This is a genomic window from Martinezella sp. CNPSo 3964 (assembly GCF_057784375.1).
The window spans coordinates 1-57,671 of sequence record NZ_JBXSOW010000013.1 but is presented as its reverse complement, the minus strand read 5'-3'; the positions used below and the strand labels follow the sequence as shown (position 1 = coordinate 57,671).

Here is a 57,671-nt window from a genome sequence, read left to right as displayed (position 1 = left end):
CGCAAATCCGCAAGACGGATCGCTCGGATCGGCGCTTAATAGCGTCCGAAATTTGCATGCTGCGAGCGGCCGGAGGAGCATAGGTCGACGCATTGCCTGGGAGGGCTTGTCTTGCGCGATCTGGCGCCGCAATCGGTCTTCGACCACTATCTCAACATATCAAGGCTTCTTGCCGGCCAGCTCGACTTTCACTCGGTCATCCGGGCGGTCGCCGCCGAAATCAGCCATGTCATCCCGCATGATCATCTCGATGTCTGCATCATCCTGATGGACGAGCAATTTCATACCGCCTACGAGAGCGGATTGGAGACTGATTGGGGTCGCCGTTTTCCGGCGCCTGTGAGCAATAGTCCCATCCGCACGCTTCTCTGGGGTGAGACTGACTACCTGTTGACCGACGATGCCTGGAGCGATCCGCAATTCCATTTTCAAGGCGCTTTCTCGCATCCGATCTTTCACCAATCGCTGCATAGCCGTCTGCATGTGCCCCTTAAAGTTCAGGGCCATGTCATCGGCGCTTTGTCCTGCTCAAGCCACCAGACAGGCCTCTACACCATGCAGGATATCGAAAGTGCTCGTGTGATAGCCGACCTTCTGGCACCCCATTTCTTTGCCATCCGCGCCGCCGACCAGGCCAAGCGATCGGCGATCGTGGAAGCCGAGGCCCGTGCTCGTGAAGAGGGTTTGCGCCTCGGCGCCCTGAAACTGACCGAGGCACTGGAGGCCGAACGGCAGCGCATCGGGATGGACCTGCACGACCAGATTCTCGCCGATCTGACCCGCCTCTCCCGGCGTCTGGAACGACTTGCCCGTCAGCCTGATGTCACCGGCGAAGCGCTTGAGCCGCTGTTTCGCGGTTTGCAGCACAGCATGCACGATCTTCGCCAGATCATCGAGGAAGCCAAACCTTCGGTCCTTCAGCTTTTCGGTTTTGCGCAGGCGGTGGAGAACCACCTCGAACGGTCGATCCAGGAGAGCGAAGCCACTTTGGCCTGGGTCCTGAACGACGAGACTGGCGGCGCCATCGACTGCCTTGAGCAATCGGTGTCCATTGCGCTTTTCCGCATCGCGCAGGAGGCCATCAATAACGCTATTCGTCACGCCCAGGCTGGCAGCATTTCGGTTCATCTGAAAGCGGCCGGGGGGGCGATCACCATCGATGTCATGGATGACGGCATTGGACTTGGAAATACCCGCAGATCATCGGGCGGAGGTATCGAAAACATGCGGACGCGTGCGCGCTTGATTTCCGCGCGCTTCGCGATCAAGGCGGCGGCTGCGTCCGGTGGAACAACCGTCAGCGTCAGCCTGCCGGCCAAGGCGCAATCGGTGGGAGGTGCGGCGGCATGAAGGTTCTGATCATCGAGGACGATCCGCTTCATCGCTCCTATCTCAATGAAGCGATCCGCGCGGCACTTCCCGAATGCGATGGCGTGCTGGAGGCGGAAAACGGCAATGCGGGCGAACGGCTGGCGCGGGATTTGAAGTCCGCTCACATCGTCATGGATCTGCAGATGAACCAGCGCAACGGCATCGAGGCGGCCCGCACCATATGGAAGGAGCGACCGGAGACGCGCATTCTCTTCTGGTCGAACTATTCGGACGAGGCCTATGTTCGCGGCGTCTCCCGCATCGTCCCCGTCGGTGCCGTCTATGGCTATGTCCTCAAATCGGCCTCCGACGACCGCCTGAAGCTGGCGCTTCGCAGCATCTTTATCGAAAGCCAATGCGTGATCGACCGCGAAGTGCGCGGCATGCAGCAAAAAAGCCTCGGCAATGTCAATGGTTTCACCGAGGCCGAATATGAGATTCTGATCGATATCGCGCTTGGATTGACCGATCGCGCAATCGCCCAAAGGCGCAACCTCTCGGTTCGCAGCGTCCAGAACCGATTGCAGCAGTTATACGTGAAACTCGGCGTCTATCAGCCGCTCGGCGGCCAGGATGATGAAGGGCGGTTCAATCTCAGAGCGCGCGCGGTTGCCGTGGCGTTTCTGAGAAAACTGCTCAATCACAGCGCGCTCGAACGTGCGGAAGCCGATCTTTCCGCCTGGCTCGCGCGCCAACCACATGATTGAAAGAGAAGCCAGCCACCAATGTCGATCGTGCTTGACGTCTTCCCTCGAATAATTGTCTATTGCTAGCAATAGACATTAATCCAATCATACGGAATTTCCCATGTCCGCCGTTTCCCCCGTTATCCTGCTCAATCCCATCGATGATGTCGCCGTCGCTCGTGCGATGATCCGCGCTGGTAGCCCGACCGGCATTAACGGCTTGATTGCTGCAGATCAGATCCCGCGCGGCCACAAGGTTGCGGTCCGCGACATCCAGGCAGGTCAAGAAATCCGCAAGTTCGGCCAGCCGATCGGCATTGCGACGCAGTTCATTCCAGCGGGCGGCCATGTTCACCTGCAGAACCTGGCGGTGATCGAATCCGATCATCCCTACCAGTTCAGCGTCGATATCGAAGAAGCGGGCATGCTGCCACGCGAGGACTGTCGGACCTTCATGGGCTTCGACCGCGGCGCCGGCGGGGTCGGTACCCGCAACTTCATCGGTATCATCACGACGGTCAATTGCTCGGCGACCGTCTCCAAATATATCGCCGAGCATTTCAATCGCACGGGTGGGCTTGACGGCTTCGACAATGTCGACGGCGTCGTGGCGCTGACCCATGGCGGCGGCTGCGCCATCAACACCCAGTCAGAGGGTTATCGCTATCTGGCCCGCACTCTTCAGGGCTATGCGCGGCATCCGAACTTCGGCGGCATCCTGATGGTCGGTCTTGGCTGCGAAACCAATCAGATCGCGCCCATCCTGGAGCACGACAAGCTCGAGGAAGGAAACCGGCTGCGCACCATGACGATCCAGGATCTCGGCGGCACGCGCAAGACGATCGCAGCCGCTTCCGAAATGATCAAGGACATGCTGCCGGAGGTGAATTCCGCCAAGCGCACGGTTCAGCCGCTCTCGGGGATCAAGCTCGCTTTGGAGTGCGGCGGCTCGGACGGCTATTCGGGCATTTCGGCCAACCCGGCGCTCGGCTACGCTTCGGATCTACTCGTACGCAATGGCGGCACCTCGGTTCTGGCCGAAACGCCTGAGATCTACGGGGCCGAACACCTCCTGACACGCAGGGCGGTCACGCCCGCCGTCGCCGAAAAGCTGCTCTCCAGGATTGATTGGTGGCGCGACTATACCCGCCGCAACGGCGCCGAACTCAACAACAACCCCTCTTATGGCAACAAGCTCGGCGGATTGACGACGATCCTTGAAAAGTCTCTCGGTGCGGTCGCCAAGGGCGGTTCCATGCCGTTGAAGGCCGTCTACGAATATTCGGAGATCGTCGATGAGCCCGGATTCGTCTTCATGGACACGCCGGGCTACGATCCGGTTGCCGTCACCGGCCAGGTCGCCGGCGGCTGCAATGTGATCTGCTTTACCACGGGCAGAGGCTCCGTCTCCGGCTTCAAGCCGGCGCCTTGCGTCAAGATCGCAACCAATACCGAGATGTACAACCATATGCGCGAGGATATGGACATCAACTGCGGCGACATCGTCAGCGGCGACGATACGATCGAGGCGGCCGGCGAACGGATTTTCGAGGAGATCATCGCTGTCGCCTCCGGCAAGAAGACGCTGAGCGAGACGTTCGACTATGGCGACAATGAATTCGTTCCCTGGCAGGTCGGCGCCATCACCTGACGCCGTCCCGAACTAAAGCATGCCGCGCAAAAGTGTGCAGCGGTTTTGCAACAACGACATGCGCAAAATCAAAGGCCTAAGGCGCGAGAAGCGAATCTGAAAGATCGCGACGCGCTTTAGGTAATGAAGCTGTACTCGTCCGGCCGATAGTGCTCACGGATATAGGCGGCACGCGCCTGCACATTGGGCTGCGAATTGCTTATGTGATCGCGCATTGCTTTCTGCAACCCCTCCTCGTCGCGCTTTTGCACCATCTTGAAGACCCCGATATGCTCGGCGAGGAAGGGCTCGTATTCCGGCATCTTGATGCGGCTGCCGACGACATGCTTGCTGAGCGTGAGGATGCATTGTGTCCGCTTCAGGATGCTCAGGAACTCCTTGTTCGGGCAGGCTTGCAGGCTGCGCAGATGAAGGTCCAGCTCCAGCTCGTACATAGTTGAGGCAGAAACATCGGGGTAATCCGCGAGCGCCAGCGACAACCGCGAAAGCATCGCTTCGACGTGCTCTTCGGAAAGTCCGCCCAAGGCGCTTGCGAGCGCCACCGGCTCGATCTGTTCGCGCACCTCGTAGAGGTCGCGAATGCGCTGACCGTCGAGCGGCACGATAGACCAACGGAAATTGTCGTCCTTCTCCGTGATGCCGAGCGTCTCCAACTTCAGCAGCACATCGCGCGCCACGCCACGCCCGACGCCGAAATGGCGTGCAAGCTCGTTTTCATTGATGCGATAGCGGCCGAAGAAAGAGCGATAAACGACGATGCGTTCGACATCCTCGTAGAGCGCCTGCCAGGCGAACATCGGCCTGTCGCCATCTTCGTCGAAGAGCTTGCCGAGATAGTCACCGAGCTTGACCCGCTTCGGCGGTGTGCCCGATGCGCCGACGATAAAGCCGCGACCATCGAACCGGGCAATGAGGCCATCTTCGAACAGGAGCTGCAGCGCCTGGCGTACCGGCGCGCGGCTGCTGTCTATCAGATCTGCAAGGGCTGCCTCGGTCAGCACAGCGCCCTCGGGCACCGTTCCGTCAAGAATCTCGGCCTTCAGTCGCCCAAAGAGCTCCTCATAGAGACTGGTTTTGCGCGGACCGCCATTCCCCAACCGTGATATGCCCATATCGTCCCATGTTTCGCGTCCGAGACGGCCCCATGAAGAGCATCTCGCCAACAATAGAAGTGCAGCAATTCCAAAGCGTCTTCGATACTTGGCGGAAAAATTCGATTACTTTCTCACCCATGCTCAAAACCACTGACGTAAACATCCATAACACGCTTCCAGTACTTCCATGAAAAATCCGATGTGGATGGTCGGAGCCGAAATTCGCCTGATCGCGAATGGCGTCCGACACATCCCGGATTCCGGCGTTAGACGTTCATTGCCATCGAACCTCCTTGGCTCCAACCACCAAACCCCACTCATCAAGAGGCGTCAGCAGGAATATTTTTTACTGAATAAGGGAAGCCAAGCCGATACCAATCATGCAAATCAGCAGCCCCGCAGAGATGAAAAACAGGACCAGAGGCGTGTAACTCGACATCGGGTCCCCCTTTCGAAGTTACTCTGCGTGTCGTCGTGGAATGAAAACAAATTACCCTTCCTGGATATTGAAGTGGCTCAAGGCATTCCGCTCCTCGTCAGAACCGAACAAAGCTCGTCATCTAAGTCTACGCGGGCGTGCGCTTTTGGTTCCGTCAATCATCAGGATGTGCAGGCAAATGGATGATGCCGATGGACTGACTGCTCAAGTCCCGAGATCATCGAACGCTCTGACACCCCTCTGGTCTGGGCGAGTATCGAGCTAGGCACCGATGACGTAGCTGCAAGCGCCGACCTCGCCGATTGAACGGCGGGCGCGATATCCGCATATGTGGGAGGCGCTGGCCAATCCGTTTTGTAGTGCCCAAAATGAAGCGGAAAACGGATAAATGACCGCCTTCGAAGAAGCGCAAGTAGGCCTGCGCAAGATCAACAAGACGACGCTTGCACTTGGCCTGGCCGAACGCCGCCCAGCGATCTATCTCGACTTGGCACCTGATGCAGGCCGTGCATCGGCACTGGGGGCTTCCCCTTCGGCAAAACCTCGGCGCCAGAAGGAAACAACGAGATGCCGTTCGCGCGGCAGCTTCCAGCTCCGGCGCGCAAGTCTGCGCAACTCGATGAAGTCGCCGAACTCGCAGCCGGCCCAGAAATAGAGATCATCCGCTAGATTATCGACCTCCAGGCGGCTCAGCGTCTCGGATAGCAGGCGGGTCGTACCTGCTTGCCTGCCGTCGCGATAAAGATAGGTCAGTTCGATATTTGGACCGCTGCGCAGCTCGTAGTGGCACTCCGGATTATCGATCTCGATGAACAGCCGGACATGCGCCGACGACGGAAGCTCTCCCAATATGCGCGCGATCGCCGGCAAGGCGGTGTCGTCACCGCAAAGGATGAGCGACTGTGCCCTCGGGATCTCGCCGCCGGCCGGCGCGAACAATCCGACAAGATCACCCGGCTGGGCATGTTCGGCAAACGAAGCCCCAGGGCTCTGTGTGTGCGTGGGATGATCGTGCAGAACAAAATCTATCTCGATCTCTCCGCGCTCGATATTGCGCGAGCGGATCGTATAGACCCTGGAGGTGAGCCTGTCCGCTCCGCCCGGCCACACGATCCTTCCATCCACTCCCAGCGTCGGCCACACCGGCGGAGAGCCTTTTGGCGGAAACAGCAGGCGGACATGCAGACCATCGGCCGCAAAATGGTGCAGATCCCGGCCGCTCAGCCGCAACCGACGCATTTGCGGCGTTACATCCGCAACCGAGACAACCCGCATCTCGCGAAAGAACGGCGGCAAAGGGCTGGTAATTTCGCCGTCCCCGGACCAATGCACAACGCCTGGACCGACGGCTGAGGAGAAATACTCGGCGACCGCCATCTTGATATAGCAGAGGTCGATGTCGTCCTTGGCCGAGACCGCAATCGAGATCTGATTGGCCTTAGCGGCAAGATCGGCGCGACCGTAGCGGGAAATGAGAGTTGCCTTTCCGGCCTCTGCCGCAACCTGCGCAAAATCGCGGAAGCGATCGGCAAAGTTTGCAACAAGCGCCTCTGCCTGATCGCTGCGGATGATGGCGTTGGATCGCAATTCTTTCTCCCGTTCCATGCTTTACCGGCCGTCGGAAAGCTGTGCCAGAACAACGGCGTTGTCATTCATTTCCCGCATCAGCAGGCCTATCGCCGGGATCGCGAGGACGGAGACGATTGCAGCGGCGGTGAAGAAGAAGGGATAGCCGAAGTGTTCGCTAATCCAGCCCGCGCCCAGGCCACCGGCCATGCTGACCATTCCATCCGCGCACTGGAAAAGCGTGAAATCGACTCCGGCCTGTTTCGGGTCGGACCAGCCCATGAACTGCGAATAGAGCGCGACGAAGCCGACGGACATCACTCCGGACGAGCTGGCAATTGCGATCGGTATGATGAAGGCCCGCGGCAGGCTGCCATCGAAGCTAAAGAGCGCGAAGGCGGCAAGAAGCATTGTCTGCAACAAAATGGCCAGGATCAGCACGGTCGTCCCGCCCCACAACCGCACCAGCATCCCGCCCAGCAGTGCGCCGCTGAAGCCGACGATCATGCTTCCGACACCGTTGAGGATGCCGATCGAGGCAAGATCGAAACCGCGGTCGATCAGAAATGGCCCAAGCATCGACAGCCCCCATTTCTGGGCCGCCACATAGATCGCGGCGATCATCAGGCCTCTTTGCACCTGAGGGCGTTTGAGGGCCAGAAGCAGCGACGGCGCATGCGATCGCGTTTCGACCGCACTGCGACTTGCCGGCCCGAAGACGAACGGCAGCCCGAGCAGGATGACCAGCGATGCCATGGTAAAGGTCGCATAGCTCCAGCCTATCCTCTCGACCAGTATGAGAAACAAGCCGGCACCGAGTGCCGAACCGAGATAGGAACCGCCGACCTGCGCGGTATTTCCCCAGCCATGATGCTCCTTGGCGAGCGTTTCGACCGCATAGCCGTCACAGGCGATGTCCACCGTCGATGTGATCAGCGCGACCAGCAGCAGCACGCTCAACACCGGCGCCAGCGGACAAGGACCGGTAAGGCCGATCGAAACGAGGCCGGCCGCGCAAAGCAGCCCGCCGGCAAAGACGATCGACCGGGACCGGTTGCGTCCGACCGCCGGCAGGCGGAACCGTTCGACATAGGGCGACCATAGGAATTTAAAGGCCCACGGAATGACGGTAAGATAGAGCAAGCCGATTTGATCGAGCGGCAAGCCTTGCGAGCGCAGAACCGCCGGCAGGCCAAGCATGGTCAAGCCACCGATGACGCTCTGGGCGATATAAAGTCCCCCGACCGCGACGAAAACCGCGGCCGGGGACGGCGCATGGGAACCGGATGGAACCGTGGTCATCAGAAGCGGTACTGCATGCTGGCGACAACCTTCCGGCCTTCATCGAAGTAGCAATAGCCAGTGGTGCAGACCTGTTTGACTTCGTTCAGCAGGTTCGTTGCGTTGACCTGCAGGCGCACGCCCTCGAACGAGGGATTGAGCTTGCCGAGATCATAGCGAAGCGAAGCATCGACGAAGGTACGGGCCTTGTTGTCGAGGACCGGCGTATGGAGATTGTCGCCGAAGCTCGAGCCGACATAGCGAAGGCCGGCACCGATACCGAGACCCTCCAGAGCGCCATCCTGCACCTCGTAATCGGCCCAAAGCGAGAAGGTGTGATAGGGCGAGGAGTTGAGCGTGTTGCCCTTGGTTTCCGCCGTCAGCTTGGTGATTTCCACGTCATTGTAGGAATAGGCGGCGATGAGGTTCAAGCCATTGTCGAGCGAGGCCGTCGCCTCGAGCTCGAAACCACGGGATTTCAGGTCGAGCTGCCGCAACAGGTTGAGGCCTGAAGAGGTCTCGTAAACAGTGGCATTCTTCTGATCTATGTTGAACAGCGCGGCAGTGATGGAGACGTTCCGGTCCGGGATCTGATATTTGACGCCGACTTCGATCTGCTTGCCGAGTGTGGGTTCGGCCTGCTGAGCAACGCTGTTGACAGTCCGGATCACGCCCGGATTGGCGACATAGGATGTGCCGTAGCTGATATAGGGCATGATATCCCATGGCGTGACGTAGCCCAGGCCGGTGCGGAATGTCGTCCGGCTGTCGTCGCGCGAATAGCTTGCGTTGCCGGGCGCATAGTCGCTCTTGTGCCAGTCGTGCCGAAGGCCGGCGGTGAAGCGCCAAGCATCGTATTCGATCTGATCCTGCGCATAGATGCCCAGCGAATTCTGCTTCTGGGTTTCGCTGTAGTTGATATCAGGCACATAGGAAAAGCTGTCGGTAAACAGATCCGGACCGCTGCCCTGGCGCGAGGTGAATTTCATGTAGCTGTAGTCGATGCCGGTAATGAGCTGATGCTTGAGCGGCCCAGTGTCGAAATCACTCTTGAGATAGGTATCCGTGGCAAGCCCGCTATTATCCTCGAGGACGATGCCGGGATAGTCGGCAAAGACCCACTCCTGGTGCGCCGAAATGTCGGAATAACGCAGCTTGTGATAAAGGGTGACGGAATCGCTCAGCGCCTGCTCGAGTTCATAGCCGATCCGCCATTGTTTCTGCTTGAAATCGTTGAATCGGGCATCGCCACCGTAGACGGGTGTCGCCCCAACCGAGGTTCCAGCTGCGCCATATTCGTTGATGTAGCCCCAGGTCCCGCCGGTCGTGGAGTTCATATATTCGCCAAGCAGCGTCAGTTTGGTGTCTTCATCCGGCTGCCATGTGAGGGCCGGTGCGATATATTGCCGATCGTCCTTGATCGCCTCGATCTGGTTGCGTCCGTCACGCACCAGGCCCGTCAGACGATAGAGCAGCGTATTGTCGTCGGTGACAGGGCCGGAGAAATCGAACGCCGATTGAAGACGACCAAAAGAACCGTACTGGACCTCGATCTCGTGCAACGGTTCTTCCGTCGGCCGCTTGGAGATGATGTCAACGATACCGCCGGAGCTGCTGGCGCCATAGATGGAGGCCGATGGGCCTCGCAATGTGGCAATGGCTTCAACCCCATAAGGCTCCAGGCGGAACAGGCCGTTTGGACTGGCGATCTGCCGCAGCCCGTCGCGGAAGATGCCGGTATAGGTGAGATCGATGCCGCGAACCTTGAAGGCATCGTATCTCGGTTCGGCACCATACTGCCCCAAACGCACACCGGGCGCGTAGTTCAACGCCTCGGAAAGGTTCTGCGGCCGCAGGTCCTGCAACTGCTTTTGCGACACTGTGGAAATGGACTGAGGTGTTTCGGCGATCGGCGTATCGGTCTTCGTCGCCGTCCGTCCGGATTTTCCGACATAACCCTCCGTCTCGATGACGCCCTTGATGCCCTGGTCCTGACCCTTGATGACAAGCGGTTCGAGTACGGTCGAGCCGTCCGCCGCCACGCTGCCGGCTTCGGCCGATTGATTGGCCCGGTCGTAAATGCGCACGGTGTTCGGACCGGTGAAACTATAAGCAAGCCCCGAACCAGCGAGCAGCCGCTCCACCGCGGCCCTTGCAGGCAAATTTCCGCTTACGCCGCGCGTGCTCTTTCCGGCGGTAATTGCCGTCGGAAAGAGCAGCCGGATATTCGCCTGTCGTCCGAAGGCCAGAATTGCACTTTCCAGCGGTCCCGCCGGTATGGAAACATTGACCGTCGCCTGCCCTACCGCAGCCGGCTTATCCGTTGTTTGCGCCAAACCGACATTTGCAAATACCCAGGTGCTTGCGCACACAGTCGCTGCGAGCGCATTGCGCCTCGCCTTCCAATTCATCGATGCCACACGGCCCCCTTCATTCATCCCTGCATCTGAGAGCGGCGCATCCCCGGACCCGCCATTCCCTTACGAAGAGTGAAAACGGCGGTGACCTCCTGACGTCACGCGCAAAAAATTTTGATTATTTCGAGCGGATGACCACCAGCATGTCCGTGACGCGTGTCACGGAAACCGGCAAATTGCTCTCGATGATGGCAAGAGCCTCGTCGGTATTGGTCAGATCGAAGACCCCGGACACCTTCCGGTCTGCCGCCTGCGCATCGAGAACGACAACGCGTCCATGGCGATAACGCGAAAGCGTCTGCGCCACCTTTGCAAGCGGCGACGCGGAAAACACCAGTTTCCCATGCCGCCAGGCGCTATCGTTCGCGATATCCGCCTTTGCAAGCGTCGCCCTTCCGGAGCGATCGACAGCAATGGTATCGCCGGCTCCAAGGACCGTGTCGCTGCCACCCGTCTTGACCTCGACGAAACCTTCCTCGACCTGGACCATTTGCGAAAGCGAGCCCGTCGATGTCTGGACCGAATAATGCGTGCCAAGCGCGGTTGCGCTCAAACCGCCGTCGTCAACAATGAATGGGCGCAGCGGGTTCTTGGCCACATCGAAGAAGGCTTGACCGCGCAGCAATTGGATGCGCCGCTCGCCTGCGGAATAACGCACGGCAATCGCCGTGTCGGTATCGAGATCCACCTGCGTACCGTCCTCCAGCGTGATCGACCGCACCTCTCCGACATCGGTATAATAATCGGCGCGCCAGCGATCGATCAGGCCAAACTGCCCGAGCATACAGGATGTGACGGCGATCAGGCCGAACACCGCTGCCAATCCCGCTACCCTTGTCCGGGAGAGGCGGCGCGCCTTCAAGCCATCAAGCGAAACCGGCGCGTCCTTGAGGCTGCCCCACAGCGCACTCATCTCGTCATAGGCAGCTGCGTGAGAGGGATGAGCGCGCAGCCAACACTGGAAATCGGCCCTGTCCTGATCCGTCGCATCGGCGGATTGCAGCCGTGCAACCCAACCGGCGGCAGCTTCAGCCAGTCGATCCTCGATTTTCTCTTTGCGATTGCGGCTCATGACTCCATTCGCCTGTCTATAGTTCGACAAAGCCATGCATCCATCCCGGCTCGCATTCCAAGAGCCGAAATGAAGTCCATCTCCTGACGTTGTCTCAGAAAAATATTTCGGCGCGAACCTTGCGGCAGTGCAGTAGCGCCCTGATGATGTGCTTTTCGACCATATTACGGGATATGCCCAGCTCCCCGGCGATCTCGCCATTGGACCGCCCGCGCAGCCGGCTGAGAATGAAAACCTGCTGGCAACGCTTCGGCAGCGCCTCGATCGCCTTCGCCATGATCAGCAAGCATTGCCGTGCATTGACGATCCTGTCCGGCAAGGGAAGCTCGTCGGGCTCTTCCATACCGGCGACGTCGGGAGCAAAGAGCGCGCTCTCCCTGGTCTGCCGGGTCAGAATGACCCGCGCGACGGATCGAGCCACCTGGAACAGATAGGCTTGTGGATTTTCGATGAGCGTCGCGTGCGAGGCCTCCAGCATTCGCAGGAATGTCTCCTGTGTCGCATCTGCCACATCATCCTTGCTCTTCAGCCTGCGACGGAAGAAGCGATGAAGCCGCTTTTCTTCGCCGGCGTGAAGGGAATACAGCATATCGGTCATCGCACTCACGTCCTGATCCCGGCGATCCGACAGTTGATGCCGGATTCTGCGTCTGCCGCATCCGTTCGAAGTCTGCGGTCTAGCGTCATGCCCTCAATAATTCTTGAGTTTTATTATCATGTTTCGCTATACCATGTCGGCCGGGCTTGCAAGTTCCACAAAGATTTCGTCCAGCGCCCAAGGGGGGCAACTTCCGCTCGGTCCGTTCAGCTGCGAGGACGGCCGGGACGCGTATTTGTTTCAGCCCGCGCCTTCGTCGCGCCGCCAGCCAGATTTCAATAGCGAATAGATGCCAAGATTCGTGCCTGGAGAAACGGTTTCAGACCGCAGATATTGGCCTGCCAAGCGAAACCAAGAACCGGCTCACCCAGTCGGAGATGATGCGTCGTGGACGCGCATCCGCGTTTCGAAGATCGTCCGCTCGTCATTCGGGTAATGTATTGGTCCTGCTTGCTCCGAGGCAAAGCACGTTGCTCCGACTGGCGACCTTACTGCTATTGCCTAACGGAAACCGAAGGCGGAGCGGTAGTGCCTACCTCATCGGAAAGCCTTTGCCTTGATGAAATCGGCATGACGTCGGTGCTTTCCAATGCGTGAATAGCGCTAAGCTCGCTTGCAACGAGCTTTTGAAGCCTCCACAGGTTGATGTCCCGAATTCCCCAGGCCTCGAGATGCTTCACCGTCAGATAAAGATATTCGGCACAAGATCCTCTGGGGCCGCACGCCCTTGCCAGGATGCCAGCGACGGCTTCCAATGGCAGTTTGGAGGTGACGTGCCTTCCCTTTGGACCAGCCCAGAAAACCAGTGCGCGCACAGGACCCAATTCGGTCTGCACCCATATCCATCTTATTGTCGACGCATCTTCAAGGGTACCGATTTCACGGCGAAGCATGCGCCTGATCTGAGCCAGCCGATCGCCGTCGTCCAATCTGAAAGCGATTGCCTTGCAGTATCCGCCTCGCTTGAGAGCAAGCATGAGCCCTGGTTGCGTCAGCGATCCCCGCCATCTCGTCATTCGAAGACAGAAGGAGCGGTGCCACCCCCTGATCGCTCCAACGCGTGACTCGACTGCATCGAAATCCGGCCTCCATATTAGTGAGCCATAAGCGAAGACCCAAAGCGCATCGCCTAGCGACTCCCGATATAATCGCTCCGCCAGCCCATCCAGCTCTTCGTCCGTAATCGGTATGCGAAGCGGATCGGGGCCAGCATCGATCTCGTCGCGCAAACTTAGAGCAACCAGTTCATCCGTCAGATCCATCTGCGAGCGGCCCAATGCCGTTCCGACGCTCAACTGATCCATCTCATCAACCTCCGCAGCCGCCGATCGATCCAACGCTCTGCACCTTGCTGAAGGAGGAAATCTTCGAGCAGCGGACAATGATATCCGCTACCGAGACTCCTCCGGGGAGTGCCTGAAGGCTATCTGGAGGCAAGCTGCCATCGGGAACTACCGACCTGCCGCCTCTCGATACCATCAAGTGCTTCGCCATCTCAGAATGCATAATTTCAGGACGGCTTCGCACGGCATGATCTTTCATTGTGCAGCCGACGATTGAAACATCATTGCTCGATCTAATAATCCATTAAAAATATAGATTATAACAATTGATATTGCCGACCGCCTATGAGGACAGATGTCTTACGCACTGAGTTTTCTCGACAAGAGCCCGATTGATGGCGCCGAGCGTGCATCGCAAGCGTTACAGCGGAGCTTGGCGCTTGCCAGACGAGCCGAAGAATTGGGCTATCGGCGTTTCTGGGTCGCTGAGCACCATAATTCCCCGAAGCTCGCAAGCTCCTCACCTGAAATATTGATCAGCCACCTGCTGGCGCACACCAGGCGCATCCGCATAGGTTCCGGCGGCGTGATGCTGCAGCATTACAGCGCCTACAAGGTTGCCGAGAACTTCAATCTGCTGGCGGCGCTGGCGCCGGGGCGCGTCGATCTTGGGGTCGGCAAGGCGCCAGGCGGGCTTCCGCTTTCGACCGGCGCTCTCCAGAAGGCATATGATCCCTCGCGCAAACCATCGTTCGAAGCGCTGTTGAGCGAACTGGATAGCTTCTTGCGGCATGACCATGGCGCAGACGGCAGAACTGCGGACCTTGCAGCCTTTCCAGCTCCCGACGAGCCGCCTGTCCGCTTCCTGCTCGGCGCAAGCTCGGACAGCGCGAGATTGGCAGCCCGTCTCGGCTGGGGCTTCGTCTATGCTGGTCATATCCATGGTGATGACGAAGCAATCTCGCAATCGTTGTCGGCCTATCGGCAAGCGGGCGGCAAGACCGCGCTGCTCGCTGTCAGCGTCGTCACGGCGCAAACAGCCGCCCTTGCCGACAGTCTCCTGGGCGAGACGCGCCGGTTCCACCTGCAAATCAAGGGCGGACAAAGCGTCAATGTCGGCAGCCACGAACAGGCGCTCGAATATGTTCGCCAGTCAGGCGCGACCGATTATCGGATCGAAGAGCGAAGCCCGCGCGTCATTCGAGGAACGCCGGCCGACGTTCATCTGGAACTGCAGCGCCTGCACAAGGGATTCGGCATCGACGAATTTGTGATCGACTGCCCGGTCTCCGAAGGTGCGCATCGGCTTGGCACCATCGAACTGCTGGCCGGGGCACGCAACGCCGCTGCAGCCTGATTGGAAATCAGTCCAAAATGACATGGGAAAGAACACCGTGGTAACCAGAAGAGATTTTCTGAAGAGTTCAGGGATTGTTGCTCTGTCTCTGTCCACCGGACTACGACCGACCGAAACGCTGGCGGCTAACACGCCTGCCCGCGGCGGATCCTTGATCTGGGGCGTCGAGACGGAGCCGACCACGCTCAATCCACATCTGAACGGCCAGGCCAAGGCAAAACTGGTTCTGCGCAATGCTTACGAATGCCTTCTTGCCCGCTCCCCGGATGGTGGTTATGTGCCGTGGCTGGCCAAAGACTATGCGGTATCCGAGGATGGCAGGACCTACACCTTCAACCTTCGCGACGACGTAAGCTTCAGCGATGGGGAGAAATTCGACGCGGCAGCCGTCGTAACGAACTTCCTGAAATTGAAGGAGCCGATCTATTCCGGCAGCATCAGCGCCGGTCACGTCTCCCACATTTCCGAGGCGGTCGCACGCGATGCCCATACGGTCGTGCTGACGCTCAAGGACGTCTATGCACCTTTCCTTGATGGCGCGACCAGCATCGAGATCATCTCGCCGAAATCGTTCTCATCGCCGCAGTTGAAGGCGGGTGGGCCTGAAATCGCAGGCACCGGCCCTTTCATCCTGGATCGCTATATCAAGGGTCAAGAGGCACGTTTCGTCAGAAACGCCGCCTATCAGTGGGCTCCGGCCAATGCTGGTCACCAAGGGCCGGCCTATCTCGATGAGGTCATCTATCGCTTCCTGCCTGAATCCGCGGTCCGCACCGGCGCCCTGAGCTCGGGCCAGGTTCATGTCATCGAAGGCATTTCGGGCAATGACGCTGCGCTTTTCAGGGACAATCCGGATTTCACCTATCAAAGCGCATTGAATACCGGCACGCCCTATACCCTCTACCTGAATGTCACCAATGCGCCGACGAGCGACGTCAAGATACGCAAGGCGTTCCTCGCTGCGATCGATGTCGAACGGATCATTCAGTCGGTTTACCGCGGTGAGCGCAAACGCGCTTGGGGTGTTCTGACGCCGGCCGACACCGATTTCTACGACAAAAGCATCGAGGGCCGCTACGGCTTCGACATCGATCTTGCCAACCGATTGCTCGACGAGGCCGGCTGGACGAGCAGAGACGGCGATGGCTTCCGTACCAAGGACGGCAAGCGACTGACGATCGAGATCGTGCAGTCGCAAGCGACGTTGCGTGACCAACGCGATGTTCTTCTCGAAGCCGTCCAGGCGCAGGCACGCCAGAACGCCGGCATCGATATCGTCCTGCGCTATGTCGATGCAGGAACCTATTCCAACAGGCAGAGCGACGGCCAATACGGCATCATTCCGAACTCGACCACGACCCAGGAAAACGGCCTTACCCTCTATTTCCATTACCTGCCGCGAGCCAAGGGCGGATCGATCAACTACAGCCGGACCGAAGCAGCGGACATATCGGCATGGCTTGCCGAAGCCGCCTCGACCCTCGATGCCAAAAGACGCTTCGAGATCTATTCCAAGCTGCAGCACTTTGCCTTGCTGGATCAGGCACTAGGCCTGCCGCTCTACGTTCCCGACGATCAGATTGCAGCGACGGTTGCGGTCCAGGGAGCGAGCTTCCGCCCCTTCAAGCGCCTTCCCGAAAATGCCTATGACATCTGGCTTCAGCAACAAGCCTGAGCCGCGCCTATTCCTCTCAAGAGATTATTTCAAGGAGATACTCGGAATGCTTATGCGCAGATATTTTCTCAGCCTGACGGCAGCCATGCTTGTAGCGAGCGCGCTGCCGGGTCTGAGCGTTGCTGGTGATGGCACACCGGTCAGCGGCGGCAAGCTGGCATGGGGCGTTGAGACCGAACCGGCCACGCTCAATCCACAACTCAACGGGCAGGATAAAACCAAGCTGCTGCTGCGCAACGCCTACGAGTCGCTGCTGGCGCGCAGCGCAGATGGCGGCTACCTTCCCTGGTTGGCGACCGAGTACAAGATCTCCGACGATGGCAAGACCTACACCTTCAAGCTTCGTGACGATGTCAGCTTTACCGATGGCCAGAAGCTCGATGCGCAGGCCGTCATCACCAATTTCACCAAGCTCAAGGACGCGACCTATAGCGGCAGCGTGAGCGCTGGCCCGGTCTCGCGCATTGTCGAAGCGAAGGCGCTGGACGATCACACCGTCTCCTTCACATTGAACCAAATCTATGCGCCCTTCCTCGACTATGCCACCAGCCTGGAGATCCTTTCGCCCGCAGCCTTCAATTCGGCGCAGCTGAAATCCGGCGGACCGGAGATTGCGGGAACCGGCCCCTTCATCCTGAAGCGCTATGCTAAGGGGCAGGACATCCAGTTCGTCAAAAATCCGGCCTATAACTGGGCACCCAAAACATCAGCTCATCAGGGACCGGCCTATCTCGATGAGGTCACCTATCGCTTCCTGTCCGAATCCTCGGTCAGGACTGGAGCGCTCACCTCCGGCCAGGTCGACGTGATCGAAGGGATCGCCGGCAACGACGCCAGCCTCTTCAAGGACAATGCGGACTTCAGCTACCGGACGGCTCTCAACACCGGTACGCCCTATTCATTGTTTCTCAATGTCACCTGGGGGCCAACCCAGGACCTCAAGGTGCGCAAGGCCTTGATTACCGCGATCGACGTCGATGCGGTGCTGAAAGCCGTCTATCGCGGAGAACGCACGCGCGCATGGGGAATCACATCGCCGATCGATCCGCAATTCTACGACAAGAGCATCGAAGCGGCATATAAGGCAGACCCCAAGGCCGCAAATGCGCTTCTTGACGAGGCGGGCTGGACCGCGCGAGATGCCGACGGCTTCAGGACAAAGGACGGCAAGCGGCTGACCATCGAGGTCATCCAGGCGCAGGCGACGGTGCGCGATCAGCGTGATGTGCTCCTACAGGCCCTGCAGGCGCAAGCACGGCAGAATGCCGGCATCGATCTCAAGATCGTCTTCGTGGATGCCGGCACTTATACCGATCGACGCAAGACCGGCCAGTTCGGCTCGATCGCCAATTCCAATACGCCGACGGACGCGATCGACATCGAGTATCACTACCTGCCCCTCGATAAGGGCGGCAGCATCAACTACAGCCGTGCCTTCGCGCCCGAGCTGGCGCAGTGGCTGAATGAAGCCGCCTCGACGCTGGACCAGAAGAAGCGCTTCGATCTCTATTCGAAACTGCAGCGCTTCGCCATTCTCGACCAGGCCTATGCCCTGCCGCTCTACGAGCCAGAGGATCAGGTGGCGGCTGCAAGCTATGTGAAAGGCATCAGCTTCCGGCCCTTCAAGCAATTGCCGGAGAGCGCCTACGACATTTGGCGCAGCGAATAAACCGTACCGTCAACACGTCCCCGACAGCGCAAGCGATCGGGGACAGTGCAGGAGCGATTGATCATGACTGCTGACAATACGACGGCCTTCGACCAGACCCCTTCGGCCTGGCTTTCGCGCAGGCACCGGCTGAAGCGCAACAGCTTGGCATCACAGATCCTGGTGCGGATTGGCTCTGCCATCGCGGTTCTATGGGCGGCGGTTACGCTGAGCTTCATCAGCATTCATCTCGCGCCGGGCGATATCGTCAGCCTACTAATTGGCGAGCAATTGCGCACGCCGGAGGTGGAGGCAGCCATCCGCCTGGAATGGGGGTTGGACAAGCCGTTGCTGACGCAATATCTGACCTATCTCCTGCGGATCCTGCATGGCGATTTCGGACGGTCCTATATCCTGCAAACGGATGTTTCGAGCCTCGTCTTGTCGCAGATGCTGCCGACATTGAAGCTTACCGCAGCTGCCCTTGTCGTTGCTGTGGTCTTTGCCGTCACGAGCGCCCTGCTGACGGCCGGCAGGCGCCTGCCCCGCAGCATCGCGGGCAGCCTCGAGCTTATCCTCATCTCGACGCCGTCCTTCTGGCTCGGCATCGTGCTCCTGTTCATATTCTCCTTCACCTTGAAGCTCTTTCCGGTTGCCGGCGATCGGACGTTTTCAGCCCTGATTCTGCCGGCCTTGTCGCTTGGGCTATCGCTCGGCGCCGTCATCGGACAGGTGCTGCGCGAAGGGCTCGAACGGGCCTTGGAAGAACCCTTCATGCTGACGGTAAGGAGCTGGGGCGCGAATGACTTCGTCCTACGGCTGCGCCACGGCCTGCGGCACGCAGCGCTTCCCGCCGTGACGCTTGCCGGTTGGCTCGTCGGCAATCTGTTGTCCGGTGCTGTCATCACAGAAGCGGTGTTTGGCAGACCCGGGCTGGGGCGGATTACGGTCGACGCCGTGCTGGCGCACGACCTGCCCGTGGTGCTTGCCGTCGCCATCCTGTCAGCCTTCATCTACGTCGTCCTCAGCACATTGGTCGACGTGCTTTATTTGTTGCTCGACCCTCGCCTGCGCAATCAAAACCTGGAGGCAGGCCATTGAGCGTCTCCTCCTCCCAGCAGGAAACGGATCAGCGTCAGCTACGGCTGCACGCCCGGCTCGCAAATCCAGGGCTTATCCTTTCGGCGATTTTCCTGCTGCTGGTAGCGATCGCAACCATCTGGCCGCAAGTTCTCACCGCTGCCAACCCGATTGCTGCAGATCCCCTGCAGGCGCAGCTGCCGCCATCGACGGAACATTGGTTCGGTACGGATCATCTCGGAAGGGACGTCTTCTCGCGGGTTGTCTATGGCGCGCGCTACTCCATACTCATCGGTGTCAGCGCCGTTGCGATCGCTGCGATCGCGGGGGCCTTTCTCGGACTTCTGTCCGGTCTTGCCCGTGGTCTCGTCGATGAGGCCATCTCGCGCTTTCTGGATGTGATCTCGTCATTCCCGGATCTGCTTCTGGCCCTCGTGCTGATCTCCTTTACCGGACCCGGCACGGTCAACCTCATCTTCGCGCTGGGCGTCGCCTCCGTGCCGCGCTTTGCAAGGGTCGTACGCGCGCAGACCTTCGTGATCGCCAAAAGCGGCTATGTGGAACAGGCCAGGACATTCGGACTGAGACGCAGCGTGCTGGTGGCTCGCCATATCCTGCCGCATGCGCTGGCCCAGGTGCCCATCCTCGCGACGATCGGCCTGGGAACAACGATCATACAGGCTGCGGGTCTGAGTTTCCTCGGCATGGGTCCACAGCCGCCGGCCCCGGAATGGGGAGCGATGCTGGCGGAGGCGCGCAATTATCTTCGCGTTGCCTGGTGGATTGGCGTCTGGCCAGGTCTCGCCATCACGCTGACGGTCATCTCCATAAGCGTGCTTGGAAGACGCTGGCAACTTGCGTTTGAAGGCAGGAGGCAATCGTGACCCCAGTGCTTGACATTCGTAATTTGACTATCGGCTTTCCTCGCGATGGTGGCGACAACAGGGTTGTCCACGGCATCGATCTGACGATCGACAGAGGTGAGGCAGTCGCCCTCGTTGGAGAATCCGGCTCGGGCAAATCGGTGACGGCCCGCTCGATCATCGGCTTGGCCGGCCCGTCTGCGGTTATCGACACTGACCGTTTCGACATCGATGGAACCGATGTTCGCGACTTTAATGAAAGGCAATGGCAGCGCCTTCGCGGTGAAAAGATCGGCTTCGTTCTTCAGGATGCGCTCGTCTCCCTCGACCCTCTCAGACGGATCTCGCAGCAACTGTCTGATGCCTTCGGCGGGCGTAGTCTCTTTCGCCGGGCCAGTCGGCACGAAGACAGTCACGTCCTGCTGCAATCGGTCGGCATTCCCGATCCGGAGCGACGGCTGCCGCAATATCCGCATCAGCTTTCCGGCGGTTTGCGCCAGCGCACCCTCATCGCCACGGCGATAGCCAGGCACCCATCGCTGTTGATCGCCGACGAGCCGACGACGGCACTCGATGCAACCGTTCAAAAACAGATCCTTGATCTGCTTCTCGAACGGCGCAAGGCCGGCCATACGCTTCTCCTGATCAGCCATGATCTGGCCGTCGTCTCCCATCTTGCCGATCGTGTGCTCGTCATGAACAACGGGCGGATTGTCGAGGAAGGTTCGACCGAACAGATACTGAGAAAGCCCCGCCATCCCTATACGCAGCAATTGCTGGATGCCGTGCCTTCTGCTGCTTCCAAAGGATTTCGGCTGTCGCCCGCATCCGTCACGAAGGCCGAGAGTGAGCCGATGCATGCCGTTCCCAGGTCGAATGCGCGGCAACGCGTGCCTCTGCCTGCAAAGACGATCGATCGGCACAACCATATTCTATCGGCTCGCAATCTCGTAAAGCGCTATGGTGGATCGGGCGGCATCTTTGCCGTCAACGACGTATCCTTCGATCTTGCGGCCGGTGAAGCTCTCGGCATCGTCGGCGAATCCGGTTCCGGCAAGACGACGGTTGCGAAAATCGTTCTCGGCCTGGTCGAACCGGATGACGGTTCGGTCCGTCTTGACGGCGGCGGCTGGAGCAATATCCCCGAGCATGCACGTCGCGCCAGGCGCGCCAGCATGCAGCTTATCGCGCAGGACGCACTCAGTTCTTTCGACCCCCGCTACACCGTCGAGAAGATTATCGGCGAAAGCCTCGATAGCGCCGGCATCTTCGGCACAGCGCGCCGCGAGCGTGTGCTTGAGGTCTTGGACGCGGTCCGTCTCGGCGAGACATTCCTGAAGCGCTACCCGCGAGAGCTTTCCGGCGGCCAGCGTCAACGTGTGGCGATCGCGCGCGCCTTTGCGCCCCGCCCTCGGCTTCTCGTGGCCGACGAGCCGGTTAGCGCGCTCGACGTATCGGTACAGGCGCAGGTGCTGGATCTCCTGGCCGAACTTCAGGCCGCATCCGGGACGTCGCTCCTCTTCATCTCTCACGATCTCGGCGTCGTCCATCACCTGACGGACCGTGTTCTCGTGATGAAGGAGGGACGGATCGTCGAAGCGGGCGCGGTCGAAGAAGTGTTTACCAGGCCACATCACAGCTACACGCGCGCGCTCCTCGAAGCGGTTCCGGCCCTGCCCTGAAACGCACAACTCACGCCGTCGGCGCAGCCCGGCATATTTTGACCGACCAAGGAAATTCGCCATGACGCACAATCGTCCCCGACGCCTGAAGACATTGACCGGAGCAGGAAGCGTCATTTCCGCCGGAAACGACGCAAGCCCCCTCACCGGCATCAAGCGTGCCGTCGAACTCGCCCGCAAGGCGGAAGCAGAAAAGATCACCGGGCTGTTCACGGCCGACCTGCTCCACATCGACCCGGCGGGACTTGCCGGAACCGCCGGCATCCAGGAGCCAATCATCGCACTTGCCGCCTTGAGCCAGGTGACCTCCCAAATCGGCCTGATCGCCACGGTCTCCACGACCTTTCATTATCCTTACAATCTGGCCCGCCAGATCGGCACGCTGGACCATGCAAGTGGCGGACGCGCCGGCTGGAATGCCGTGACCTCCTCGGTCGGAGAAGAGAATTTCGGCGAGACGCTACCAAGTCCGGAGGACCGCTACGAGCGGGCCGCCGAATTCATCGAAATCGTCAATGCGCTCTATGATGCCAATGAACGCAATGCCGCCGAGCGCAAGGCGTCCGGGGCAATTGGCATTGATCCGGCGAAATTCCATCCGATCAACTATCGCGGCAAGCATTTCAAGGTCGACGGTCCCCTAAACGTGCCGCCTTTGCCACAGGGTCGCCCCGTCCAGTTTCAGGCGGGGCAGTCGGAAGCGGGTGTCACCGTCGGCGCTCGATATGCCGAGGTGGTCTATACCTCCCAGCCCAAGCTCGAGGATGCCATCGCCTTTGCCGCGGAACTGCGGCGTCGCGCGACAAGTTTCGGGCGTACGGCCGGCCTGCCCTTCATCATGAACTCCTTCCACTCGGTGATCGGCGATTCCGATGCAGATGTCGCAAGACGCCTGAAGGAAAAGCACGAGCGAATCGACTACGAACAAGGCCGCCTGAAACTGGCGGATATGCTGGGCGGCGATCTCGATCTTTCCGACCTGCCACTGGACAAGCCCTTGCCGGAAACGCTGCTGCCTGAGGTCACCAGCATAAACCGGCGGCGTGGGCGCGTGGAAATTTTCCGCCGCTATGCGCGCGAAGGGCTGACCTTGCGGCAGCTCATCATTCAGGCGCAGGAAACCGGCCACTGGTCGGTGGCCGGCACGCCCGAGCAACTCGCCGATGCGATCGAGGAGCGCTTTCGAGCCGGTATTCTTGATGTTCTCTCCCTGCACGGCTTCGGCAATCCGGACCAGGAGGATCGGCTGGTGAACGGGCTCCTGCCGGAATTGCGGCGGCGGTCGATCATCGACACCGATTATGTCGGGGACGATTTCCGCTCGAATCTGGAGCTGCCGCCCTATGTAGCGGCAGACGGCGCGTTGAATTCGGCAAAGCGCGCCTGATTCCCGGCCGGATCTCAGCCTGTACGTCATCCGCGCCGCCCGACGAGAATAATGCAGGACGACCCACCGCGGTCTCCAAAGCAGCGCTCGAACAAATTGGCAAAGTGGCCGCGTGATACGCCAGGAGCGGTATCATGGTGGCCCCTCCGAACGTCTGCCAGGCACTGTCCCGCGATCTCCGCGGGACAGCGATCTCTTGGCTGCGGCGAGACTATTGATGGATGATGAGGCGAGCTCGGCGTATCCCCTCCACCAGCGCAACAATAACTCCCTCGACCTTTTGCGGCCGATTGGAGTGCTAGAGCTATGAAGCTAATCCTGCCATCGCAAACGATTGAGGAAGAAGCTCTCATTCGGCGTTGGCTGGAAATCGAGATTCTTGGCTGCTCCGTAAATTGACACCATCTGGTAAAGCGGCACGGTCGGTATTTCGCTTGCAATGAAGCTGCCGACCTTTTCGTAGTCGGCAAGACGCTTCTTCTCATCCAGCGATGAGGCTGCTTCATCCAGCAGGGCATCGATCTCGGGCTTGGCAGTGATGGTCCAGCTACTGCCGGAATGAAAGAGTGAATAGAGTGCCCCGTCTGCATCCTGGCAGGCACAGGAAGAGGTACTGATGGCGAGTGTGGGACCATCCGCCGGTCCCTTTTGTATCAATTGCAGGAAGGTTGGCGTATCCACATTGGCGATCTCGACGTCGAACCCGACATCCTGCAGCTCCTGCTGAATGGCTTGCGCAACCCTCTGGTCAAAAAAGGCGCCTATCGTCAGCTGAAATTTGGCCGGTTTGCCGGCGGTGGCGATCAGTGATTTTGCCTTTTCCGGATCGAAAGGCAGCCCCTTGATCGTATCGCTCCAGCCGAAATGTGCCGGCGTCACCATCTCGGCGATCGGCTTGTCCAGTCCGCCGAGAATACCCTGCGTAATGCCTTCCTTGTCGATCGCATAGGCCAGCGCCTGACGAAGCTCAAGCTTGTCGAATGGCGGCTTGTTCGGATTGATGCGGATATAGGCGAGCCGCTCCGTGAGAACAGGCAGCGCCTTGGCATTCGGCGACACCTGCAATTGCGCCGCCTGGTCCGAGGTCATCGCCCTTGCCAGATCCACCGTGCCGGACTGAATGTCGGCCAGCCGCGTCGATGCATCGGGCACGGCACGGAAGACGGCCGTTGCAAACGGCCCCTTCGCTCCCCAGTAGCTGTCATTGCGCGCAAGCGTTACCGAAACGCCCTTGTCCCATTTTACGAAACTATATGGGCCGCTCCCGACCGGCTGAAGGTCGAAGGCTGCATTCCCGACCTTCTCGACGACGTGTTGAGGAACGATGGATAGGTTCGTCAAGGCGGCAAGGAGAGCGGGAGAGCTTGTCTTCAAGGTTAACGTCACCTGGTGATCACCGGTCACGGCAGCCTTGAGGATCTTGCCAAATTGCGCGCGCTGCGGACTTGCAAATTTGGGGTCGATGATGCGGTTGATACTGAACGCTACGTCGCCGGCTGTCAGAACGCTTCCGTCGTGGAAGTGAACGTCGTCGCGAAGCGTAAACGAGATCTCGGTATCCGAGATGTTTTTCCACGCAGTGGCGATCTGCGGAACGATCTTGCCCGCATTATCACGGGTGACAAGGTTGTCGAAGATGTTGCGATAGACGAAGTAGCTATCGGGATTCCATTGCAGTTGCGGATCGAGCGTCGACGGCTCATTGACGAGGTCCACCACGATCTGCTGCTTTTCGGCCGCCTGGGCCGCAGTCACGAAGGGCAGCATCGAGAAGCCGATGCCCGCACCCAACACAAGAAGCTTATGCCACTTCATTTTTCCAATTCCTCACATGATCGATCATTGATGACGGTGGTCAGACCCTGCCATCCTCGGCGAGATCGGCGGCGATCATGTCGCGCCCTTGATCCCAACCGGGGGAGCCCGCAGGTGACAGGCGGCTTGATGGTTCCGTCCCAAGAGGTTCAGCGCCGGTGACAGCTCCTGGCAAATGGCTGCAGCAATCGGACATCGCGTCGAAAAGCGACAACCGGCGGGCGGGTTGGCCGGGCTCGGCAAGTCGCCTTCGAGAAGGATGCGCTGCCGTTGACGCTGGGCGACAGGATCGGGCAACGGCACCGCACTAAGCAAAGCCTCGGTATAGGGATGCGTCGGGCGAGCAAAGACATCGGTCGTCGCCCCGACCTCGGCAATACGGCCGAGATACATGACTGCTATACGGTCGGCGAAATGGCGAACGACCGACAGGTCGTGAGAGATGAACAGATAGGAAAGACCAAACTGACGCTGCAGCTCGAAGAGCAGATTGAGGATTTGCGAGCGGATCGACACGTCAAGCGCGGAGACCGGTTCATCCAGGATCAGCAGTTTCGGCTGAAGCGCGATCGCCCTTGCGATGACGATGCGCTGGCGCTGGCCGCCTGAAAATGCGTTCGGCTTGCGATTGGCATGTGCCGGATTGAGCCCGACCAGCTCCAGAAGCTCCGCGACCCGTCGACGCCGCTCCTGCCCAGTCCCGACGCCATGAATGGCAAGCGGCTCGGCAATGCTGTCACCAATATCCATTCTGGGATTAAGCGCGGAGACGGGGTCCTGAAACACGATCTGAATATCCCGCAGCCGCGCCGCGGAACGATCTGCACCTCTGGACGCAAGATCGCTGCCCTCGAAGAAAATTTGCCCCGAGCTTGGCTTTTGCATTCCGACGACGGCCGCGCCGAGCGTCGACTTGCCAGACCCGGATTCACCGACAAGCGCAAGACTCTGTCCGGCTTCGATATCCAGATCGACTCCATCGACAGCTCTCAGCAATCCTGCCGAATGCCCGAAAAAGCCGCGACGGATAGGGAAATGCACATGCAGATCGCGAATTGAAAGCAGCGGCGCGGTCATACCAGGCCCCCGATACGATCCTGGTGCCAGCAGGCAGCACTATGGCTCGCCGCCATCGGCTCGAGCAGCGGCACTTCGCGACAGTCTTCATCCGCAAGCGGGCAACGCGTCGAGAACCGGCATCCGGCCGGCCATGCGCCTGCATCGGGCACCATCCCCTTGATCGTCGGTAAAAACTGCCCGGCGTCGCTGCCATCCAAGCGCGGAATGGTTGACAGCAGCAATCTCGTATAGGGATGCCTCTGTTGCCTGAAGATCGCACCGACGTCGCCAACTTCGACAATCCGGCCGCCATACATCACGGCGACCTGGTCGGCGATATCCGCGACCACACCCATGTCATGGGTAATCATCAGGATTGCGGTTCCGGTTTCATCGCGCAGTCGTTTCATCAAATCGAGGATCTGCGCCTGAATGGTGACATCGAGTGCCGTCGTCGGCTCGTCGGCAATCAACAGGCGCGGCCGTGTGATCAAGGCCATGGCAATCATGACGCGCTGGCACATGCCCCCCGACAGCTCGAACGGATATTGCCGTGCGCGCATTGCCGCCTCGGGGATGCCGACATCTGCAAGCATATCGATCGCCTGATGCCATGCCTGCCGGCGACCGAGTCCGCGATGAACGATGAGACTCTCTGCAATCTGACGGCCGACCGGCATCAGCGGGTTGAGCGAGGCGACGGGCTCTTGAAATATCATTGCGAGCTCGCTGCCGCGCAGCCGCATCAAATCCTTCCTATCGAGGCGGGAAAGATTGCGCCCATTCAGCTGCACCGAGCCGCCGACCATGGCTGCTGCAGCCGGAAGAAGCCCCATCACGGCGAAAGCCGTCATCGATTTGCCGCATCCCGACTCGCCAACGATACTTACGATCTCGCCGGCATTGACCGACAGGCTGACACCATCGACCACGGCCTTGTCGCTGATGGAGACCTGCAGCATGTCTACGCTCAAGACTGGTGCCGTCATCAGATAATAGCCTCGCGGACGGCCGCCCACGGATTGCGCGGATGAACCATGCCGGTATTCACGCCATCGCGTCGCATCACGACCGACGGCACAGCAAAATTGACCGGATAAAGCGTGTCATCGATCACCTGAACGTCGAAGTCGGCGGCAACGGACGCGGCCACCTCGGCCCCGGCCGTTCGGCTCACTCTGATCGTCGTACCGCTGGCATCGATGCGCGGACTGAAGAGCGCATTCTCCAACGACATGCCGAAAGCCAGGACGTAGGACAGGATTTGCGCGACAGCCGGTACGATCTGCCTTCCCCCTGCTGCGCCAAGAGCCAGCTCCGGCAGACCATCGTACGTCGCAATGATCGGGCACATATTGGCAAGCGGCTGCTTGGCCGGAGCAATCGAATTCGGATGCCCCGGCCTTGGATCGAACCACATCAAGCCATTGTTGAGAGCAAATCCCAATTCAGGCACCACGACCTTGGAGCCGAAACGGGATAGAAGCGTATTGGTGAGGGAAACCATGGTCCCTTGTGCATCGACCACGCTGATATGGCTGGTACAGCTCTCGCCAGCGGCATGCCCCATATGTTTGAGACGATATTCGCTGGCGCGACGTAACGCCCGCGCAAAGGCAAGAGCCGCCGCTCCCGAATGCGGATCGGCATTGCGCGGAAGGCCTTCAAGCTCATTGAGCGCCGCAAGCAAGGTTGGGCCGCCGGAAAGGCCCGGCACCGCATGGACGCGCCGCCCTATGTAAGAGCCGATGGCGGGCTGGAGCCACTTCGGCGCATAGGTACGCAGATCCGCTTTCGAAAGAACGGAGCCGCCCTTCGAAAGATCCGCGACCAGCAGCTCCGCAATCTGGCCGTCGTAGAAATCGCGCGCTCCCTCATGCGCCAGCCTTTCCAGCGATGTGGCCTTGGCCTTCATCGGCAGGAACAGCGATCGGCCGCCTTCCGGTACGCGCGGCGCGCGGCCATCGCGAAGGAAGAGATCGGCGGCACCCTTGAATTGCGCGAGATTGTGGCCGTCAATGGCGAGCGCGAGGGCTGCATACCAATCGACCTGCAAACCACGATGGGCGTGTTCGATTGCCGGAGCCAGGGCATCGGCCCAGGAAATGGTACCGAAGCGATCGAGCGCCTCGGCAAAGCCGGCAACGGCTCCGGGAACGCAAATCGACCCGTAACCGAGCAGATTGCGATCGCCTTGGACAGAGGGCCATTCGAACCAGTCACCATCCCGGCCAGCAACCAGGGGGTAATCATCAGGCCGAAGGGCGGCCGGCGAAATGACATTGAAATCGAGCACGTCGACCGCCCCGGAACCGCCGTCGGCCCGCAGCATGAAGCCGCCCCCGCCAATGCCGGAAAGCCATGGTTCCACGACGCTGAGAACAAGAGCGGTGACGATGGCCGCATCGACGGCATTGCCGCCTGCCGAAAGGACGCGAGCCCCGGCCTCGGCCGCCAGCCAGTTCTGGCAGGCGACCAGGCCGTGTTTGCTGCGTGTCTCCTGTTTGCCGATCGACCAGGTCTCGTTCATGGCCTTGCCCCGAAACGCCGTGCGCCTATGGCGGCAGGAATGGCCGAGGCAACGGAAAACCGACCGGAATTCACCGAGGAAGCGTGATGCCTTGCAATTTCGGCGCCAGTCGCAATCCAGGTGCCGGTTTCAGCTGTCATGGCTTCCAGCAGCTTTTCGAGCTTGGCGATGCGCTGTGCCCTGCCGGAAATCCAGTCATGAACCGTCAGGGTGAAGAGTCCCCCGAAGCGGTGCAACGCCCGCCATTCGGCAAGCCAGTCTTCCAGCACAGCACTACCGGAGACGGGTGCCCATCGTTCGTTGCCGCTACCCTCGAACTTGTAAAAGATCGCGTCGTCCAGGGCCCACTGGACGGGAATCTCGACAACGCCATCGATATCGTAGGGATGATCGAAGCCCATCAGCGAGGAGTCATAGGCAAGCCCGCGCGCCTTGATCTCAGCCAGCATTTGCGGGGTCATCTCCCAGGCGGGCGAGCGAAAGCCTACCGGCAGCCTTCCTGTCTGTCGTTCAAACAGTTCGAGGCTATTGTCGAGAGCCGCACTGAATTCATCCTCACGGATGTCACGAACCAGTTCGTGGAAATAGCCGTGCAGCCCTATCTCGTGTCCGGCAGCGAGAAGGGCCGGAAGCAGATCGGGATCGAATTCCGCCACCACAGCCGGCACATAGAAACTTGCCTTCACGCGATAGCGGTCGAAGAGGTCGAGAAGACGACCGAGCCCCGAACGCAACCCGAAGCGGCGGATCTCAAGCCGCGCGAGACGATCCGGAACACCGTCCCGATGCTCCCACAGATAAGGAGCGATCGCATCGACATCGACGCTCAAAAGGACGGCGCTCTGCTTTCCCTCCGGCCATTCGTAGGCCGGAAAAGAAGAAAAGCCCTTTGTCGACCGGGCTCGATCCTCGACCATGTTCCTATCCTCCTGCCTTGCCTCAGAGCGCCTTCTTCTTCGCCTGGAAGACGGCAAGCGAGCCGATCGAATTGCCGCCATCGACGGTCAGCGTCGCGCCCGTGACATAGGCGGCTGCATCCGATGCCAGATAGAGGACGGCGGTCGCGGCATCCTCCGGTGACGAAATCCGGCCGAGCGGAATGTTGCCGACGACGGTGTCGATATGTTCCTGCGTGAGGTGGCTGACGTCGCTGCCCGGTGCAAAGCCGGGCTCCACGATATTGACCCGGATGTCGAATTCGGCAAGCTCGAGCGCCAACCCCTTGTTCAGACGGTCGAGTGCGGTCTTCGAGGTGCAATAGGGAACGACCGTGCTGCGCATCTTGCGCGAGGCGCCGGAAGAAATATTGACGATCGAGCCCTTCACGCCCTTGCCGATCATCTGAAGGGCAACACCCTGGGAGAGCAAAAACGGCGCGCGAAGATTGATGTCGAAGATCCGGTCCCAGTCCTCGGCGGTCAGGTCGAGCAGGAAGCCGGACGGATAAATGCCGGCATTGTTGACGAGGACGTCGGCTGAGCCCCAGTGCCCGGCGATGGCGGAAAGGAGCGACTTGATATCGGCATCGGAGGTCAGATCCGCCACGTGCTGCAGATGGCCCTTGCCGATCTCCTGCGCTGCCGAGGCAAGGCGGGAACCATCGGCGTCCGTCAGGAGAAGCTCTGCTCCGGCATTGGCGAAGGCCTTGGCGATCCAGCCGCCGAAAATGCCGGCAGCCCCTGTGACGACCACACGCTTGCCTTTGAAATCTTCAGAGAAATCGACCATTCTTAAGCACTCCTTGGGTCGAGGCGATCCCTCAGGAAATCGCCCAGAACGTTGACGGATAAAACAAGAAGAAAAAGTGCCAGTCCGGGCATGACGGAGAGCCACCAGGCATTGGCAACATAGTTGCGGCCAACCGAAAGCATCGCCCCCCAGCTTGCGGTCGGCGGCTGCACGCCGAGGCCGAGGAAGGACAATCCTGCTTCGAACAGCACCATCAGACCGAATTCGAGGGTGGCGACGACGACGAGCGCACCCGCGATGTTCGGCAGGACATGGTAGCGCAGCACCCTCAGCCATCCGGCGCCCATCGCACGCGAAAGCCGGAGATAGGACATATTGGTGATAACAAGGGTCTGGGCAAAGGCGACACGCGCGTAACGCGGCCACCGTGTAAGCGCCAGAACAAGGATGACATTCTGCAGGCCCGGACCGAGCGTTGCCACGGTGATGATGGCAAGCAGAATAGCAGGCACCGAAAGCACGATGTCGACGAGGCGCATGATCACGATTTCGACCCAACCGCGATAAAAGGCGGCAAGCATTCCGAAAATGCAGCCGGCAATGCCAGACAGCAGTACCGACGCGAATGCGACGAGCAGCGAAACGCGCGCTCCGTATATCAGACGGCTTAGCGTATCGCGTCCCAGCTCGTCGGAGCCGAACAGGAAATGCGTCGCGCGGATAACGGTGCCTGGCGGCTTCAGGCGTCCAAGAAGGTTCTGTGCATTCGGGTCGTAAGGCGCGATCAGAGGAGCGAATATGGCCGCAAGGACAATGACCATCAGGATCATGACCGAGAGCACGACTGTCAGCGGCGGCTTTCCGGCCAACCTGTTTGCTTTGGCGAGAGCCGCAATCATGCCGGTCTCCCGCCAAGACGAATGCGTGGATCGATGAGGCTGTAGAGCAGGTCAGCGGCAAGATTGAGCAGGATCGCCACCGCCGCGCCGATCAGCACGATGCCCTGGACCACCGCGAAGTCGCGCGCGCTGATGGCTTGCATGGTCAACTGGCCGAGGCCCGGCCACGCAAAGACTGTTTCGATGATGATAGCGCCGGTCAACAGATTGGCGATTTCAAGCGCCGAGATCGTCACGATCGGGACCGCGGCATTGCGCATGAGATGGTGGAAGACCAGACGATAAGTCGACAGCCCCTTGGCATGGGCCGTGCGAACATAATCCTTGCTCAGCTCATCGAGAACGGAGGTGCGCGTCACACGGGCAAAGGTCGCCATCGACAGAAGACCGAGAGCGAAGGACGGCATCAGCAGGCTTTCGAGCCCGTTGGCCCCGGACGGCGGCAGCCAGCGCAGAAAGACGCCGAAGAACATGATGAGCAGGACCGAGGTCCAGAATGTCGGCATGGATTGCCCGACCAGCACCAGGCCTATCAGCCAGCGGGCTTCCCAGCGCTTGCGCCGGACGGCCAGCACGACGCCGATCGGCACGCCAAACCCGATGGCGACCAACAAGGCGCCAGCCGCAAGCTGCAACGTGTAGGGAATGCGGCTGGCGATGATCTCGACCACCGGCAGGTTCTGCACATAGGAGCGCCCGAGGTCGAATTGCGCCAGACTGGAGAGGAAATGGAAATACTGGATGTAGAGCGGTCTGTCGAAGCCAAGAGCGGTCCGCATGACATCGATATCGGCCTGAGTGGCACCTTGTGGCACCAGCAACAGCACAGGATCGCCGGTCAGGCGCTGCAGAAAGAAGACCAGCGTTATGACACCGAACAAGGCGATGAAGGCCTGGATCAGGCGTCTGGCGATAAAGGCAGCCATCCCCTTTTCCTTTCCCCGACGATCCGGGCCTCGACAAACGCTAGGCTAAACGCAGTTCGAACTTCGCCATGCCGGCTCTAATCGTGCCAGCTTACCCTGTTGAGGAAGAAGCTCTCATTGGCCGTCGGCTTCCATTCAAGCTTATCGGACGCACCGTAGATAACGGCGGCCTGATACAGCGGCAGGATCGGAACATCCTTTGCAACGACCGTGGCGACATCCTTGTAGGCCTCAAGCCGCTTCTTCTCGTCGAGCGTATTGCGGGCGCTGTTGAGGAGCGCGTCAATGCTCGGGTCCGACACTGCGGAAAATGAACTGCTGCTATGCAGAAGCGGGAAGGATATGCCATCCGCATCCTGGCAGGCACAGGACCACCTGCCGAAGGAGATGGCCGGCTGCTTGATTTTCTCGCTCTGGACCCGCTGCAGATAGGTAGCGAAGTCCACCGTCTCGACATTCACCTTGAAGCCGACGTCATTGAGCTGCTGCACGATTGCCTGGACGATCCGTTGATCGAAGGTCGGCGAGGTCAGAAAGGCAATCGGCTGTGTCGCGCCGCTGCCGGCCTTTTCCACGAGCTCATGTGCCTGTTTTGGATCGAAGGGAAGGCCCTCGATACCCGGAACATATCCCGTATAGTCCGGCGAGGCCAGTTGCGGGACGGGTTTGTCATAGCCGCCGAGCAGGCCGTCGACGATCGACTGCTTGTCGATAGCATAGGCTACGGCACGCCGCAAGTTGACATCGTTGAACGGGGGGATGGATGGATTGAGCTTCAGATAGGCGATGCGTTCCGTCACCGCCGTCAGCACCTTGATGCCGCCTGCCCCCTGAAGCTGGGCAGCGAGATCCGGATCGAGCGTCACGGCGAGATCCGCACTTCCGGCCTTTAGATCGGCGACGCGGGTGGCGGCGTCCGGCACGGCACGAAATTCGGCACTTTGAAAATAGCCCTTGCTGCCCCAGTAGCCATCATTGCGCACCAGGGAAACGGCAACGCCGCGCTGCCACCTTTCGAACTTGTACGGACCGGAACCGACAGGCGAAAGGTTGAAGGCATCGTCGCCTATGGCCTCGACAACATGCTTCGGTACGATGGAAAGCTTGACGAGCTGCGCCAAGAGCACCGGATAGGGTCCGTTGGTGCGAATGGTCACCTCATGCGGGCCAGTGACCGCCGCCGATAGGATCTTGTTGAACTGGCTAAGCTGCGGGCTTGCAAACTTCTTGTCGATGATGCGATTGACGCTGAAGGCCACATCGTCCGGCGTCAGTTTTTGGCCATCATGAAAGACTGCGTCATCGCGCAATGTGAAGGCAACTTCAGTGTCCGACTTATAGGTCCAGGCCGTAGCGATCGCAGGTGCGATCTTGCCATTGTCGTCGCGCGTCACCAGCTGGTCGAAGATATTGCGATAGACGAAATAGCTGTCCGGATTCCATTGCTTCTGCGGGTCGAGCGACGACGGCTCGCTCACAAGGTCGATCACGACCTTGTCCTTTGCCACGGCGTGACCCGCAACAGACATCGTCGCCGCAACCGAAACGGCAATCATTAGGGTTCTTATCGCTCGCATCTAAAAATCCTTTTTCAAAAACGATCGCTCCCGGACGGGACGAGAAATACGGGCCTCATCACTTGATGCCGAAGCACGCTTGGCTTTGCGCCCCGCGGGCGCAACAAGCTCCGACTTCAACAGACTTGCCTGGGTAAATTCGGCAAAGGCATCACAGGCACGCTTGAGCAGCTTTGCCGCGTCGCCGTTGCGCTGCGTCTTCTTGGCCGCAACGAAATCGGTCCAGTCGACCGCCTCGAGACGCTGGACGGACGATGCCTCGAAGAAATTGAGGTAATAGTCGGCCCTGTGCCACAGGATATCCAGCCAATCGGCAATCAGCGGCGCCTTGAGACGTGCCGCGAGCAGATTCCTGATCTGCAGCTCGTATTCCCGAATGAGAGAAAGCTGCGATCCATGAGCTGAACCTCCCAATCGCAAGGCCGCCTGCATGTCACACAGGGTTTCCAGCCGGGCGATATCGTCACCGGACAGATCGACATCCGCGAGAAGCGGCTCCAACTGGGCTCGGCCAAGCGTAATTTCTCGCAGACCCAACGCCGTGATGGAGCAAACCCGCCATCCGCTTCTTGGCTGAGCTGAAACGAAACCCTTGTGCGCCAGGCGGCTGAGTGCGGATCGAACGACCCCACGCCCGAACCGATAGGTATCGCAAAGAACCTGTTCGGAGAGCCGCTCGCCCGGAGAAAACTCGCCGAGCTTGATCGCATTGCGAATCCTGTCTTCAGCAATCGCAACGAGATCACTGGGACCTTGGGTAAGAAAAGGACTTTGGTGGTCAAGCATATTATGAAACTAACATCTCAGTTTCTAAAACTGAAGTCTCAAATATCCTATTCTTCATCTTTTTTGTAGAGAATTTTTGCACGCCCAGCCGCTTGTCGGGTTCGAAATTGCAAGCGACGGTCGAGGGGATGAGCGCTGATTGAGACCAGACGACCAAGGAACGGGGATAATCGCTGCCGCGCCGATATGTCAGCTCCAACCGGAGCGACCGTCACGAACCCGATCTGTAAGGATAGCCCGAACGCTATCAATGAGAAGATATCGGCGACATCAGTGGATCCTCACCGACTATCTCAATCAGGAAGTCGAGAACCGTCCTGATGCGCAACGGCAGGTTCCGACGCGATGGATAGACGACGCTGATCGCGAACCGGCTCGGCGGAAAGTCTGGCATGACGTTCACCAGCCTGCCTTCCTCGATGTCGGACCCGACGAGAATGTGGGAAAGCACGGCAATCCCATTGCCCGCGAGCACGGCACGGTGGACGGCAACCGCGTTGCTGGCGACGAGGCGCGGCGCGATACGCACGGCAACGTCCTCGGCGCCATTTGAAAACGACCATGCCCGGCCGTTTCCCGCACGATTGTAACAAATGCAATCATGAGCGCTGACATCGTCAGGCGTTTTAGGCGCTGCCCGTCCCTGCAGGTAGGAGGGCGCGGCAACAAGAAAGGCCGTCGTCCACCCAATTCTGCGGCACATCAGACTGCAGTCCGCAACCGTTCCCAGCCGCACCTCGAGATCGATCCCCTCTTCGACCAGATCGGACGGTTCCTCGCGAAAGAGCAGGTCGACGGAAAGCCCTCGATGCCGTTCGAGCAGCGTCCCGAGCCGATCGCTGACGTAAAGCCCGAGCGGTGTCGGCAGGGCCAGTCGTACCTTGCCAGCCACCCGCCCGCCATCCCGACATGTGGTTTCGCTAAGAGCCTCGACCGCTTCGATGACCTTGAGTGCCATCGGGATGATCTGCTCCCCCTCCGCCGTCAATGCAAGCGCGGTCGTCGTGCGATGCAGGAGGCGCATGTTGAGGTGTGCCTCCAGCGCCGAGACCTGCCGCGACACCGCCGGCTGCGTCCGCCTGAGGTCGGCGGCGGCTGCGGAAAACGAGCCGGTTTCCACCACTCTCATGAAGGTTTGCAACGCGCATACGATATCCATTCCCCACTCGCCCCATACTTTTCAGCATAAGCTTTATGCCCGAACCTTAGTTCGTTAGGGCTTGCCTGTCCAGTTATTACGGATATCTTTTATCCACAAGGACATTTTATATCCTTAATAATGGAGGCGACCATGACACAGCGTTTGAACTATGCCCAGCAATCCCCGGAACTCTTCAAGAAACTCTCAGAACTCAGCATGGCTCTGAAGGACAGTGCCATCGAACAGAAGATCCAGGACCTCGTTCATATCCGCGCATCGCAGATTAACGGCTGCGCTTTCTGCCTGGACATGCATGTGAAGGAAGCCAAGATTCATGGCGAGAGCGAACTGCGGCTCTACCACATCGCCATCTGGCGGGAATCCAATCTCTTCATTCCTCGGGAACGCGCAGCACTCGCCTGGACGGAAGCGGTGACGAAACTGCATGAAGGCGGCATTCCCGACGAGCTCTACGAGCGTGTGCGCGGCCAGCTTTCCGAGAAGGAAATTTCCGATCTCACCTTCTCGATCATGGTCATCAATGCCTGGAACCGCGCCAGCATCGCCTTCAAGACCGTGCCGGGCTCGGCCGACAAGGCCTATAGCCTCGACAGGGCCGGCCTCAACTAGGTCTCTCGCCCAAAAGACCCATTGAATGATGCTCGGCCGTTTAGGCGGCCGCGGCAAAGACATCTCATGACAATCGTTTCAACCGTGGAGCCGGCCAAATCGGCTCTGAGATCTCGATCAACAGGAGACAAACATGGACCTGGACAACACTTCTCATCCCGTTAAGTCAAGCCCTGACGAGCTGGTTCCATCGCGCTATGCGGTGCGGATCGGCGATATCGAGGTGCTGGTAATCAGCGACGGCGTGCTGCCATTGCCAACCAAGATGCTGGGACATAATGCCGACCCGACCGAGCGCGCGGCATGGCTGAACGACATGTTCCTGCCGCAGGACGCTTTCGATTGGGCACTGAACGCGGTCGTGGTGCGCAGCGGCAAGCAAACTATCCTTATCGACGCGGGGCTGGGGCTGGACCCCGAGTTGAACCTGCCGCGGGCCGGACAATTGATCAAGCGACTGGAAGCCGCCGGCATCGACCTCGGATCCGTGACCGACGTGGTACTGACCCACATGCATATGGACCACGTTGGCGGGCTGCTCGTCGGCGGGGTTAAGGAGCAACTGCGTCCGGACCTCAAGATCCATGTGGCGGCGGCCGAGGTCAAATTCTGGGAGGCGCCCGACTTCTCTCATGTGTCGATGCCGCCCGGCTTCCCGGACGCGCTTCGCGCTGCCGCCAAGCAGTTCAGAAAGGAATATGAGAGCCATCTGCGATTGTTCGATGACGAGTACGAAGTGGCACCGGGCGTGGTCGTCTCTCGAACGGGCGGCCACACGCCCGGTCACAGCGTGGTCCGCGTCGCGTCCGGCAAAGACGGGCTGATGTTTGCCGGCGATGCCGTGTTCGCGGTCGGCTTCGAACACCCCGATTGGTTCAACGGCTTCGAACACGACCCGGAAGAGGCTGCGCGCGTGCGCGTCCGTCTTTTGCAGGAGTTGGCGCAGACCGGCGGACTTCTGGTGGCCACCCATATGCCGTTCCCCTCGGTCGGCCATGTGGCAGCCGACGGCGATGTCTTCCGTTGGGTACCGGTGTTCTGGGACTACTAACTCTCTGGTGGGCGAGTGCCGCGCCGGCGTGCAGCCTGCAGGGCTGCACCTCGCCCACCCGAGCAGATTTAAGGCGCCGTCAGACGGGCCTGACCCGTAAGCAATCATATGAGAAACGAACGAACAATGCGGCGCGCCAGGCGCCGCGAATGGAGAAGCTCATGAAAATCGTCATCATTGGCGGAACCGGCCTCATCGGTTCAAAGACGGCCGACCGCCTTCGTAAGCAAGGCCACGAAGTCATCGCCGCGGCCCCGAACACCGGCGTCAATACGATTACCGGTGAAGGTCTCGGCGAAGCATTGGCCGGCGCTTCCGTCGTCATGGACCTCGCAAACTCGCCCTCCTTCGAGGACAAGGCGGTGCTCGAATTCTTCGAAACGTCAGGCCGCAATCTGGTGGCGGCGGAAAAGGCAGTCGGCGTGAAGCATCATATCGCCCTTTCCATCATCGGCGTCGATCGCCTGCCCGAAAGCGGCTACATGCGCGCCAAGGTCGCCCAGGAAAAGATCATCCGGGAATCCGGCATTCCCTATACGATCGTCCATTCGACGCAGTTCATGGAGTTCCTGAGCGGCATCGCCCAATCCGGCACGGTCGGCGATACGGTGCACCTGTCGCCGGCCTATGTACAGCCGATCGCTTCCGACGATGTGGCCGACAATATGACCGTCGTTGCGAACTCTACGGCAATCAACGGCATCGTCGAGATCTCCGGTCCGGAACGTGTCCGGCTGAATGAGCTCGTTGCCCGCTATCTCAAGGCGATGGGCGATAGCCGCAAGGTCGTGGCGGATCCGGAAGCCCGCTATTTCGGTGCCCGTCTGGAAGACGGCTCACTTGTCTCCAGCGGCAATCCGCGCCTCGGCCGCATCACCTTCGAGCAGTGGTTCGCAACCTCCGCCCGCAAGTGACCGCAAACGGTATGGCGCCCTGGCGCCATACCGCCCAAATCTCAAGAAAGGAATTCGAGATGATCAAGTCTATCCTCGGCCTTACCCTGGCCGCCCTCCTGTCCACGGCAGCTGCTGCCCACGATGCCGGCGAGAAGGATGCCAAGGTCACGCTGGTCTACGAGCACGAACTGCCGAACGTTCCCGGCAAGAGCATCAAGAGCGTCCTCGTGGAATATGGTCCGGGCGGTTTTTCCTCGGCCCACACCCATCCGAACTCGGCCTTCATCTATGCAACGGTGCTTGAAGGGGCGATCCGCAGCCAGGTCAATGACGGCCCGGTCAAGGTCTTCAAGGCCGGAGAGAACTTTTCCGAAATGCCGGGCGACCGCCACGGCGTGAGCGAGAATGCCAGCAAGACCCAACCCGCAAAGCTGCTGGCCGTCTTCGTCGTCGACACCAGCCAGAAGGAACTGACCTTCCCGATCAAGAAGTAGCCGGATGCGGGATGGGTGCCCCCCGAGGCACCCGTCCCTTCCCGACCTCAGGAAATCATCGTCGATGAGCCCTATCATGTTTGGCGAACATCATTTTCTGCCGCTCGTCCTGATCAATCTGCTCGGGCTGGCCGGCATTCTCATTTGGCATATTCAGGGGCGCCGGCGTCCGACCGCGCGCCTCGTCGTGCAGATACTGTTTTTTTCCTGCATGAGCCTCGTACTCTGGCTTGCGGGAATTTCGCCGTATCATCTCGATGACGGCGAGCTGCGGGATGCCGGCATGCTGCTCGCCAAGTCCGCAAGGGTCCTCTGGTGGCTGCATCTTGCCTGGACGATGATCGGCTTCGTCCACATCTACCTCACCCTCAACCGCCGACCGCAGGAGGCGCATCTCCTCCAGGACCTGATCGTCGGCATCGTCTATCTCGGCGTGGCATTATCGGTCATCGGCTTCGTCTTCGGCGCACCCGTCGGCCCGCTGATTGCCACCTCAGGCATCGTCGTCGTCATCATCGGCCTTGCGCTGCAGAACACGCTAGCCGATGTCTTTTCCGGGATCGCGCTGGCGCTCGGCCGAGCCTACGTCATCGGCGATTGGATCCAGCTCGCCGATGGCACGGAAGGGCGCGTCGTCGAGACCAACTGGCGCTCCACCAACCTGCTTTCGGGCGCGCATAACGTCGTCGTCCTGCCAAACAGCGTGCTGGCGAAGCAGGGCGTCACCAATCGCAGCCGCCCGGATGAAGCGCACCAGATCTCGCTGACGATACGAGTATCCGCCATTCACAAGCCGCGGCTTGTCGAGGAGGTCATGCTTGCTCTCCTGCAGGGCTGTGAAAGGATCGTCACGAACCCGCCGCCGGCCGTCGCGCTCAAGACGATCGACGCAATCGCCATCGAGGTCGAACTGTTCTTCCGCGTCGCGAGTGCGGCGAGCCGCATATCGGCCCAAAACGAGATCATCGATCTCATCTATGAACATTGCAGGACGAACGGAGTGTCATTGGCGATGCCGGCACAAAGCCTCGTCTGCGTCCCCGTGGGCGAACAGAGGGAACAGGCAGCGCTTAGGGCGATTTCATCCGGCGCGCTCTAGCACCCATTCGAAGGAGCTTTTCCAGAGTTCCGGCGGTATCTCCTTCGACAAGATGCCGACGAGATCGGACAATTTGACGCCGCGCAGTTTTTCGCGCCACGCTTCGTCGGCCTCCCACATGATGCGCGCGACCGCGCACGGGTTGCTTTCGCAATAACCCTTGGGGCGGCAGGGGTTATTGGCGCGAATATTGGTGCAGACGAAGGTTCGCTGCTGCCCCTCGACGGCCTCCACGATCTCCAGAAAGGTGAGATCCGCGGGCGGTTTCGCCAATCTATAGCCGCCGGAGGGGCCGAGCGCCGTATCGACAAGCCCGGCCTGGGACAGGCTCTGTAGGGCCTTGGAAAGATATTCCTTGGGAAGGCCATGGAATTCAGCGAGCGCCTTGGTCGAGAGATAGCGGCCATCGGGCAGACCTGCGAGAATGGCGCAACAATGGAGAGCCCATTCGACTTGGCTTTTCAAAATCATAAATTCATTCCAAAGGCCCGCGGCTAGCATACATCAATCAAGGATAAAGAATATCCTTATTTACTCGCCATGTAAACAAATTCCGAGATGCAGATTTACCCCTCATAGCACTGGACATGTATCGGCGGAGCGATCTTTACGGCCTTCCACTAGCAACCAAATAACCTATGCAGTCGGCTCGTTACGGCCGATTTGCGTTGCGATCTAAACCGGTGCCTGTTTGATGAGATACTGGCAAATCAAACGATCATCACGGAGGCATTGCTCGGTCGCTGGCCGTCCGGTTGCTTCGGAAAAAAATGCCGCAAGCGCCCGGCAAACACATTTTTCTTCGCGAACAGCACTTCCAAGCGGGCAGCTATAGTTTCGAACGAGTACACCGTTCGGCTGAACGATCGCTTCGGTGCTGGCGCCGAGCGCATCGGCAGCGGCCATGGCGGCTTGCAACCCACTCTGGAAGTCGGCCGGTTTGGCCAGTCCCGCATCGCGCGCCATCTGGCGCCCGGCTTGATCGAGTATGTCGGCAAGATCTGCCGGCTCCTTGCGATCGGCTAGCACTTTCAAAAGGCTAAGCAGGATCACCCGATAACCGCCCGAAGCGACGTCTTCGCTGCCGGGCGATGCCTCATAGAGAACTGCGGGTTTACCAAGTCCGCCATATTGGCGCAGTTTGCTGCGACGAATGAGGCCTTCCGCCTCCAATTGCTTGACCTGCACGTTGATCGCATTGCGCGTCACGCCAAGCTGTTCGCACAGGTCGGAAACCGTAAGTGGATTTCGTCGCAGCAGGCTCAAAATGTCATTCTTCGTGGTCACTGCTCACCGAATCTTTCCCAATCGACATTGGATAGCCGACATCGGCGCGCACATCAACAAAAACATTAATAACAATTATTATTGTCATTAATGTCGTCAAGTGCTATCTCGCTCTTGCCAAGCCGATGTTCTCGCAACTGTCGGGACGGACTTGGTGAACGGATCACCTGAACCCTTCGGACTAGGGCCACGTGATGTTCAGAACGATCGAGTCTTGGGGACAGGACGATCAGCTCAAATGGAGAAGGAAACCAGAAAATGACGACCCGCAAACACCTCCTGCAGCCTGTTGCTGCGACCATTTTCGTGTCTGCTTTGGCGCTTACAGCGGGAACCGCAAGTGCCGAAAGTTACAAGGCGCACCTCACCCCGCTCAATGTCGGCAAGATCGGCACCTCCGCCGAAGGCGATGCGACCTTCAAGATCGTTGGCGACAATCTCGAGGTCCATATCAAGATGAAGGGCGTTCCTGCCAACATCGAGCATTGGGAGCATTTCCATGGTTTTCCGGATGGTCGGAACGCCACCTGCGCCACGCCTGCCCAGGACAAGAACAAGGATGGCTACGTGGATCTCGGCGAGACCGAGCCGGTCATGGGCATGACGATGGTGCCATTCAACGACAAGCCGGAAGAGATGAACATTCCGACGAACACCTACCCGCACGCCGATGCATCGGGAAGCTATGAGTACACGAAGATCGTACCGCTGAAGGCGCTCCAGGAAAAATTCGGCGAAACCTACAAGGGCGGCTCTATCGATCTCGACAAGCGAGTCGTCATGGTTCACGGCGTTCCTAAGGACCACGGCCTGCCCACAAGTGTGGGATCGCTCGGCCCGATCCCCTCGCATGTAACGTTGCCGATCGCATGCGGGAAAATCGAGAAGGTAGCCGACTGACGAAGGAACGGCTGCGAACGGATGATGCAACTGTCGCCGCTCGCAGCTTGCTTGCCTTAGTCAGGTCGGACCTCGCAATCCGAGAAACATCCGTAACGTGGACTACCATTTACTGGGATACCAAGCATGAGCACTTCCCTTGTTCCCGCCAACTCCTTGATAACCGCCACGCCAGACGAAGGCCGGCAGCTGGCGATCAAGATGGCACGTCTGGTCATCAAGGCAACGCAACCGGACGAAGCGATAAGACAGAAACTTCGCGAGATATACGAGAACGACGCGGCCCTGCTCATTCAGATCAGCCAAGTCGTCGCGACCGAATTCGCCACAATCGCGGCGGCCAATAACTATTGGTCGACGCCCGGATAAAGCCCCGATTTTCCCGGCCCAAAGCGCCGGTCACCAGCATCCCTACGCAACAGACGAAATCAGCTTTCAGCGTTAAAACATGGAAGGATAAACTATGCCATTCCTCAATATTCACGTCATCAAGGGCCGCAGCCAGGAGCAAACAACCCTTCTTCTCCAGGCCATTCACGATGCTATGGTCCAGGCCTTCGAGGTGCCGGTGCGCGACCGCTACCAGGTGCTGCAAGAACACGAGGGGACGCATCTGCTCATGCAGGATACCGGCCTCGGTTTTGAGCGAAGCGACAACCGCGTCCTCATCCATGCGACGACCCGACCGCGAACCCAGGAAATGAAGGAGCGCTTCTATGCGCTGCTCGTCGACTATCTTGGACAGCGCTGCGGTGTTGAGCCGGAGGATATTATGGTCTCCTGCATCGAGAACAGCGATGCCGACTGGAGCTTCGGTTTCGGCCGCGCGCAATTCCTGACGGGCGAGCTATAGGTCACACCGGCAAAGATTGCTGGTGTAGCTCAGCACCTTCGATACACAATTTGCGGCCTCTCGCTTGGGCCGCATCACCGGGGCCTGCCTTTGTGCCTTCAATTTACGGTCACTCTTCAACGCACAAGTTGCGGTTGCTTCGGCGGAAGGGCGGCGCAAGGTTTGGCTCCATACAAAGTTCAGCGCTGGAATCTACTCCGGCGCCTTTTGCTGTCCAAAGACGATGCTGAGATAGGTTTCGCCCGAGCGGACAACGTGATTGCGCATCAGACGCTCGGCCAAATCCGCATCGCCGATAACGATTGCATCTGCAATGCTTGCGTGTTCATCCAGGGCCTTCTGACGTTCTGCAGGATCAAGATGAATGATGCGGCGAATGCTTGCGTCGTAAAATTGCTGACGCTCGATGAGCTTCGCGAGATAGCCGCAACGTGAGCTGCGATGAATGTGATCGTGAAACGTCTCGTTGAGCGCGATCAGCTTATCGGCATCTCCTGATTTCGTTGCCGTTTTCATGACATCCACTGTGGCAAGAAGCTCAGCTCCTGAGGGCTTGTCTATACGTTTGGCGGCGAGACGCGCGATCATCGATTCTAATGCGGCGCGGGCAAGGATCATTTCTTCGGCCCATTGCATGCTGAACCTGATCGCAATGCCGCGACGCGGCAAGGTTTCGACCAAGCCTTCCGTTTCGATCTGACGCAGCGCTTCCTTGATCGGCGTCGTGCTGACGCCGAACTGCTCCGCCAGCTGTCGTTCATTGAGCTTTTCGCCCGTAGCAAAGGCGCCCGACAAGATTGCACTTCTGATCGCGCGATAGACGTGGTCCCGCACGGTAAGCTGAAAAGCCGGATCAATTCGCTCAAAGGCCGCCACGCGACCCACACCCTGCTTTGCTTCGATCATTTTTGAATCTCGTTGACATGACTTCGATTGCGTGACATCTGGTATATCAGATTTCAGATTTCTGTCGACATCGGATTTCGGCAACTGAAATCGCCAGAAGAGGTTGAGGAGCCTTGAGGAGGATCTGCCATGCAAAGAGATCCGGCACGCCTGGCAGGATTGAGCAGTCAGTCTCTGCCGCCGACAGACCACACTCTTTGAGACACTGATATCAAGCGACAAGCCTGCTTCAGACGCCCCCCACGATTGCCCCTCAGCCGCCAAAGAGACACCCGACGACCGGAGAGCTCCCGATGCTCCGAAAGGTTCCGAGATGAAGACACATGCCTCCGCACCACTTGGCACGCCCCGCGCCGGCTACCAACGCTTCATCGTGCTGGCGCTCATCACGGTAATCCTGGCGGTCAGCACTGGAGATAGGGCAACCCTTTCCGTCGCTGGTCCCGGGATTGCAAAGGATCTCGGCATCAATGCCGTGAATATGGGTTGGCTCTTTTCCGCATTCTCGTGGAGTTACTTCATTGCGCAGGTCCCATCGGGCTATATCGTCGATCGGACAGGCGCCAAAGTTGCCATGTTGATTTCCCTGGCGGGATGGTCGATCGCGATCACCCTTGTCAGCGGCGTCGGGTATTTCGCCTATCCGGTAGTCGCGCTCTACGTTTTAAGATTTGTACTAGGCCTCCTGGAGGGACCTGTGACACCGGCCTCCGCTCGCATCATCGCCGCATGGTTTCCATCGGACGAACGCGGCGTCGCCGGCGCAATCTTCAACTCGGCCCAGTATCTTTCTCTCGCAGTCTTCACGCCGCTGATGGGTGCGTTGTTCCATTACCTTGGCTGGGAACACATCTTCTCGGTCATGGGGGTGATCGGATTGGTCTTGGCGCTTGTCTGGTGGAGAGCCTACTTCGCGCCGAGCCGCCATCCGCGGGTCACAAAGGAAGAGATCGCCTATATCAAAGCCGGCGGCGCGCTGACGGATGTGGGAGGAGAAAAATCCAAAGCGGGCGAGGCGCAAATTCCTACCCGGCAGATCGCTCGACAGATTCTGACAAATCGCATGTTGCTCGGGATTTTCCTTGCCCAATATTGCATCGCGACGCTTTCGACCTTCTTCATTTCCTGGTTTCCGAGCTATCTGGTGCAGGAAAGACATTTCTCGATGCTTCAGGCCGGCTTCGTCGCATCCCTGCCGGCAATCTTCGGATGCATCGGCGGCGTGTCTTCAGGATTCGTTTCCGACTGGCTGCTGCGCAAGTCCGGCTCCCTCAGTCTCGCCAGGAAAATCCCGATCACCATCGGCCTCGGCCTCAGCGCCACCATCATTCTGTGCAACTATACGGATGTGAACGCCATCGTCGTGGCGATCATGTGCGCGGCCTTTTTCGGCAAAGGCTTCGGGGCGCTCGGATGGACGGTGGTTGCCGACACGGCGCCCAAGGAGGCAATCGGTCTGACCGGCGGTCTGTTCAACGCTGCCGGCAGTATCGGCGGCGTCATCACACCGGTTGCAATCGGCTATATTATCGAGGGAACCGGTTCCTTCCATGGCGCCCTCGTCTATGTCGGACTGCACGTCATAGGTGCGGTTGTGAGCTACTGGGTGCTGGTCGGCAGGATCGAACGATTCGAGATTTCAAAAACGTCACCCGAGCCCGTCGGTGCAGAGCTCGTTCTTGCCAAGGCAGATCGCGATCTTTGAGCTCTCAGACTATTGCTCGGGCTCGTGCCGGGCTAAAACACCGCAAGCGGCAGATACCGAGCGCTATTGAAGATGGCGCTCTTGTCGCATGACGAAAACACCCTATCGCAACGCCGTCGCCCGTGAGCGCGTGTCGCTCGGATTTTCTCCAAAGGTACTGCGATAGATGATGGAAAATCTGCCCGGATGAAAAAAGCCCCACGTCGTGCAAATCTCGCGAACCGATAGCGAATTCAGCGGATCTCGCAGCTGGTCGCGAGCGGCTTTTAATCTGATTGTGCGCAGGTAAGCGCCCGGAGAGGTTCCTCTGAAGGTCTTGAAACCTATTTGCAATGCGCGAAGCGATACCCCGACGGCATCCGCAACCATCGTCATCGTGAAGGGCTCGGCGATATTCGCATGCATGTAGTCTATCGCCCGTCGGACATGCCACGGTGCGATCATGGGCACCTTCTTGGCTTCCAATCGGTCGGAGAGATGATGATTGGCAAATCGGATCACGAGGTCGGCAAGGGTTTCGCTCATTGTCGACACCGCAAGGGGTGAGGACAGAAGCGGACCATTGTTGCGCATGCCCAGGACAATGGTCAGCACCAGGTTTCCGATAAGCTGCCCCGAAGGCGTTGCCAGATCGAGAACGGGCTCAAGGTTGAGCGCGCCCATGATCGGCGCTTCAAGGAGCGACGCGAGCATTCGTGTCACGACCTTCCAGTCCAGAAAGAGTGCATCCGAACGATGCGGATCTCCTTGGACAAAGCGATTGCCTGCCTCGTGGTTATTGGCCATCAGAAGCTGGCCAGAACCGCCCTCGACACACTTCTTGCCTACGGACAGACGAAAGAACCCCGTGTGTGGGATGTAAAATGCGAGATGTTGCGGCGTCTCGTCGAGGGTGCGGATTTCCCAAGGGCTCTCGTAAGCCGAATGAAACATCGTAAGCGGCCCGCTTCGCCTCACCTCCGCCGCCCAACCAAAGGCGGGATCGTTGCTCAGCGGCTTTGCACCGAATGCACCATAAGTGGCCGAAAAGGCCCGAAACATCGATTCGAAATCATTGCCTTCATGCGTTGGCGTAAAGCCCTTTACCATATATTCGGGAGTTCGCAGCAAATTCTCGAATCTCGATGACGTCATGCAATTCGGCTCTTTCCCCTTATGTATCCCGCCTTGGAGACCGCCCTTCCCGACACTCAGAGACCATCTCCTGGCCATCCCCAAACGCCATCTTCGCAACTGGATTGGCCGATCCCGATAAGATAAGCAAAATGAGCAATCCGGGGCTCAAATCCCCTCGTTTGGCAGAAGCAAAGCAGTTTCAATCGAGTTATACACTCACAGTGTAAATCAAAAAGATTCGGAAATGAAGTACGATCCGTTGGACCAGGTTGCGGAACATTTTTTGCGGGATTCACAACCCAGAAGGGTGGCATCTCGCAATGAACGCGATCTTTTGCGGCTGATCTGGAAGTCGCCCGGGATTGAACGCTCGGATCTGACCGAGCCGCTGGACCTCACTCAACAGTCCCTGCACAGGATCGCCGCACGGCTTCATGATCGGGGAATGATTGTCTTCACCTCGTCGGAGGCTCGGCGCCCCGGCCCGCCGAGCCCGGAGCTCAGCCTTTGCAAAGACTGGTGCTTGACGCTCGGCATTTCGGTCAATGTCGGCTCGATCGGCCTTTGCCTCATGGGCTTCGGAGAGCCTTTGGAAAAGATGGAAATTGCGCAGTCTGGATCGTCGCTTTCCGACGAGATGGATCGGATCGAAAAAGCGGCGGAGGACCTTCTTACTCGCCGGAATGCCAGCCGGCGGGATATCCTCGGCGTCGGTCTCGCTGTCAGTGGTCATCGCATGCTGGAGACGGCTTTCAATTGCCCCTTGCCACTCGCCCATTGGTCGTTGATCGATCTGGCGCCGCTGCTCGGAAAGCAACTCGGCCTGCCCGTATGGGCTGACAATGTCGCCCGGACCGCGGCTCTTGCCGAGGCGATCTTCGGTGTCGGCCGGGAGGTCGCGGATTTCGCCTATATTGCCCATCTGCACGGCTATGGCGGCGGCCTCGTTTCCGGAGGCATGCCGTTTCGCGGCAGCTTCGGCAATGCCGGCGAGTTTTCCGTACTCTTCGATCGAGAGGATTATGATGACCGCCCCGCACTTGGGCTATTGCTTGAACACCTGCGCGCCAAGGGTCGCCCGGGCCTGACGCTGCGCGATCTCAAGGGCCAAGACCTGTCGGCCTGGGATGGCGTGGCAGAATGGGCCGATCGCGTGACGCCGGCGCATAATCGCGCCATCAACGCGATCTGCGCGGTATTTGATCCGGCCCTCATCGTTTTGGGCGGCGAACTCCCGCATTCGCTCGCAAGAATGCTGATCGAGCGGACCGAGATCAATAATCTGCCGCGCCACGGCGCATTGCGCGACGTCCCGCGGCTTGCGGTAGCGGAAGTCCTGGATGCTCCCGGCGCAGTCGGCGCGGCATTGATCCCGCTATTCGAAACCGTACTGTAGCGAGCGGCGCTCCAAGGCGTCGCTTTGGCATCCAGGCGCAGCTCAAAGCTAGCTATAGGTTATTTTGTCTGCCGTCCGCGGCCGATTGAAAAAGTAGCGATTGAAGCTGTAGCTGCTGATCCCGGTAAAACTGCCGAGAAATGCGGAAAGCGGCGTTGTGAAGCTATACTGCACGCGGGTCAGGACGACCTGCACGCCTGTTTCCTGTATCTTAGCAGGTACCGAAATCGGTGTAGCTGCGCCGGAGACAAGCGCAGAGGTATTGAAGGCAGCGGACCAATTGACCGTCGCATTTCCATTTGCCGGCACATCTTCCACCGCGACCGTGATCGTCAAAGCTGTCGTATCATAGGGCTGCAGGATAAAGCTCATTCCCGAAAGCAGCCCGGTAACATTTGATTTCGTCCATGTGCCTTGCTGGGAAATGACATCGCCTGTCGTTGCGGCAATTTCATCGATCTTGCGGCTGACGGTCAGAGCATGGCCAAGATCGACGGTCGCGGCGAGCAACAGCAGCAGGATCGGTAAGACAAGCGCGAACTCCACTCCCGATACACCGGCACGATTTCCAGCCAAGCGGCGAAGACAGGAGACTATGGACCGATACGCCAGATGCGTGCATTTGATCATCATGTCAGGACGGCTCGTTGCGAAACAGGGTGGTGGCACCGAGGAGATAGCGCCCATCCGCCAGCTTTGCGTTGGAATAGGTGAAATAGTTGACGACAGAGCTCCAGGGCAAAAAGGCCTGCACCAGCATATAGTCGCTCGCCTTGCCCATCGCGAAAGTCTCCGTGACGGTAAGATTGCCTGAGCTGTCGATCGGAGTTGCGCGCGTGACGGCCGATAGGTTGGAGATAACATCGGCCTTGATCAGGAGATTGTCGGAGCAGCTGAAAGCGAGAAACATATCGGCGCAGATTTTCGCCTTGAAGTCGGTGAGCGTCATGTTGGCGGATGCGGCCTCACCCGTCCGGATCATCCGGGAGATCTTCGCAACGGAAGCATCGAGGCTCGAAGCAACGAAGAACATTAACGAAACTTCTATGATAGCAAAGATGATCAGGGAGAGAGGCAGGATGAGCAGCGCGAACTCGACGGCAGCCGCACCCTTGCGATCTGCAAGCAGTCGAGACAGAAATTTCGGCAACCGGAGTGGATTCATTGGGTCAGCCGCACGGATGCGAGATATTGCGTGAACAGTGCCGACAGGCCCGAAACAATATCTGTGGAGGATGAAGCCGAGATAAACAGGCTCTTGGATGAAGCGCAGTCAGCAAGCGCATAAGGAATGTAGTCGCGGCGTGTAATGCTCGTGGAGACACCACTGTCCATGGTCCCACCCCACGTGCTGTGCCAGCTCGCACTTGCCATGGTCGAGCCGACGGTATTGTTGTAGCCCCAGTCGGTGGTTATAGGCAGATATTCGGTATAAAGAACCGCCATGGTGTTCGACTGGTTCTTCAAATAGGCGCACCAGTCGGGATTGAATGGAGCAACCTTGTTCCACGATGGTCCGGCGGTCGTGATTGTCGAACCGCTCCATTTCACGCCGTCCGTCACCCATTCGCGCTTGGATTGGACACCATCCGTCAGCAGCAAGACCAATTTGAGCGGTTTGGCAGACGAACTGCCGTCGCCACCCGCACCGACTTTCTGCTGCAAGGCCGACAGCGCCACGTCGAAGAAAGTATAGGTCGTGGATGTAGCACTCGTCAGTCCGTAACTGTCGTCGGAAAGGCGCTTGCGGGCCGAGGCGGTTTCAAATGTCGGGGCGAGCACTTCGGTCGTGGTATCGCCAAGACTGTAAAGACCGACCCTGATACGCTCGTGAGTGCTGTCGGCATTGTCGACCATGTCGATGACCTCACTGACGGCATCTACAGCAATGTCTGCGCGCAGCTTTATTCCCTTGGCGACTGAGTAAGCATAATTGTTGGCATATTTGGTACCGCCAACGGTATGTGCGTCTCCGGTATGGCAGGCAAACTGGCAGCCGATGCCATTATACATCGTTTGCTGCCCTGCACTGGTCGCTGCAAGCAGCATTGATGGAGACTTATCGATGACAATATAGACATTCAGATAGGATGTGGACGGCCCCTTGACCGAGCTTGCAACGGTTACTGGAACATTGCTTATATCGGCAATCTTCATGAGTGTTGTTGGAACAACGCCACTCGCCGTTGCCGTTATCTTGTGGTTGGTCGTATCTATTTCTATGTTTCCAACGGAGTAGCTGCTCTCGGATTGGGAATTGAACCAATCCGCCACTTTCTGCTTGAGGGAATCCGTATCTGCCGTATTGATCTGTTTCACGGCCGCAATCAGCGCCGCATCCAGATCGCTCTGCATTTTCTGCCGAACGTTGTACGCCCTGATATAGTCGAGGCTGGCTCCGACAGCGAGCATCATCGGAACCAGAGAGAGGGCCACGACGATCGCGACATTACCGTGCCGGCTTCGAAACAGCTTTCGAAAGGCATCGGTGAGATGATCACCTGAGATAAAATGTCTTAGCTGCAACGTCGGCACCAATATTTATCATACTATTTCACAAATGACGCCGATTTGACCTTAATCAGTTCTTTACATCGCTCCTCAAGCGATCAGTTTTCTGGCTACGCATTCAAGTTTTTGCGCAATCTGGCCAAGATGCGTTTTTTGGATATCGATGCTTGCCGGATTTAGAAACATGCAAGAGCGCCCCTTCCCGGTGACGGATCGGATGACGACCGGGAAAACAAGATCGACCGCGCCAGCCAACAATCTCGACCGTTGCAGTTAAGCCAAGCAACAGCGGCTGAAGTAGCCTATCAAAATTTTCGATAAGACGAGGCGCAATTTAGCCCTCTTGGAGCACCTTTCACTTTGGCTTAGATTGCTGCTCAATGACGAGGCCCATTGGATCTGGCGAATAAGGCGAGGTCAGTAATCCCCCAGGAGCTGATCGGGAATTGAATGAAGCGGACGAGAATTGAGGACATCGCCAAAGAGGCGAAGGTAAGCAAGGCGACTGTAGATCGTGTTATCCACAACAGGGGCTTCGTTCGTGAGGAAACGGTCCGCAAGGTTGCAGAGGCAGCGCATAAACTGGCCTATTATGCGAGCGGTCTGATTGATCGGCAGCTGACCGCACCGCCTGCAAGGGTGAGATTTGGCTTCCTGCTCATAAAGGAAAGGCAGGAGTTCTATCAGTCTTTCAGCAAAGAGCTGACCCGGGCAGTTGCGGACCGTCAGGATTTTCGTGGCGAAGTGACCATTCGATATTCCCCATCTCAGTCGCCTGCAGATTTTGCGGCGATCATGCAGGAACTTGCCACGCATACCGATGCAATAGCTTGCACCGCTGTCAACCATGGCATCGTCAATGAAGCCGCCCGACACCTGCAGCAGAAGGGAGTTCCTGTTTTCGCCTTGCTGAATGATTTCGGGCAAGGCGCACGTCGAACCTATATCGGTCTCGACAATCATAAGGCCGGATGTCTGGCGGCATGGATGATCGCCACGGCAAGCCGCCAACCCGGAAAAGTTGCGATCTTTCTTGGCAGCAATCGCTGGCAGGGGCACGAATTGAAGGAAGCCGGATTTCGTTCATATCTAGGCCAATTGCGCCCAGACCTTGATATCTTGGAACCGGTCATCAATCTTGAAACAAGGAAACTGACCCATGAAACCGCAGTCGCCTTGCTTGAGCGTCATCCGGATCTGAGAGGCATTTACGTCGCAGGCGGCGGGATGGAAGGCGCGATAGCGGCGCTGCGAGAAACGCGTGCACCCGGCGAGGTCGCCCTCATTGTCAATGAGTTGACCTCGATAAGTCGTACCGCCCTTTCCGACGGCTATGCGACGATGGTCATCGGCACGCCTCTGGCGCAACTTTGCCGGGACACTGTCGATCTGATGGCACGGGGGGCGCTTCAGGGTCATATTCAAACACCGGACGCGCATTTTCTGGAACCACAACTTTTTCTACCTCCCTCCATATGAGAATGAGGTGAAACACCTCAAGCAGAAGGCATGAGAAACCTCACCAATGCGCTAATGCAAATTCAGACCGATTGCACGTGAGGGAGCCTTTTGGCATTGCCTAAAGGTGCGTGACATGCTCCGTCGGAGCAGCGATATCGGGATTTTGGGAGGAAACATGTTCTGGGCACTCAATCAGATTACGACGCCAAATCTTAGCTACACCGACTTCCTTGACCTATCGGTTACTCTCGGCTGCCAGGGCGTAGAGGTTCGCAACGACCTCAAGCGCCAGCTATTCGACGGCCTTGCGCCGACAGAGGCGGGTAAAATGGTTCGTGACCGGGGTTTGCGGCTCGTTGGTCTGTCCCAGGTCTATCCGTTCAATTTCTGGTCGGATGATATCGAGCAGAAGGTTCGGGATCTGATTGCAATTGCCAAGGCGGCCGGCGCTGAAACCATCAGCCTCATTCCGCGAAACGAGGGGATTGGCACTGAGGAGCAGGAGCGCAAAGCCAATCTCGAAACGTCCCTTTCCGCCATTTTACCTCTTCTTGAAGAGGCGGAACTGGTCGCGCTGGTCGAGCCGCTAGGGTTTCAGCGTTCGTCGCTGCGCTACAAGGCAGAACTCGTGGACGCGATCAACGCACTCGGTGCAGCACACCGCTATAAACTCGTTCATGACACCTTCCATCACGCCTTGGCCGATGGCGGGCCAATTTTCGCCAATCACACGGGCATCGTCCATATATCGGCTGTCATTGATCCGACGTTGCAGCTGAACCAGATGGAAGACGAACACCGGGTTCTCGTGGACGGATTAGACCGACTGGACAATGTAGGCCAGATCAAGGCTCTGCAAGCTGCCGGATATGCCGGACCGATTTCCTACGAGTGCTTCTCACCGCTGGTGCACGATCTCGCCAACCCACGAGAACCGATCCAAACTTCGTTTGATTTCATCGAATCGGCCTTGAAGGCCAAGTGATCGCCCACGCGGCGACGCGAACGAAAAAGAGCCTGGCGAGCTTCGCCACGGCCAGGCTCGATCCATCATTCAGATATTCTCGGAGATATAGATCTCAAACGGGAAAAAGGTCTGGCGTGCAGTCGTTTGCGCTGTTCCCTCGACCGAACTCACCATCTGGGTGATGAGCTCCCGGCACAGAAGAGGCAGTGGAGTGCAAATGGCCATGGCCACCGTTCCATCCATCAGTGCGCCCTTGCTCTCGGGAACAAGCTCGTTGACGATGAGGGTCACGTCGCCGGCGCGGTTTTCCTCCCGGAGCGCGGCGATCGCTCCCTCCATTCCGCCGCCGGCAACATAAAGACCGATAAGGTCTGGATGTTTCTGCAGAAGATCGAGCGTCGCCTCATGTGTGACGTCGACGGCGTCGAGATTGATGAGCGTTTCCAGGACTTCGAATTCCGGCGCATTCTCGCGGAAATAGGAGCGAAAACCCACCTCCCGCAACTCGTGGCCATGAAAACGGTGACTGCCGACGAAACATGCCACCTTGCCCGGCTTGCGAGCCGTACGCGCGATCGTCCAGGCGGCGGATCGCCCGACCTTTCTGTTGTCGAGGCCGAGATATCCTTCTCGAACACCCGCGGCAAAGTCGGAGAGTATGGAAAAAACCGGAATTCCCCTTTCTTTGAGCTCGTCGACGATTGCTTCGACAGCTGGATAATCGGGGGCGACGACGGCCACGGCTTGATTGCGGGCTGCCAGTGCTCGCACTTTTTCCGCAATTACGCTCGGTGTGGAGACAGCTGGATAGTCGATCTGAACGTGCAGCTTCGCTGTCGTCGTCGCTGCGGCAGCTGCTTCGATCTCTCTGGCAAAGGCTTGATAGAATGATTGCGTGGGCTTCTGCAAAAGGAATGCGAGTTGATAGCGTGGTAGGTCTTCGAAGACGCGCTGACGCAAGAGGCCGACGGCATGATAGCCGATTTCCTGCGCCGCTTCATAGACGCGCCGTGCCGTCTGTTCGCGAACCGGAAGGCGTCCGTTCAGCACACGATCAATGGTGGCGACGCTAACGCCGGACGCCTTGGCGAGATCCGATATGGTGGGACGACGCATGATCGCTCCTGATGGAATTTATCATTATCGCATTGTCGCGATGATAGGTTTTGATAGATTGCATCATTCCTGCATTGAGGCAAGCGAAAAGTCGATCTATCGTTTCCGGCATTAAGAGCGAGGCGCCGTTGCGCATCGTGGGAGGCAGGGATGACGACGATAATCAAGCGTGATTATGATCTGCTCGGCGCAAGCGGCAGGCTGGCGGTCGAAACCGGGCTGGCCGCCGCCGAATGGTATCACACGGATGTGCCGCGCAAGGATATGAAAGCGTTGATGCAGCGTTCAGACGCGCCGGCGATCCGCGATACGATCATCTGGCTCGGCAGCATGGTGATCTTCGCCGCGCTCGGCATCCACTTCTGGGGATCGTGGATCTGCGTCCCGTTCTTCCTGGCCTATGGCGTGCTCTATGGCTCTGCCTCCGACAGCCGCTGGCATGAATGCGGCCATGGCACGGCGTTCAAGACGCGCTGGATGAACGATGCGGTCTATCAGATCGCCTGCTTCATGATCATGCGCAATCCGGTGACCTGGCGCTGGAGCCATGCGCGCCACCATACCGATACCGTCATCGTCGGCCGCGACCCTGAGATTGCCGTCATGCGGCCGCCGGATCTCTTGCGTCTCGTCTTGAATTTCTTCGGCATTCTCGATGCCTGGTACGCGATCATCGATATGCTGCGCAACGCCGCCGGCGTCGTCAGTTCAGCAGAAAAGACCTTCATCCCCGAAATGGAGCAGCCGAAGGCCATTCGCATCGCCCGTATCTGGCTTGCTATCTATGTCGTGACGATTGCGACGGCGATCGCCATGGGCTCGATCCTGCCCCTGATGCTGATCGGCCTTCCCCGACTTTATGGCGCCTGGCATCACGTTCTGACCGGCCTGCTGCAGCATGGCGGCCTTGCAGATAACGTCATCGATCATCGCCTGAACAGCCGCACCGTCATGATGAACCCGATCAGCCGCTTCATCTACTGGAACATGAACTACCATGTCGAACATCACATGTTCCCGATGGTGCCCTATCATGCTCTGCCGAAGCTGCATGCGATGATCAAGCACGATCTGCCAGCCGCCAATCCGTCCATCTGGTCCGGCTATCGCGAGATGATCCCCGCTTTCCTGCGGCAATTGCGCAACGAGGATTATTTCCTCAAGCGTGAACTGCCGTCGACAGCGCGGCCCTATCGCGAAGAGTTCCACGGCGAACTGCCGGCCGCCGCACAATAGCATCGAAATTACAAAGGGAGGAAATCATGAGCAACTGGATCGAAGTCTGCGCCGCTGACGCAATCGACGAAGAGGATGTCATCCGCTTCGACCATGACGGACGGACCTTCGCCGTCTATCGCAGCCCCGAAGACGATTATTTCGCCACCGACGGCCTGTGCACACATGAAAAGATCCATCTCGCTGACGGCCTAGTGATGGACAATATCATCGAATGTCCCAAGCACAATGGCCGCTTCGACTACCGCACCGGCGAAGCCAAGGGAGCTCCGGTCTGCGTCAATCTGCAGACCTATCCGGTCAAGGTCGAGAACGGCACCGTCTTCATCGGGCTCTGAGGAGGCTATCGTGGCGCATTTCGTCATTGTCGGGGCTGGGGAATGCGGTGCCCGCGCTGCCTTCGCACTTCGTGAGAAGGGATTTGAGGGCGATATCACTCTCGTTGGCACCGAGCCGCTTGCCCCATATGAGCGCCCGCCGCTTTCGAAGGGCGGATCGGATAAGGCGCTCGAGCCAAAGTTCGTCGCCTCGTTGGAGTATTACCAGGAGCAATCGATCGACCTTCAGCTGGATACCACAGTGACGGCAATCGATCCCGCTGCGAAGACGATTGGGCTCTCGGATGGACAGACACTTGCCTACGACAAGCTTCTGCTTGCGACTGGGGCATCTGCGCGCAACCTTCCCGGCACCGATGGCACCTCCCACCGGATCCGCGTGCTGCGAACCCATGCGGATGCGGTGGCCTTGCATGCTGTCTTCCACCCCGGACGACACATCGCCATCATTGGCGGCGGCTTTATCGGTCTTGAACTTGCGGCAACCGCACGCATGCGCGGTGCCGATATCACCGTCATAGAAGGTCTGCCCCAGGTCTTGAAGCGGGGGGTTCCGGAGGCAATCGCCGAAGCAATCACTGAACGGCACCGTCTGGAAGGAGTGGATATCCGCTGCGGGCAGGCCATTGAAGCCGTGCAGGAAGACGCCGACAAGGCAATCGTTCGCCTGGTGGGTGGCGAAGTCATCAGCGCCGATCTGCTGCTCGTTGGCATCGGCGCCCTGCCGAATGTCGCGCTCGCCGCCGAGGCAGGCCTTGCGATCGACAACGGCATCGCCGTCAGCGAACGACTGGAGACCTCGATTGCCGATATCTATGCGGCGGGCGATTGCTGCTCCTTTCCGCTGGCGCTCTATGGCGGAAGGCGTGTTCGCCTCGAATCCTGGCGCAACGCGCAGGAGCAGGCAAATCTCGCCGCCGCCAACATGCTGGGAGAAGGTGCGGAAATATCCGCCGTGCCATGGTTCTGGTCCGACCAGTATGATCTGACGTTGCAGATCGCCGGCCTTGCGGACGAAGCAGTCGCGCATGTACGGCGCGACCTTGGCGATGGGGCGTTCATCCTTTTCCATCTCGGCGCGGACGGAAGGCTGCTCGCCGCCAGCGGTATCGGACGCGGCAATGCCATCGCGCGTGATATTCGCCTCGCCGAAATGCTGATCGCCGCCCGCGCGCATCCGGATCACATCGCCCTGGCGGCAAGCACCGTCAAGCTGAAGTCGCTGCTTGCGGCGTAACCATTCATATTGAGGAACATCCAATGCAAAAGCACAATCGTCCAACGGTTGCCGATCTTCTGTCGCTTAAAGGAAAGCGACAGCTGACAATGCTGCGCGTCACCTCGCTTGAGGAAGCAGAAGCCGCGCAGAGAGCTGGGATTGATATGCTCTCCGTCCCACCAACACTTCTAGGTCCTGCATTCCGTGAAGCCGCGCCAAGCCCCTTTGCAATACCGGGTCTGGAATATGGCGACTATGTTTCGGCAGAAGAATATATGCGAGAGGCGTTCAAGGCACTGAAAGCCGGAGGTGATGCCGTTTATTGCGCCGCAAGTCTCGCGATCATCCGACGGATGCGAGATGAGGGAATTCCCGTCTGCAGCCACGTCGGTCTCATTCCCTCGAAAGCGACATGGACAGGCGGTTTCCGTGCTGTCGGAAAAACGTCTATCAGCGCCTTTGAAATTTGGCGGCAGACCAAGGCATTGGAAGAGGCCGGAGCCTTTGCCGTCGAAATCGAGGTTGTGCCCGGCGACATCGCGGCTGCCATCAGCCAAAGGACATCGATGCTGATGATTTCGATGGGGGCGGGAACGGGATGTGACGCGCAATATCTGTTTGCCGATGATGTTCTTGGCAGCAATCGCGGCCATCGTCCCCGTCATGCGAAGGTCTATCGCAATTTCGCGGCAGAGTTCGACCGGCTGCAAAATGAGCGTGTCGCCGCCTTTGCCGAATTTGCCGATGACGTTCGTTCCGGCGCCTATCCGGAGAAGGGGCATGAGGTCGCTATCGACAGGCAAGAGCTTGAGGCGTTCCTGCGCCTAGTCGCTGAGCAAACCCTTTAATCACACCCTGGGCTTCGGGCGAAACATTTATCACATCGAATTGGGCTATTTCGAATGAAAACCTATGTAT

General features: G+C 58.8%; 52 protein-coding genes and 1 pseudogene. 27 read left to right on the top strand and 26 right to left on the bottom strand.

Annotated features, from left to right (window positions below):
• Positions 1-111 precede the first annotated feature (111 nt).
• The 3 genes from AC13Q5_RS29625 (at position 112) to AC13Q5_RS29615 (ending at position 3,708) form a co-directional block, all read left to right on the top strand.
• Positions 112-1,350 (top strand): GAF domain-containing sensor histidine kinase, encoded by a 1,239-nt coding sequence (locus AC13Q5_RS29625; protein ID WP_075855800.1) that lies wholly within the window; start codon positions 112-114, stop codon positions 1,348-1,350.
• Complete coding sequence (locus AC13Q5_RS29620; protein WP_488504108.1) at positions 1,347-2,078, top strand: response regulator; 732 nt, start codon at positions 1,347-1,349, stop codon at positions 2,076-2,078. Before AC13Q5_RS29625 ends, AC13Q5_RS29620 begins: the two co-directional genes overlap by 4 nt.
• Positions 2,079-2,178: 100 nt before the next feature.
• The gene (locus AC13Q5_RS29615; RefSeq protein WP_488504107.1) at positions 2,179-3,708 is read left to right on the top strand and encodes a UxaA family hydrolase; all 1,530 of its coding nucleotides are present in this window, start codon (positions 2,179-2,181) and stop codon (positions 3,706-3,708) included.
• A gap of 116 nt (positions 3,709-3,824) precedes the next feature.
• Here the strand turns inward: AC13Q5_RS29615 and AC13Q5_RS29610 are convergent, their stop codons facing one another.
• Entirely contained in the window at positions 3,825-4,820 is a 996-nt protein-coding gene (locus AC13Q5_RS29610) for a GntR family transcriptional regulator (RefSeq protein WP_488504106.1), read from the bottom strand.
• A gap of 169 nt (positions 4,821-4,989) precedes the next feature.
• On the opposite strand from AC13Q5_RS29610, the gene AC13Q5_RS29605 reads away from it, so the two are divergent.
• Positions 4,990-5,427: a hypothetical protein gene (locus tag AC13Q5_RS29605; protein ID WP_488504105.1), complete on the top strand. Its 438-nt coding sequence runs from the start codon at positions 4,990-4,992 to the stop codon at positions 5,425-5,427.
• A gap of 291 nt (positions 5,428-5,718) precedes the next feature.
• Here the strand turns inward: AC13Q5_RS29605 and AC13Q5_RS29600 are convergent, their stop codons facing one another.
• The 6 genes and pseudogenes from AC13Q5_RS29600 to AC13Q5_RS29575 all read right to left on the bottom strand — a co-directional run.
• The gene (locus AC13Q5_RS29600) at positions 5,719-6,828 is read right to left on the bottom strand and encodes a siderophore-interacting protein (protein WP_488504104.1); all 1,110 of its coding nucleotides are present in this window, start codon (positions 6,826-6,828) and stop codon (positions 5,719-5,721) included.
• 21 nt (positions 6,829-6,849) lie between these two features.
• A complete protein-coding gene (locus tag AC13Q5_RS29595; RefSeq protein WP_488504103.1) occupies positions 6,850-8,109 on the bottom strand; it encodes an MFS transporter in 1,260 nt (419 codons plus the stop codon).
• Positions 8,109-10,499, bottom strand: a complete 2,391-nt coding sequence (locus AC13Q5_RS29590; protein ID WP_488504193.1) for a TonB-dependent siderophore receptor — start codon at positions 10,497-10,499, stop codon at positions 8,109-8,111. The genes AC13Q5_RS29595 and AC13Q5_RS29590 overlap by 1 nt, the downstream gene beginning before the upstream one ends.
• 124 nt (positions 10,500-10,623) lie before the next feature.
• A complete protein-coding gene (locus tag AC13Q5_RS29585; protein WP_488504102.1) occupies positions 10,624-11,577 on the bottom strand; it encodes a FecR family protein in 954 nt (317 codons plus the stop codon).
• A 94-nt stretch (positions 11,578-11,671) separates the two neighbouring features.
• Complete coding sequence (locus AC13Q5_RS29580) at positions 11,672-12,175, bottom strand: RNA polymerase sigma factor (RefSeq protein ID WP_457879434.1); 504 nt, start codon at positions 12,173-12,175, stop codon at positions 11,672-11,674.
• Positions 12,176-12,756: 581 nt separating this feature from the next.
• A pseudogene (locus AC13Q5_RS29575) lies at positions 12,757-13,479 on the bottom strand (gamma-glutamylcyclotransferase); the annotation flags it as partial.
• 334 nt (positions 13,480-13,813) lie between these two features.
• On the opposite strand from AC13Q5_RS29575, the gene AC13Q5_RS29570 reads away from it, so the two are divergent.
• From AC13Q5_RS29570 to AC13Q5_RS29540, 7 genes are all read left to right on the top strand, one after another.
• The gene (locus AC13Q5_RS29570; protein ID WP_488504101.1) at positions 13,814-14,815 is read left to right on the top strand and encodes an MsnO8 family LLM class oxidoreductase; all 1,002 of its coding nucleotides are present in this window, start codon (positions 13,814-13,816) and stop codon (positions 14,813-14,815) included.
• A gap of 73 nt (positions 14,816-14,888) precedes the next feature.
• Positions 14,889-16,490: an ABC transporter substrate-binding protein gene (locus AC13Q5_RS29565; protein WP_488504192.1), complete on the top strand. Its 1,602-nt coding sequence runs from the start codon at positions 14,889-14,891 to the stop codon at positions 16,488-16,490.
• Between the two features lie 46 nt (positions 16,491-16,536).
• A complete protein-coding gene (locus AC13Q5_RS29560; protein ID WP_075855791.1) occupies positions 16,537-18,159 on the top strand; it encodes an ABC transporter substrate-binding protein in 1,623 nt (540 codons plus the stop codon).
• Between the two features lie 63 nt (positions 18,160-18,222).
• Positions 18,223-19,239: an ABC transporter permease gene (locus tag AC13Q5_RS29555; RefSeq protein ID WP_488504100.1), complete on the top strand. Its 1,017-nt coding sequence runs from the start codon at positions 18,223-18,225 to the stop codon at positions 19,237-19,239.
• A 44-nt stretch (positions 19,240-19,283) separates the two neighbouring features.
• Positions 19,284-20,102: an ABC transporter permease gene (locus AC13Q5_RS29550; RefSeq protein ID WP_457891903.1), complete on the top strand. Its 819-nt coding sequence runs from the start codon at positions 19,284-19,286 to the stop codon at positions 20,100-20,102.
• On the top strand, positions 20,096-21,763 hold the full coding sequence (locus AC13Q5_RS29545) for a dipeptide ABC transporter ATP-binding protein (RefSeq protein ID WP_488504191.1): 1,668 nt from the start codon (positions 20,096-20,098) through the stop codon (positions 21,761-21,763). The genes AC13Q5_RS29550 and AC13Q5_RS29545 overlap by 7 nt, the downstream gene beginning before the upstream one ends.
• A 61-nt stretch (positions 21,764-21,824) precedes the next feature.
• The gene (locus AC13Q5_RS29540; RefSeq protein ID WP_488504099.1) at positions 21,825-23,150 is read left to right on the top strand and encodes an NtaA/DmoA family FMN-dependent monooxygenase; all 1,326 of its coding nucleotides are present in this window, start codon (positions 21,825-21,827) and stop codon (positions 23,148-23,150) included.
• A gap of 312 nt (positions 23,151-23,462) precedes the next feature.
• Here the strand turns inward: AC13Q5_RS29540 and AC13Q5_RS29535 are convergent, their stop codons facing one another.
• From AC13Q5_RS29535 to AC13Q5_RS29485, 11 genes are all read right to left on the bottom strand, one after another.
• The gene (locus AC13Q5_RS29535) at positions 23,463-24,965 is read right to left on the bottom strand and encodes an ABC transporter substrate-binding protein (protein ID WP_488504098.1); all 1,503 of its coding nucleotides are present in this window, start codon (positions 24,963-24,965) and stop codon (positions 23,463-23,465) included.
• A 75-nt stretch (positions 24,966-25,040) separates the two neighbouring features.
• Entirely contained in the window at positions 25,041-26,042 is a 1,002-nt protein-coding gene (locus AC13Q5_RS29530; protein ID WP_457879441.1) for an ABC transporter ATP-binding protein, read from the bottom strand.
• Positions 26,039-27,013 (bottom strand): ABC transporter ATP-binding protein, encoded by a 975-nt coding sequence (locus AC13Q5_RS29525; RefSeq protein ID WP_488504097.1) that lies wholly within the window; start codon positions 27,011-27,013, stop codon positions 26,039-26,041. The genes AC13Q5_RS29530 and AC13Q5_RS29525 overlap by 4 nt, the downstream gene beginning before the upstream one ends.
• Entirely contained in the window at positions 27,013-28,554 is a 1,542-nt protein-coding gene (locus AC13Q5_RS29520; protein WP_488504096.1) for a gamma-glutamyltransferase family protein, read from the bottom strand. Before AC13Q5_RS29520 ends, AC13Q5_RS29525 begins: the two co-directional genes overlap by 1 nt.
• Positions 28,551-29,471 (bottom strand): polysaccharide deacetylase family protein, encoded by a 921-nt coding sequence (locus AC13Q5_RS29515; protein ID WP_488504095.1) that lies wholly within the window; start codon positions 29,469-29,471, stop codon positions 28,551-28,553. The genes AC13Q5_RS29520 and AC13Q5_RS29515 overlap by 4 nt, the downstream gene beginning before the upstream one ends.
• A gap of 22 nt (positions 29,472-29,493) precedes the next feature.
• Positions 29,494-30,282 carry an SDR family NAD(P)-dependent oxidoreductase gene (locus AC13Q5_RS29510; RefSeq protein WP_488504094.1) on the bottom strand — a complete coding sequence of 263 codons (789 nt, stop codon included), beginning with the start codon at positions 30,280-30,282 and terminating at the stop codon, positions 29,494-29,496.
• A 2-nt stretch (positions 30,283-30,284) separates the two neighbouring features.
• On the bottom strand, positions 30,285-31,142 hold the full coding sequence (locus tag AC13Q5_RS29505) for an ABC transporter permease (RefSeq protein ID WP_075855780.1): 858 nt from the start codon (positions 31,140-31,142) through the stop codon (positions 30,285-30,287).
• Positions 31,139-32,068 carry an ABC transporter permease gene (locus AC13Q5_RS29500; RefSeq protein ID WP_075855779.1) on the bottom strand — a complete coding sequence of 310 codons (930 nt, stop codon included), beginning with the start codon at positions 32,066-32,068 and terminating at the stop codon, positions 31,139-31,141. Before AC13Q5_RS29500 ends, AC13Q5_RS29505 begins: the two co-directional genes overlap by 4 nt.
• 77 nt (positions 32,069-32,145) lie before the next feature.
• The gene (locus tag AC13Q5_RS29495; RefSeq protein WP_488504093.1) at positions 32,146-33,645 is read right to left on the bottom strand and encodes an ABC transporter substrate-binding protein; all 1,500 of its coding nucleotides are present in this window, start codon (positions 33,643-33,645) and stop codon (positions 32,146-32,148) included.
• A complete protein-coding gene (locus AC13Q5_RS29490; protein WP_488504092.1) occupies positions 33,646-34,431 on the bottom strand; it encodes a GntR family transcriptional regulator in 786 nt (261 codons plus the stop codon).
• A gap of 247 nt (positions 34,432-34,678) precedes the next feature.
• Entirely contained in the window at positions 34,679-35,590 is a 912-nt protein-coding gene (locus AC13Q5_RS29485) for a LysR family transcriptional regulator (RefSeq protein WP_457879448.1), read from the bottom strand.
• A 132-nt stretch (positions 35,591-35,722) separates the two neighbouring features.
• On the opposite strand from AC13Q5_RS29485, the gene AC13Q5_RS29480 reads away from it, so the two are divergent.
• From AC13Q5_RS29480 to AC13Q5_RS29460, 5 genes are all read left to right on the top strand, one after another.
• Positions 35,723-36,202 (top strand): carboxymuconolactone decarboxylase family protein, encoded by a 480-nt coding sequence (locus tag AC13Q5_RS29480; RefSeq protein WP_488504091.1) that lies wholly within the window; start codon positions 35,723-35,725, stop codon positions 36,200-36,202.
• Between the two features lie 133 nt (positions 36,203-36,335).
• The gene (locus AC13Q5_RS29475) at positions 36,336-37,253 is read left to right on the top strand and encodes an MBL fold metallo-hydrolase (protein WP_075855774.1); all 918 of its coding nucleotides are present in this window, start codon (positions 36,336-36,338) and stop codon (positions 37,251-37,253) included.
• A 161-nt stretch (positions 37,254-37,414) separates the two neighbouring features.
• Complete coding sequence (locus AC13Q5_RS29470; protein ID WP_488504090.1) at positions 37,415-38,167, top strand: SDR family oxidoreductase; 753 nt, start codon at positions 37,415-37,417, stop codon at positions 38,165-38,167.
• 59 nt (positions 38,168-38,226) lie between these two features.
• Positions 38,227-38,643, top strand: a complete 417-nt coding sequence (locus AC13Q5_RS29465) for a cupin domain-containing protein (protein ID WP_075855924.1) — start codon at positions 38,227-38,229, stop codon at positions 38,641-38,643.
• 76 nt (positions 38,644-38,719) lie between these two features.
• Positions 38,720-39,742 carry a mechanosensitive ion channel family protein gene (locus AC13Q5_RS29460; protein WP_488504190.1) on the top strand — a complete coding sequence of 341 codons (1,023 nt, stop codon included), beginning with the start codon at positions 38,720-38,722 and terminating at the stop codon, positions 39,740-39,742.
• Here AC13Q5_RS29460 and AC13Q5_RS29455 read toward each other — a convergent pair.
• Together AC13Q5_RS29455 and AC13Q5_RS29450 are read right to left on the bottom strand one after the other, a co-directional pair.
• Complete coding sequence (locus tag AC13Q5_RS29455) at positions 39,725-40,213, bottom strand: RrF2 family transcriptional regulator (protein ID WP_488504089.1); 489 nt, start codon at positions 40,211-40,213, stop codon at positions 39,725-39,727. The two genes, AC13Q5_RS29460 and AC13Q5_RS29455, sit on opposite strands and share 18 nt — an antisense overlap.
• Before the next feature lie 204 nt (positions 40,214-40,417).
• Complete coding sequence (locus AC13Q5_RS29450; RefSeq protein WP_457879450.1) at positions 40,418-41,029, bottom strand: helix-turn-helix transcriptional regulator; 612 nt, start codon at positions 41,027-41,029, stop codon at positions 40,418-40,420.
• A gap of 258 nt (positions 41,030-41,287) precedes the next feature.
• On the opposite strand from AC13Q5_RS29450, the gene AC13Q5_RS29445 reads away from it, so the two are divergent.
• From AC13Q5_RS29445 to AC13Q5_RS29435, 3 genes are all read left to right on the top strand, one after another.
• Complete coding sequence (locus tag AC13Q5_RS29445) at positions 41,288-41,929, top strand: hypothetical protein (RefSeq protein ID WP_488504088.1); 642 nt, start codon at positions 41,288-41,290, stop codon at positions 41,927-41,929.
• Between the two features lie 126 nt (positions 41,930-42,055).
• Positions 42,056-42,298: a hexameric tyrosine-coordinated heme protein gene (locus AC13Q5_RS29440; protein WP_488504087.1), complete on the top strand. Its 243-nt coding sequence runs from the start codon at positions 42,056-42,058 to the stop codon at positions 42,296-42,298.
• A 94-nt stretch (positions 42,299-42,392) separates the two neighbouring features.
• Complete coding sequence (locus AC13Q5_RS29435) at positions 42,393-42,782, top strand: tautomerase family protein (protein WP_457879453.1); 390 nt, start codon at positions 42,393-42,395, stop codon at positions 42,780-42,782.
• Positions 42,783-42,974: 192 nt separating this feature from the next.
• Here the strand turns inward: AC13Q5_RS29435 and AC13Q5_RS29430 are convergent, their stop codons facing one another.
• On the bottom strand, positions 42,975-43,910 hold the full coding sequence (locus AC13Q5_RS29430; protein WP_488504086.1) for a GntR family transcriptional regulator: 936 nt from the start codon (positions 43,908-43,910) through the stop codon (positions 42,975-42,977).
• A 91-nt stretch (positions 43,911-44,001) separates the two neighbouring features.
• Here AC13Q5_RS29430 and AC13Q5_RS29425 point away from each other — a divergent pair, with 91 nt between their 5' ends.
• A complete protein-coding gene (locus tag AC13Q5_RS29425; RefSeq protein ID WP_488504085.1) occupies positions 44,002-45,393 on the top strand; it encodes an MFS transporter in 1,392 nt (463 codons plus the stop codon).
• A gap of 102 nt (positions 45,394-45,495) precedes the next feature.
• On the opposite strand, the gene AC13Q5_RS29420 is transcribed toward AC13Q5_RS29425, so the two are convergent.
• Complete coding sequence (locus tag AC13Q5_RS29420; RefSeq protein WP_488504084.1) at positions 45,496-46,527, bottom strand: helix-turn-helix transcriptional regulator; 1,032 nt, start codon at positions 46,525-46,527, stop codon at positions 45,496-45,498.
• A 226-nt stretch (positions 46,528-46,753) separates the two neighbouring features.
• On the opposite strand from AC13Q5_RS29420, the gene AC13Q5_RS29415 reads away from it, so the two are divergent.
• Positions 46,754-47,905 (top strand): ROK family transcriptional regulator, encoded by a 1,152-nt coding sequence (locus AC13Q5_RS29415; protein ID WP_488504083.1) that lies wholly within the window; start codon positions 46,754-46,756, stop codon positions 47,903-47,905.
• A 48-nt stretch (positions 47,906-47,953) separates the two neighbouring features.
• Here the strand turns inward: AC13Q5_RS29415 and AC13Q5_RS29410 are convergent, their stop codons facing one another.
• The 3 genes from AC13Q5_RS29410 to AC13Q5_RS29400 are packed head-to-tail and all read right to left on the bottom strand — an operon-like array spanning position 47,954 to position 50,431.
• Positions 47,954-48,538 (bottom strand): TadE/TadG family type IV pilus assembly protein, encoded by a 585-nt coding sequence (locus AC13Q5_RS29410; protein ID WP_075855764.1) that lies wholly within the window; start codon positions 48,536-48,538, stop codon positions 47,954-47,956.
• Position 48,539: 1 nt separating this feature from the next.
• Positions 48,540-49,070 (bottom strand): TadE/TadG family type IV pilus assembly protein, encoded by a 531-nt coding sequence (locus AC13Q5_RS29405; RefSeq protein ID WP_075855763.1) that lies wholly within the window; start codon positions 49,068-49,070, stop codon positions 48,540-48,542.
• The gene (locus tag AC13Q5_RS29400; protein WP_488504189.1) at positions 49,067-50,431 is read right to left on the bottom strand and encodes a TadE/TadG family type IV pilus assembly protein; all 1,365 of its coding nucleotides are present in this window, start codon (positions 50,429-50,431) and stop codon (positions 49,067-49,069) included. Before AC13Q5_RS29400 ends, AC13Q5_RS29405 begins: the two co-directional genes overlap by 4 nt.
• Before the next feature lie 435 nt (positions 50,432-50,866).
• Between AC13Q5_RS29400 and AC13Q5_RS29395 the strand changes: the two genes are divergently transcribed.
• Together AC13Q5_RS29395 and AC13Q5_RS29390 are read left to right on the top strand one after the other, a co-directional pair.
• Complete coding sequence (locus AC13Q5_RS29395; protein ID WP_488504082.1) at positions 50,867-51,895, top strand: LacI family DNA-binding transcriptional regulator; 1,029 nt, start codon at positions 50,867-50,869, stop codon at positions 51,893-51,895.
• A gap of 157 nt (positions 51,896-52,052) precedes the next feature.
• Positions 52,053-52,862, top strand: a complete 810-nt coding sequence (locus tag AC13Q5_RS29390) for a TIM barrel protein (protein ID WP_488504081.1) — start codon at positions 52,053-52,055, stop codon at positions 52,860-52,862.
• 69 nt (positions 52,863-52,931) lie between these two features.
• On the opposite strand, the gene AC13Q5_RS29385 is transcribed toward AC13Q5_RS29390, so the two are convergent.
• Complete coding sequence (locus AC13Q5_RS29385; protein WP_457879460.1) at positions 52,932-53,960, bottom strand: LacI family DNA-binding transcriptional regulator; 1,029 nt, start codon at positions 53,958-53,960, stop codon at positions 52,932-52,934.
• 150 nt (positions 53,961-54,110) lie between these two features.
• Between AC13Q5_RS29385 and AC13Q5_RS29380 the strand changes: the two genes are divergently transcribed.
• From AC13Q5_RS29380 to AC13Q5_RS29365, 4 genes are read left to right on the top strand one after another with little or no spacing between them, the layout of a single operon-like run.
• On the top strand, positions 54,111-55,196 hold the full coding sequence (locus AC13Q5_RS29380) for a fatty acid desaturase family protein (protein WP_488504080.1): 1,086 nt from the start codon (positions 54,111-54,113) through the stop codon (positions 55,194-55,196).
• A gap of 23 nt (positions 55,197-55,219) precedes the next feature.
• Positions 55,220-55,534, top strand: coding sequence for a MocE family 2Fe-2S type ferredoxin (locus tag AC13Q5_RS29375; RefSeq protein ID WP_113228911.1), 315 nt, complete (start codon positions 55,220-55,222; stop codon positions 55,532-55,534).
• 10 nt (positions 55,535-55,544) lie between these two features.
• Entirely contained in the window at positions 55,545-56,771 is a 1,227-nt protein-coding gene (locus AC13Q5_RS29370) for an NAD(P)/FAD-dependent oxidoreductase (RefSeq protein ID WP_488504079.1), read from the top strand.
• Between the two features lie 23 nt (positions 56,772-56,794).
• The gene (locus tag AC13Q5_RS29365) at positions 56,795-57,601 is read left to right on the top strand and encodes a 3-methyl-2-oxobutanoate hydroxymethyltransferase (RefSeq protein WP_488504078.1); all 807 of its coding nucleotides are present in this window, start codon (positions 56,795-56,797) and stop codon (positions 57,599-57,601) included.
• Positions 57,602-57,671: the final 70 nt, after the last annotated feature.

Excerpts from the sequence above, each read along its gene's own strand:
- AC13Q5_RS29620 (WP_488504108.1), top strand. The coding sequence starts at position 1,347 with ATGAAGGTTCTGATCATCGAGGACGATCCGCTTCATCGCTCCTATCTC.
- AC13Q5_RS29615 (WP_488504107.1), top strand. The coding sequence starts at position 2,179 with ATGTCCGCCGTTTCCCCCGTTATCCTGCTCAATCCCATCGATGATGTC.
- AC13Q5_RS29610 (WP_488504106.1), bottom strand. The coding sequence starts at position 4,820 with ATGGGCATATCACGGTTGGGGAATGGCGGTCCGCGCAAAACCAGTCTC.
- AC13Q5_RS29605 (WP_488504105.1), top strand. The coding sequence starts at position 4,990 with ATGAAAAATCCGATGTGGATGGTCGGAGCCGAAATTCGCCTGATCGCG.
- AC13Q5_RS29595 (WP_488504103.1), bottom strand. The coding sequence starts at position 8,109 with ATGACCACGGTTCCATCCGGTTCCCATGCGCCGTCCCCGGCCGCGGTT.
- AC13Q5_RS29590 (WP_488504193.1), bottom strand. The coding sequence starts at position 10,499 with ATGAATTGGAAGGCGAGGCGCAATGCGCTCGCAGCGACTGTGTGCGCA.
- AC13Q5_RS29585 (WP_488504102.1), bottom strand. The coding sequence starts at position 11,577 with ATGAGCCGCAATCGCAAAGAGAAAATCGAGGATCGACTGGCTGAAGCT.
- AC13Q5_RS29580 (WP_457879434.1), bottom strand. The coding sequence starts at position 12,175 with ATGACCGATATGCTGTATTCCCTTCACGCCGGCGAAGAAAAGCGGCTT.
- AC13Q5_RS29570 (WP_488504101.1), top strand. The coding sequence starts at position 13,814 with ATGTCTTACGCACTGAGTTTTCTCGACAAGAGCCCGATTGATGGCGCC.
- AC13Q5_RS29560 (WP_075855791.1), top strand. The coding sequence starts at position 16,537 with ATGCTTATGCGCAGATATTTTCTCAGCCTGACGGCAGCCATGCTTGTA.
- AC13Q5_RS29555 (WP_488504100.1), top strand. The coding sequence starts at position 18,223 with ATGACTGCTGACAATACGACGGCCTTCGACCAGACCCCTTCGGCCTGG.
- AC13Q5_RS29540 (WP_488504099.1), top strand. The coding sequence starts at position 21,825 with ATGACGCACAATCGTCCCCGACGCCTGAAGACATTGACCGGAGCAGGA.
- AC13Q5_RS29535 (WP_488504098.1), bottom strand. The coding sequence starts at position 24,965 with ATGAAGTGGCATAAGCTTCTTGTGTTGGGTGCGGGCATCGGCTTCTCG.
- AC13Q5_RS29530 (WP_457879441.1), bottom strand. The coding sequence starts at position 26,042 with ATGACCGCGCCGCTGCTTTCAATTCGCGATCTGCATGTGCATTTCCCT.
- AC13Q5_RS29525 (WP_488504097.1), bottom strand. The coding sequence starts at position 27,013 with ATGACGGCACCAGTCTTGAGCGTAGACATGCTGCAGGTCTCCATCAGC.
- AC13Q5_RS29520 (WP_488504096.1), bottom strand. The coding sequence starts at position 28,554 with ATGAACGAGACCTGGTCGATCGGCAAACAGGAGACACGCAGCAAACAC.
- AC13Q5_RS29515 (WP_488504095.1), bottom strand. The coding sequence starts at position 29,471 with ATGGTCGAGGATCGAGCCCGGTCGACAAAGGGCTTTTCTTCTTTTCCG.
- AC13Q5_RS29510 (WP_488504094.1), bottom strand. The coding sequence starts at position 30,282 with ATGGTCGATTTCTCTGAAGATTTCAAAGGCAAGCGTGTGGTCGTCACA.
- AC13Q5_RS29505 (WP_075855780.1), bottom strand. The coding sequence starts at position 31,142 with ATGATTGCGGCTCTCGCCAAAGCAAACAGGTTGGCCGGAAAGCCGCCG.
- AC13Q5_RS29500 (WP_075855779.1), bottom strand. The coding sequence starts at position 32,068 with ATGGCTGCCTTTATCGCCAGACGCCTGATCCAGGCCTTCATCGCCTTG.
- AC13Q5_RS29495 (WP_488504093.1), bottom strand. The coding sequence starts at position 33,645 with ATGCGAGCGATAAGAACCCTAATGATTGCCGTTTCGGTTGCGGCGACG.
- AC13Q5_RS29490 (WP_488504092.1), bottom strand. The coding sequence starts at position 34,431 with ATGCTTGACCACCAAAGTCCTTTTCTTACCCAAGGTCCCAGTGATCTC.
- AC13Q5_RS29485 (WP_457879448.1), bottom strand. The coding sequence starts at position 35,590 with ATGGATATCGTATGCGCGTTGCAAACCTTCATGAGAGTGGTGGAAACC.
- AC13Q5_RS29480 (WP_488504091.1), top strand. The coding sequence starts at position 35,723 with ATGACACAGCGTTTGAACTATGCCCAGCAATCCCCGGAACTCTTCAAG.
- AC13Q5_RS29475 (WP_075855774.1), top strand. The coding sequence starts at position 36,336 with ATGGACCTGGACAACACTTCTCATCCCGTTAAGTCAAGCCCTGACGAG.
- AC13Q5_RS29470 (WP_488504090.1), top strand. The coding sequence starts at position 37,415 with ATGAAAATCGTCATCATTGGCGGAACCGGCCTCATCGGTTCAAAGACG.
- AC13Q5_RS29465 (WP_075855924.1), top strand. The coding sequence starts at position 38,227 with ATGATCAAGTCTATCCTCGGCCTTACCCTGGCCGCCCTCCTGTCCACG.
- AC13Q5_RS29460 (WP_488504190.1), top strand. The coding sequence starts at position 38,720 with ATGTTTGGCGAACATCATTTTCTGCCGCTCGTCCTGATCAATCTGCTC.
- AC13Q5_RS29455 (WP_488504089.1), bottom strand. The coding sequence starts at position 40,213 with ATGATTTTGAAAAGCCAAGTCGAATGGGCTCTCCATTGTTGCGCCATT.
- AC13Q5_RS29445 (WP_488504088.1), top strand. The coding sequence starts at position 41,288 with ATGACGACCCGCAAACACCTCCTGCAGCCTGTTGCTGCGACCATTTTC.
- AC13Q5_RS29440 (WP_488504087.1), top strand. The coding sequence starts at position 42,056 with ATGAGCACTTCCCTTGTTCCCGCCAACTCCTTGATAACCGCCACGCCA.
- AC13Q5_RS29435 (WP_457879453.1), top strand. The coding sequence starts at position 42,393 with ATGCCATTCCTCAATATTCACGTCATCAAGGGCCGCAGCCAGGAGCAA.
- AC13Q5_RS29425 (WP_488504085.1), top strand. The coding sequence starts at position 44,002 with ATGAAGACACATGCCTCCGCACCACTTGGCACGCCCCGCGCCGGCTAC.
- AC13Q5_RS29420 (WP_488504084.1), bottom strand. The coding sequence starts at position 46,527 with ATGACGTCATCGAGATTCGAGAATTTGCTGCGAACTCCCGAATATATG.
- AC13Q5_RS29415 (WP_488504083.1), top strand. The coding sequence starts at position 46,754 with ATGAAGTACGATCCGTTGGACCAGGTTGCGGAACATTTTTTGCGGGAT.
- AC13Q5_RS29410 (WP_075855764.1), bottom strand. The coding sequence starts at position 48,538 with ATGATGATCAAATGCACGCATCTGGCGTATCGGTCCATAGTCTCCTGT.
- AC13Q5_RS29405 (WP_075855763.1), bottom strand. The coding sequence starts at position 49,070 with ATGAATCCACTCCGGTTGCCGAAATTTCTGTCTCGACTGCTTGCAGAT.
- AC13Q5_RS29395 (WP_488504082.1), top strand. The coding sequence starts at position 50,867 with ATGAAGCGGACGAGAATTGAGGACATCGCCAAAGAGGCGAAGGTAAGC.
- AC13Q5_RS29390 (WP_488504081.1), top strand. The coding sequence starts at position 52,053 with ATGTTCTGGGCACTCAATCAGATTACGACGCCAAATCTTAGCTACACC.
- AC13Q5_RS29385 (WP_457879460.1), bottom strand. The coding sequence starts at position 53,960 with ATGCGTCGTCCCACCATATCGGATCTCGCCAAGGCGTCCGGCGTTAGC.
- AC13Q5_RS29380 (WP_488504080.1), top strand. The coding sequence starts at position 54,111 with ATGACGACGATAATCAAGCGTGATTATGATCTGCTCGGCGCAAGCGGC.
- AC13Q5_RS29365 (WP_488504078.1), top strand. The coding sequence starts at position 56,795 with ATGCAAAAGCACAATCGTCCAACGGTTGCCGATCTTCTGTCGCTTAAA.